General features: G+C 45.5%; 35 protein-coding genes and 1 pseudogene (1 of these 36 running past the window's edge). 4 read left to right on the forward strand and 32 right to left on the reverse strand.

Translation table 11 applies throughout. From position 1 onward, the window contains the following. Positions 1-422 precede the first annotated feature (422 nt). Entirely contained in the window at positions 423-749 is a 327-nt protein-coding gene (locus ASD40_RS23475; RefSeq protein WP_057305576.1) for an ArsR/SmtB family transcription factor, read from the reverse strand. Positions 750-937: 188 nt separating this feature from the next. On the opposite strand from ASD40_RS23475, the gene ASD40_RS23480 reads away from it, so the two are divergent. After that, entirely contained in the window at positions 938-1141 is a 204-nt protein-coding gene (locus ASD40_RS23480; protein WP_057305577.1) for a hypothetical protein, read from the forward strand. 65 nt (positions 1142-1206) lie between these two features. Here the strand turns inward: ASD40_RS23480 and pflA are convergent, their stop codons facing one another. The 3 genes from pflA to adhE are packed head-to-tail and all read right to left on the reverse strand — an operon-like array spanning position 1207 to position 6850. Next, on the reverse strand, positions 1207-1938 hold the full coding sequence (pflA, locus tag ASD40_RS23485) for a pyruvate formate-lyase-activating protein (RefSeq protein WP_057305578.1): 732 nt from the start codon (positions 1936-1938) through the stop codon (positions 1207-1209). A 21-nt stretch (positions 1939-1959) separates the two neighbouring features. Beyond that, positions 1960-4218: a formate C-acetyltransferase gene (pflB, locus tag ASD40_RS23490; RefSeq protein ID WP_057305579.1), complete on the reverse strand. Its 2259-nt coding sequence runs from the start codon at positions 4216-4218 to the stop codon at positions 1960-1962. Positions 4219-4243: 25 nt separating this feature from the next. After that, entirely contained in the window at positions 4244-6850 is a 2607-nt protein-coding gene (gene adhE / locus ASD40_RS23495; protein WP_057305580.1) for a bifunctional acetaldehyde-CoA/alcohol dehydrogenase, read from the reverse strand. Positions 6851-7242: 392 nt separating this feature from the next. On the opposite strand from adhE, the gene ASD40_RS23500 reads away from it, so the two are divergent. From ASD40_RS23500 to ASD40_RS23510, 3 genes are all read left to right on the forward strand, one after another. Beyond that, a complete protein-coding gene (locus tag ASD40_RS23500) occupies positions 7243-8373 on the forward strand; it encodes an NADH:flavin oxidoreductase (protein WP_057305581.1) in 1131 nt (376 codons plus the stop codon). Positions 8374-8602: 229 nt separating this feature from the next. Continuing rightward, positions 8603-11341: an EAL domain-containing protein gene (locus tag ASD40_RS23505; protein WP_057305582.1), complete on the forward strand. Its 2739-nt coding sequence runs from the start codon at positions 8603-8605 to the stop codon at positions 11339-11341. A gap of 105 nt (positions 11342-11446) precedes the next feature. Beyond that, a complete protein-coding gene (locus ASD40_RS23510; protein WP_057305583.1) occupies positions 11447-13861 on the forward strand; it encodes a beta-propeller domain-containing protein in 2415 nt (804 codons plus the stop codon). A 71-nt stretch (positions 13862-13932) separates the two neighbouring features. On the opposite strand, the gene ASD40_RS23515 is transcribed toward ASD40_RS23510, so the two are convergent. The 28 genes and pseudogenes from ASD40_RS23515 to ASD40_RS23640 form a co-directional block, all read right to left on the reverse strand. Further along, positions 13933-15165 (reverse strand): MFS transporter, encoded by a 1233-nt coding sequence (locus ASD40_RS23515; RefSeq protein WP_057305584.1) that lies wholly within the window; start codon positions 15163-15165, stop codon positions 13933-13935. Between the two features lie 267 nt (positions 15166-15432). Further along, a pseudogene (locus ASD40_RS39490) lies at positions 15433-15614 on the reverse strand (ABC transporter substrate-binding protein); the annotation flags it as partial. Positions 15615-15636: 22 nt separating this feature from the next. After that, positions 15637-21591 carry a rhamnogalacturonan lyase family protein gene (locus tag ASD40_RS23520; RefSeq protein ID WP_082562478.1) on the reverse strand — a complete coding sequence of 1985 codons (5955 nt, stop codon included), beginning with the start codon at positions 21589-21591 and terminating at the stop codon, positions 15637-15639. A gap of 244 nt (positions 21592-21835) precedes the next feature. Continuing rightward, positions 21836-23605, reverse strand: a complete 1770-nt coding sequence (locus tag ASD40_RS23525) for a glycoside hydrolase family 2 protein (RefSeq protein WP_057305586.1) — start codon at positions 23603-23605, stop codon at positions 21836-21838. Between the two features lie 42 nt (positions 23606-23647). Further along, a complete protein-coding gene (locus tag ASD40_RS23530; protein WP_057305587.1) occupies positions 23648-25969 on the reverse strand; it encodes a family 43 glycosylhydrolase in 2322 nt (773 codons plus the stop codon). A 77-nt stretch (positions 25970-26046) separates the two neighbouring features. Then, on the reverse strand, positions 26047-27078 hold the full coding sequence (locus ASD40_RS23535; RefSeq protein WP_057305588.1) for a hypothetical protein: 1032 nt from the start codon (positions 27076-27078) through the stop codon (positions 26047-26049). A gap of 3 nt (positions 27079-27081) precedes the next feature. Next, positions 27082-27888, reverse strand: a complete 807-nt coding sequence (locus ASD40_RS23540) for a carbohydrate ABC transporter permease (protein WP_057305589.1) — start codon at positions 27886-27888, stop codon at positions 27082-27084. Between the two features lies 1 nt (position 27889). After that, complete coding sequence (locus ASD40_RS23545) at positions 27890-28831, reverse strand: carbohydrate ABC transporter permease (RefSeq protein WP_082562402.1); 942 nt, start codon at positions 28829-28831, stop codon at positions 27890-27892. An 80-nt stretch (positions 28832-28911) separates the two neighbouring features. Continuing rightward, on the reverse strand, positions 28912-30249 hold the full coding sequence (locus tag ASD40_RS23550) for an ABC transporter substrate-binding protein (protein ID WP_235549357.1): 1338 nt from the start codon (positions 30247-30249) through the stop codon (positions 28912-28914). Positions 30250-30475: 226 nt separating this feature from the next. Continuing rightward, on the reverse strand, positions 30476-31402 hold the full coding sequence (locus tag ASD40_RS23555; RefSeq protein ID WP_057305590.1) for an ArsR/SmtB family transcription factor: 927 nt from the start codon (positions 31400-31402) through the stop codon (positions 30476-30478). A 91-nt stretch (positions 31403-31493) separates the two neighbouring features. Then, the gene (locus ASD40_RS23560) at positions 31494-32480 is read right to left on the reverse strand and encodes a formylglycine-generating enzyme family protein (RefSeq protein WP_057305591.1); all 987 of its coding nucleotides are present in this window, start codon (positions 32478-32480) and stop codon (positions 31494-31496) included. Between the two features lie 21 nt (positions 32481-32501). Then, positions 32502-34013 carry a sulfatase family protein gene (locus ASD40_RS23565; protein ID WP_057305592.1) on the reverse strand — a complete coding sequence of 504 codons (1512 nt, stop codon included), beginning with the start codon at positions 34011-34013 and terminating at the stop codon, positions 32502-32504. Between the two features lie 121 nt (positions 34014-34134). Beyond that, a complete protein-coding gene (locus ASD40_RS23570; RefSeq protein WP_057305593.1) occupies positions 34135-37989 on the reverse strand; it encodes a carbohydrate-binding protein in 3855 nt (1284 codons plus the stop codon). Between the two features lie 52 nt (positions 37990-38041). Further along, positions 38042-40054, reverse strand: coding sequence for an alpha-L-arabinofuranosidase C-terminal domain-containing protein (locus ASD40_RS23575; RefSeq protein WP_057306279.1), 2013 nt, complete (start codon positions 40052-40054; stop codon positions 38042-38044). A gap of 24 nt (positions 40055-40078) precedes the next feature. Further along, positions 40079-40972 carry a carbohydrate ABC transporter permease gene (locus tag ASD40_RS23580; RefSeq protein WP_057305594.1) on the reverse strand — a complete coding sequence of 298 codons (894 nt, stop codon included), beginning with the start codon at positions 40970-40972 and terminating at the stop codon, positions 40079-40081. A 14-nt stretch (positions 40973-40986) separates the two neighbouring features. Next, positions 40987-41943, reverse strand: a complete 957-nt coding sequence (locus ASD40_RS23585; protein ID WP_057305595.1) for an ABC transporter permease — start codon at positions 41941-41943, stop codon at positions 40987-40989. A gap of 28 nt (positions 41944-41971) precedes the next feature. Beyond that, entirely contained in the window at positions 41972-43561 is a 1590-nt protein-coding gene (locus tag ASD40_RS23590) for an extracellular solute-binding protein (RefSeq protein WP_057305596.1), read from the reverse strand. Positions 43562-43677: 116 nt separating this feature from the next. After that, entirely contained in the window at positions 43678-45282 is a 1605-nt protein-coding gene (locus ASD40_RS23595) for a response regulator transcription factor (protein ID WP_057305597.1), read from the reverse strand. Positions 45283-45285: 3 nt separating this feature from the next. Further along, complete coding sequence (locus tag ASD40_RS23600) at positions 45286-47064, reverse strand: cache domain-containing sensor histidine kinase (RefSeq protein WP_057305598.1); 1779 nt, start codon at positions 47062-47064, stop codon at positions 45286-45288. Positions 47065-47148: 84 nt separating this feature from the next. After that, a complete protein-coding gene (locus tag ASD40_RS23605; RefSeq protein WP_057305599.1) occupies positions 47149-48936 on the reverse strand; it encodes a family 43 glycosylhydrolase in 1788 nt (595 codons plus the stop codon). Positions 48937-49107: 171 nt separating this feature from the next. Next, positions 49108-49953 carry an AraC family transcriptional regulator gene (locus ASD40_RS23610; protein ID WP_057305600.1) on the reverse strand — a complete coding sequence of 282 codons (846 nt, stop codon included), beginning with the start codon at positions 49951-49953 and terminating at the stop codon, positions 49108-49110. A 147-nt stretch (positions 49954-50100) separates the two neighbouring features. Beyond that, positions 50101-50862: an SDR family NAD(P)-dependent oxidoreductase gene (locus ASD40_RS23615; protein ID WP_057305601.1), complete on the reverse strand. Its 762-nt coding sequence runs from the start codon at positions 50860-50862 to the stop codon at positions 50101-50103. 12 nt (positions 50863-50874) lie between these two features. Continuing rightward, entirely contained in the window at positions 50875-51825 is a 951-nt protein-coding gene (locus ASD40_RS23620) for an aldo/keto reductase (RefSeq protein ID WP_057305602.1), read from the reverse strand. A gap of 414 nt (positions 51826-52239) precedes the next feature. Continuing rightward, entirely contained in the window at positions 52240-52347 is a 108-nt protein-coding gene (locus ASD40_RS36620; protein WP_082562404.1) for a sporulation protein YjcZ, read from the reverse strand. A gap of 109 nt (positions 52348-52456) precedes the next feature. After that, complete coding sequence (locus tag ASD40_RS23625; protein WP_057305603.1) at positions 52457-53347, reverse strand: carbohydrate ABC transporter permease; 891 nt, start codon at positions 53345-53347, stop codon at positions 52457-52459. Between the two features lie 25 nt (positions 53348-53372). Further along, positions 53373-54230, reverse strand: coding sequence for an ABC transporter permease (locus ASD40_RS23630; RefSeq protein ID WP_057306280.1), 858 nt, complete (start codon positions 54228-54230; stop codon positions 53373-53375). 177 nt (positions 54231-54407) lie between these two features. Beyond that, on the reverse strand, positions 54408-56039 hold the full coding sequence (locus tag ASD40_RS23635) for an extracellular solute-binding protein (RefSeq protein WP_057305604.1): 1632 nt from the start codon (positions 56037-56039) through the stop codon (positions 54408-54410). Between the two features lie 297 nt (positions 56040-56336). Then, on the reverse strand, positions 56337-57671 hold the 3' portion of the coding sequence (locus ASD40_RS23640; protein WP_057305605.1) for a helix-turn-helix domain-containing protein. The gene runs 927 nt beyond the window's last position; 1335 of the gene's 2262 nt are visible here — the last part of the coding sequence; its start codon lies beyond the right edge, outside the window; its stop codon occupies positions 56337-56339.

Genomic DNA, 57671 nt, shown 5'->3' on the forward strand with positions numbered 1-57671 from the left:
AGAAATATCGTCGGATAAACCTTAAGGAGCTAATTTCACTATTAAAGCACTATTTTCCCACAAAGCGCCATAATATCTTGGGTAGGTGACTGTTTTTGAATGCGCTATAAATCCTTATGTAGCAAGGGTTTTGAATTACGAAATTGACTCCAAACTGCAACTTCAAGTTGCAAAATAGCCTTTGGGCGTATGAATTGTTGTAGATAATACAACACTGCTAATCATAATAGCCCAGTTCCCCTCATGAAAGCTGAATGACCTAAAAACACCTGGAAAATATAGTAACTTACCAAATCATTATGCGGGCATCCACAGTTTCATTCAGCACTAGCAAAATCCATAGCTTTCCATGCCAAATAGGGGTAAGCTTCACCTTCACCTCCCCCTAACTCCTAAAAACATATAAATGATGATAAAAAAAATTACTGATTTTTTATATTTTCTAACATTGAAATAGCATTCACGAGATGATTGTCAAAAATTTGCTTGGCAACAATAAGCAGGTCTTTAATTAGTGGATCTGTCAGAGAGTATATCACTGAGGTTCCGTCTTTACTTCCACGGACAACGTTTTTATTTCTTAATACAGATAACTGTTGTGAAACGGCAGAACCTTCACTGCCTAATATCGTTTGAATCTCATTAACGTTTTTATCGCCTTCGGCTAATACTTCAAGAATTCTTATACGCAATGGGTGTGCTAACGCCTTGAAAAAGTCGGCTTTAAAATGCTGTATTTCTTGAAACATCACGTTCTCCCCTAAATGTTCGGAAATTTGAATATATCTATCATATCATAAATCAAATAGCATTATTCGATTTGGGTTTATAACTTATATCCGGTATGAATCTATGTGAGTGTATGTGAAATATATCACATACACTCACATAGGCATATTGTATAATAAAATCATAAAACAGAGAAGGAGTGGTTACTATGACAACCCTGCATAATGAGAATTTAGAAGTATTACGTGATGATTTCTGCTGCGAGTATGGACAGTTATTTGCTGAAAGAGTTGGTGGGTTACGTAATCAGGATGAGCAAGTTACACAACAGCAATTCGAACCGCCCACTGAAGAAATGAATACGATGAAGTATCTGCATCAAGCCGGCCTTCAGGAGGAGTACCTTTTATGACTTACCCTGCAAAAAAATATAACCAGTAGTGCTGGAATCCCTTCCGGCGCTACTGGTTTTTATTTTTAATATAATTCTGTATCCATCCCCATTTCAATGAGATCCTTCGCTCTGGCAGCTTCCTGATCTGTTGGTGTAGGACATTGTTCTAGAGGGTACTCCTTCCCCATTTGCTGCCACTTATAGACGCCCATTCGGTGATAGGGCAGCAGCTCCAATTTACTAACATTGGGCAATGTACCTATGAAGTTGCCGAGTTCGAGTAAATCCTTGTAGTCATCCGTCCATCCAGGTACAAGCACATGACGAATCCAGACAGGCTTATCGATCTTATTCAGATGTTCGGCAAAGCGAATGATACGATCATTAGGCTGTGCCGTAAGTGAGATGTGCTTATCAGGATTGATCTGCTTCAGATCGAGCAGTACTAAATCCGTTACATCCAAAAGCTCCTGTGCATGACTCGGCTCACAAAATCCGTTCGTATCCAGCACGGTATGCAGCCCCCAGCGCTTTTTGCATTCGACGAATAAACGGGCTAAGAAAGGAGCCTGCAAGGTTGGCTCCCCGCCCGTTACCGTAATTCCCCCACCTGAACGGCGATAGTATTCGAGGTAAGGCTCAATCTCATTTAGAATCTCCTCTACATCCATCTGCTTGCCTGTATTCATTTCCCATGAATCCGGATTATGGCAGTACTTACACTGCAGCGCACAGCCCTGCATGAAAAGAACAAAGCGGATGCCTGGTCCATCAACGGTGCCAAAGGAGTCGAAGGAATGTATGCGTCCTTTCATCGGTCTGCTCCCCTCTCTATATTACATCGTGCCGTGAAAAGTACGATGTATCACATCAAGCTGTTGTTCCTTGGTCAGCTTGATGAAGTTCACTGCATAGCCGGAAACACGAATTGTCAATTGTGGATATTGCTCCGGATGCTCCATTGCATCCAGCAGCTTTGCACGGTCAAAAACATTAATATTCAGATGATGACCGTAATTGGCCATGTAGCCATCGAGCATGGAAACAAGATTCGAGATGCGTGACTCCTCTTCCCTGCCAAGTGCCTTCGGTACGATCGAGAACGTGTTGGATATGCCATCGAGGCAATGCTCATAGGGAAGCTTAGCAACAGATGCCAATGAGGCCAATGCACCTTTCCGATCACGTCCATGCATGGGATTCGCTCCTGGTGCGAAGGGCTCTCCGGCTTTACGCCCATCCGGAGTACTTCCTGTCTTTTTCCCATACACGACATTAGATGTAATGGTCAAAACGGACATCGTTGGCAATGCTCCGCGATACGTCTTATGCTTCCTGATTTTATTCATAAACGTTTCGGTCAATTGAACGGCAATGGCATCTACGCGCTCATCATTATTGCCATACTGCGGGTACTCGCCTTCAATTTCAAAGTCGACTGCAATGCCATTTTCATTGCGGATCGGGCGTACCTTTGCATACTTAATCGCACTGAGCGAATCAGCAACAACAGATAATCCGGCGATACCTGTTGCCATGGTGCGTACAATTTCACGGTCGTGCAGAGCCATTTCTATCCGCTCATAGCAGTATTTGTCGTGCATATAGTGAATAACGTTAAGGGTGTTCACATACAGCTTCGCGAGCCACTCCATGATGGAATCGAATTTCTCCACTACTTCTTCATAGTTCAAAATATCAGAAGTCAAGGCAGCTAACCGGGGTCCTACTTGTATCCCAAGCTTCTCATCCACACCGCCATTAATGGCATAAAGCAGAGCCTTGGCCAGATTGGCGCGCGCGCCGAAGAATTGCATCTGCTTGCCGATGCGCATCGCGGAGACACAGCATGCAATACCGTAATCATCCCCATAATAAGGCCGCATCAGGTCATCATTCTCATACTGTATCGAACTGGTCTCAGCCGATACCTTGGCACAGTAAGCTTTGAAGCCATCAGGCAGCCTGGTCGACCACAGCACGGTCAGGTTCGGCTCAGGAGCAGGCCCTAGATTGTATAAGGTATGCAGAAAGCGGAAGGAATTTTTCGTCACTCGCGCTCTGCCGTCAAGTCCCATACCGCCTATTGATTCTGTTACCCAAGTAGGGTCTCCACTGAAAAGCTCATTATAGTCGGGGGTACGTAAAAATTTGACGATGCGAAGCTTCATAACAAAATGGTCAACAAGCTCCTGCGCCTCTACTTCCGTCAATGTTCCATCCGATAGATCTCTTTCGAAATAGATATCAAGAAAGCTCGATACGCGTCCAAGGCTCATCGCCGCTCCGTTCTGCTCCTTGATGGCTGCCAAATAAGCAAAGTATAACCATTGAACCGCTTCAGTAGCATTTACTGCCGGCTTCGCAATATCGTATCCGTAATTTTTGGCCATCTGTTTTAATTCACCTAAACTGCGAATTTGCTCGGAAAGCTCTTCACGCAGCCGGATGACATCTTCTGTGATCGAGTCCACTTCCAGCTGCAGAAGATCTTTCTTTTTCTCCGCGATCAGACGGTCTACACCATATAGAGCGACACGTCGGTAATCGCCAATAATGCGACCGCGTCCGTAGGCATCCGGCAGACCCGTAATGATTGCTGCCTTACGTGCTGTTTTCATCTCAGAGGTGTACGCATCGAACACACCTTGGTTATGCGTTTTGCGAATATCTGTAAACACTTGTATAATTTCTTCCGGCAGCTTAAAGCCATATGCTTCACAAGAATCGATAACCATGCGTATACCGCCGAAAGGTTGTACAGAACGCTTCAGTGGAGCATCGGTTTGCAAACCGACAATTTTCTCCTTGCTCTGTGCGATATAGCCAGGTGCATGCGATGTAATTGTGGACACTGTCTGGACATCGATATCCAATACACCACCATTTTCTCTCTCCTTGCGCGTTAGCATACTGATTAGGAGCCACAGCTCATCTGTTGCTTCTGTAGGACCTGCCAAGAAGGAATGATCTCCTTCGTAAACCGTTATATTTTTATCGATAAAATCTTTCACATCAATGGCCGTTTCCCATTTCCCTTTAACAAACCCATCCCAACAACGACCTGTTTTTAATTCATCTTCTCGTATTGCCATGATGGTTCCTCCTTCAATTGCCCGATTAAAACTTTCCGTAAAAAGCATTGCGATAAACGTCAGCGAGCTCAGTCACAAGCGGCATCCGAGGATTCGCTGTTGTACATTGATCTTCAAACGCCCGATCCGCCAAGTAATCTACACGCGTCTCGAATTGTTCCGCATTGAACCCCAAATCCTGGAATTTCTCAGGAATACCCAGGATTTTATTCAGCTTACGGATAGCCTCGATAAGACTGTTTACTCCTTCTTCCGTTGTCTTTGCTGGTAGCCCTAGCATACGCGCAATTTCCGCATAGCGTTGATCGGCTATGAAGTGATCGTATTTCGGGAACGAAGTGAATTTCGTCGGTTTTTGGGCATTATAGCGAATCACATGCGGCATCAAAATCGCGTTAGTGCGTCCATGTGCGGTGTGGTATTCTCCGCCCCATTTATGCGCCAAGCTGTGATTAATGCCTAGGAAGGCATTTGCAAAGGCCATACCTGCGATTGTTGAAGCATTATGCATTTTCTCACGTGCAATAGGATCTGCTGTGGCAAACGATTTCTCTAGATTTTGGAATACCAACTGGATGGCTTTCATCGCTAAACCATCAGAATAATCATTCGCCATTACGGACACATACGCTTCAATGGCATGAGTTAGGACGTCCATTCCCGTATCGGCTACGGCAGTCTTCGGCAAGCTGTACACATAATCAGGATCAATGATGGCAACGTCAGGTGTAAGCTCATAATCAGCCAGTGGATACTTGGTATTGCCCTTCTCCTTATCTGTAATCACGGCAAAAGACGTCACTTCCGAGCCAGTCCCAGATGTCGTAGGAATCGCGACGAATTTCGCTTTGCGCCCTAGACGCGGATATTTGTAAACCCGTTTACGGATATCCATGAATTTTTGCTTTAGGCCATCAAAGCTAGTATTTGGGTATTCGTAGAACAACCACATGGCTTTAGCCGCATCCATCGGTGACCCGCCGCCTAACGCAATAATGCAATCCGGCTGGAAGCTTGCCATCTGTGCACGGCCGCGTTCCACCGTTTCAACAGATGGATCAGGCTCCACATCCGAGAACACTTCGATATAGACAGGCAGCTGTCGTTTGCGGAGATAATATTCCACACGTTCTACGTAACCAAGCTTTACCATCATCGGATCCGTAACAATCATGACCCGTGTAATGTCAGGCATTTTTTCTAAATACTGTGTAGCTCCTTTTTCAAAATAAACCTTTGGCGGTATTTTGAACCACTGCATATTAACGGTGCGGTAAGCAACGCGCTTCACATTGATCAGATTCACGGCGCTCACGTTAGAGGTTGTGGAGTTATGACCGTATGAACCGCAGCCTAGTGTCAAGGAAGGCAAGTTTGTATTATAAATGTCTCCGATAGCACCGTGAGTGGAAGGTGAATTGACAATGATACGTCCTGTTTGAAGCTTATTAGAGAACGCCTGGATGACCTCTGCATTCTGGGAATGAATGACGGAGGAATGTCCCATACCGCCAAATTTGACCACTTCCACAGCCCGATCAATGCCTTGCTCAGCATTCTTCACTTTGTAACAAGCGAGTACAGGGCTAAGTTTTTCAGCTGATAGTGGAAATGCCTCACCAACGCCGGCTAATTCCGCGACTAGTATTTTCGTAGCCGCAGGCACCTTAATTCCAGCCATCTCAGCGATTTTCGGAGCAGGTTGACCTACAATTACCGCATTAACCGCACACTTCTCAGCGTTAATCACTAATTTGGAAACAGCCTCCGTTTCTTCTTTATTTAAGAAGTAACAGCCCTGTTCAGTCATCAACTTTCTTGTATCCGCGTAAACCGATTCTTCAATAATAACTGCTTGTTCAGAGGCGCAAATCATCCCATTGTCAAACGTCTTCGATAAGATCAAGTCGTTCACAGCTTGCTGCAAATTCGCCGTTTTCTCAATGAAACAAGGCACATTGCCCGGTCCAACACCCAAGGCTGGCTTTCCAGTACTGTAAGCTGCCTTCACCATCGAAGAGCCTCCCGTTGCAAGTACGAGTGCTACGTCCGGATGATTCATCAACAACTGGGTAGCTTCCACAGAGGGATGCTTTACCCATTGAATGCAATGCTCTGGTGCGCCCGCTTTAACAGCTGCCTCCAGTAATGTCGCTGCAGCCGCGCTGCTGGATTGCTGTGCAGATGGATGGAAGGCGAATATGATTGGGTTGCGGGTTTTTGCCGCGATTAATGACTTGAACATCGTCGTCGAAGTCGGATTGGTGACAGGCGTCACACCAGCGATAATGCCCACGGGCTCAGCCACCATTCGGTAGTTCTCATACGAGTTTTCCTCAATCACACCAACCGTCTTGTTATTTTTAATGCTGTGGTAGATATATTCCGTAGCAAATAAATTCTTGGTGATTTTATCTTCGTACACACCCCGACCGGTTTCTTCCACAGCAAGCTTAGCGAGAACCATGTGCCTATCGATGCCGGCTAATGCCATTTGCTGTATAATTTGGTCAACCTGCATTTGATCCAACTTCAGAAATTGCTGTTGAGCTACCTTCGCTCTGGCTACCAACTCGTTAACTTCGTCTTGAGCAGAAATCTGTTCAATCATCTTCGCTTCTTTTGTTGTCATGGTTCATTCACTCCTTTATTTTCAATCCATGTGAAGCCGTTATCTTGTTGTTCTACCTTTAGAGTAAACTTAATTAAGACCCCTAACTATGACAAAAATCACAAGATGAGGGGTTAGAATGATTAATTCCTTGAACAATTTGTGAATATTTTCACATGCTAATTTGCAAGTAAGGCGACAGTTTGTTACAGCGTGCGTCCCCATTCGTTTTTCATAAAAAAACAGAGTTTCTTTTTCATGCATAAAAAAGAAGGATCACTCCTCCTTTTTACCGCTTCACCTAATAAATAATGTATTCCAATGAACTTAGTCTGAATTTATGGTATTCTAAGCTTATCACCGCTGGAGCCAAGGTTCCTTCGATGAAATGATGTTTTAAAGGAGATCAACGTATGACAAATCAGAATAGCCCTGCTAGCTCCGTTTCGGCACATTCCTTATTCGAGCCTTTCCGTGCGGAACATTTGGCATTGGCCAACCGAATCGTTATGGCCCCCATGACACGTGGATTCTCGCCTGGGGGGGTTCCGGGACAAAACGTTGCGGATTATTATCGCCGTCGGGCCGAGCACGGTGTCGGACTCATTGTGACAGAAGGAACGCTCATCAACCATCCGGTTGCTGGCGCAAGCACGAACTGGCCGAATTTCCACGGCGAAGCTGCCTTGCAAGGTTGGGCAAGAGTAGCAGCCGGCGTACACGAGGCAGGAGGTAAAATCATTCCGCAGCTATGGCATGTAGGGATGGCACGCAATGTTGGAAGCGAACCGAATCCTGAGGTGCTTCCCGTAGGTCCGTCCGGACTCGATTTGACGGGAGAGAAGGTATCTGAACCGCTAACCATAGAAGAAATTGGCGAGCTTGTCGCTGCATACGCGCAAGCTGCTGCCGACGCTAAACGAATCGGATTTGACGGTATCGAGCTGCATGGCGCACACGGTTACTTAATTGACCAATTCTTCTGGGAAAAAACAAATCAGCGTACTGACCACTATGGTGGAAGCTTGGTTGCCCGCACCCGATTCGCTGTTGAAGTCATCGAGGCTTGCCGACGTGCAGTCGGCCCCGAATTTCCTATCGTGTTCAGATTCTCCCAATGGAAGAGTTCTGATTATGAAGCCAAGTTAGCGAACACACCGGAGGAACTTGCGCAATTCTTGGCTCCATTGGTTAATGCCGGTGTCGATCTGTTCCATTGCTCTTCCCGACGATTCTGGGAACCTGAATTTGAAGGCTCCTCTCTGAACCTTGCCGGCTGGACTAAGAAGCTAACAGGCAAACCGACCATCACCGTCGGCTCCGTCGGATTGGATGTTGAATTCACAAAGCTATTCCATGAAGGCGCAGGAGCGAATGCTGTGCATCTTGGGAATCTGTTGGAGCGATTGGAACAAGGCGAATTTGACTTGGTCGCTGTCGGCCGCGCTTTGCTGCATGATCCCGAATGGGCCAACAAGATTCGCGATGGCCGCATGAATGAACTTCTGCCCTTCACTCCTGAATCAACCAGAACACTCTATTAATTACGGGTGTCCTAGAATGACTCCTATTCATGGGAGTCATTTTTTTATGTCCAGCCATGTGGTTAAAAATAAACTCAGCCCTAACATATATAGATTGCGTTTCCAGTTTCCAGATTATTGTCAACTCCCATCAGCGCTAGGCGCGTCGTTCGATTAAGCGCCTCAGAGGAAGGAGTTTATCATTTTTTGTCGAATTTTATAGGTACTATTAACTACTTCAGGAGAACATATGAAAAAGCAATTTAATAGCCCTAATATAGACCTTAAACCAAGTAATACTGCTGAAGCTTTCATTGCCTTACAGAATGAAAATGATTACCTCAAAAAAACCATTCTCGATATAGAGCAGGGTATTGAAGGTGATGGCGCAGAAAGCTTTTTTATTCACTTGGTACAATATTTAGCTCGCGTTTTAAAATGCTCTTATGCTTTCATTGCTGAAGTTGATCATCACTGTGCAAAAACAATCGCCATGTACAAGCAAGGAGCAATGATAGAGCAATTTGAATATAATCTGGAACATACCCCTTGTGAAAATGTTGTAAATGAAAAGCGTCTGTGCTGCTATCAAGATTGTGTGCAGCATATATTTCCTTTGGACTCAGATTTGACCAAATTTGATATTCAAAGCTATCTGGGGATTCCTCTTTTACATGTCAATGGTACTGTAATTGGCATCCTTGTTGTGATGAATGATCAACCTCTTCATGACCGGTCTCTTGCAGAAACGATTATGAAAATTTTCTCGTTTAGGGCATCTGCTGAGCTAATACGATTGTTGGAAGAGAAAAAATTAAAAATAAGCGAGCAGAATTTACTAACATTAATACATACTATGCCTGACATTGTTGTTTTTAAAGATGGAAAAGGTAGATGGATCGAAGCGAACAATACGGTTCTTCGACTATTTGAGTTAGATCAAGATACCTACAAAGGTAAAACGAACAGCGATTTCCAAAAAACCAATGAATTTTACAGAGAAATGTTCATTACATGTGAAGAAACGGATCAAGAAGCTTGGCAGGCACGAAAAGCAATCATTTTCGAGGAAGAAATTAAACGTTCCAATGGTGCAAGTATGATGGTTGAATATACCAAAGTGCCCCTTTTTGATCATAGCGGAAACCGAGAATGGCTCATTGTTATTGGCCGCGACATTACGGATCGGAAGTTAGTACAAGATAACTTATTAGGTCAAAATGATATATTGGAAATGATAGCAAAAGGAAAACTCATTGCTGATATTTTGCATCGAATTATTGAATTAGTCGAACAACAAAGCGGCGCTATTTGTTCGATTCTTTTATTGGAAAACGAACGGTTGAAACATTATGCAGCACCAAACCTGCCAGAATCCTATATTCATGCGATAGATGGAGTGGAAATAGGACCCGCCGTAGGTTCATGCGGCACAGCCGCTTTCTACAATACCAAAATCATAGTTTCTGATATTGGGAATGATCCTCTATGGGATGATTTTCGCGAGATTGCATTCGTCCACGGGCTTAGAGCTTGTTGGTCTGTACCGATAACGGATAAAAAAAATCAGGTACTTGGAACATTTGCCATGTATTACAAAACTCCGCATTCTCCCCAAACCTATGAGCTTAAATTGATTGAACGGGCGGCATATCTTGTAAGTTTGGTGATTGAACGGGATAAAGCGGAAGCAACCATCCGTCACATGGCTTTTCATGATTCTTTAACAGAACTTCCGAATCGAAAATCGTTCCAACATATGCTCGAAAAAGTCATTGTTGAAGCCAAACAAAACGATCAAATCGTTTCCGTGCTTTATCTTGATTTAGACCATTTCAAAATGATCAACGATTCCATGGGGCACTCCTCAGGAGATGTTCTACTGCAGAATGTTTCTGATCGTTTGAAAAACATGATTATGAATAAAGGCGTTGTCTCACGTCAAGGCGGAGACGAGTTCACTATCATGTTACCCAACACATCCAAAGAGGAAACTGAAGTTATTGCTAAATCAATTATGGTTGCATTGACCATCCCCTTTCGTATTCAAGATCAAGATTTATATATCTCGACTAGTATCGGGATCAGCATGTTTCCTTTTGATGGGAGCACTTTTGAAACATTGATCAAACAGGCAGATATCGCGATGTATCAGGCGAAGAACCAGGGGGAAAATTTATACCAGTTTTATGTAAAAGAGAATGAGTATCCCGCCTCTGAACATGTAGAACTCTACAGAAATCTAAGGAAAGCATTAGACAACAATGAATTTGCACTTGTTTATCAACCGCAATATGATATAGCAACGAAAGAATTCATTGGTGTAGAAGCATTAATTCGGTGGAATCATCCAGAGAAGGGAATCGTCTCTCCCTTGCAATTTATTCCATTTGCCGAAGAAGTTGGACTTATTGTTCCAATCGGGAAATGGGTCTTGCATGAAGCCTGCAAACAGTGGCGGTTATGGATGGATCATAACCATTTTGGACGTACATTTAAAATGTCCGTCAATCTATCCTCGAGGCAGATGTACGAACCGGACTTAATTGAATTGATGACCAAAATTTTGAATGAAACAGGCATGGATCCCCATTTCTTAGAAATTGAAGTTACGGAAAGCATTACTATGAATCTTGATCGTGCAACGATGCTGCTTTCCAAACTGAAAGGCATTGGCGTAAGTATTTCCATTGATGATTTTGGCACGGGGTTTAGTTCATTGGCGTATTTGAAGAACTTCCCAATCGACCGCATTAAAATAGATCGAACATTTATTAAAGACTTGTCGAATGATATAAGCGATCAAAACATAGTGAAGACCATCATCGCCTTGGGTATCAATTTAAATCTAAAGGTAATCGCTGAAGGCGTCGAGTCTGAGGATCAGCTTAATCTTTTAATGAACTATGGTTGTCATGAAGCGCAGGGATATTTTCTGGGTCTTCCGATGTCTGCGGATAGCATTGCTAAGATTATTTATTCGGAGTAGTTAAAATATTTTCGAACCACTGAAACAAATCAGAAAGCTCATCCGTTAAGAGGATATAGATGAAAATAATGGAAATCCTCATAACACATGAAAAGGATGAAGAAGATGAAGAAAAAAGCTTTGGCCGCCGGCCTCCTGCTATCCGCTACGATCTTAACGTCCGCCTTTGTTCCCGTTACCACTAACGCCAATCAGGCACCAGTTGTCCGGTTTGAGGGCCAGCCGATCACGTTCTCACTGCAGCCTAAATTAATAGACGGTATTCTAATGGCGTCTGTTCGAGATCTTGCAAAGGCTTTAAGCATGGAAGTGACATGGAATGAAGCCGAGCGGCTTGCCGTTGTTACTGGGAGCGGGTACGAGCTTAAGCTGCCATTGAATTCGGATTTTGCCTACGTGAACGGTAAAGCAAACACCATTTACGGCAGCACGCAAATGGTAAATGGTTCTATGTACGTTCCGCTGCGCTTCTTTATGGAAAGCGCAAATCATGTTGTTCGCTGGGATTCCGCTACCAGTTCAGTGAACATCACGAAGCAGGCGGAAAGCTTGCCTGTAGTCGGTACCTATGACCACTTGGTCACACTTTTGACGCAGAATGAAAGCAGTGGGTCCGCCAGAGTTAGTTTACTAACCAAACAAGCTAAATCTGAAACCACCTCCGGTATCGCTTCGGCTCCAGCTAGTGCCGGTGCTGCTGCAGTCCAAGATTCGGCCAGGGCAGCGGCACCCGACTACTCCAGCACGAATGTGCAAGTGCAAGGCGTGGATGAATCCGATGTCGTCAAGACAGATGGAACGTACATCTATACAGTAAACAAGCAGCGTATCGTAGTCACTCAGGCTTATCCCGCCGACCAGATGAAAGTGCTGAGCATTCTTGATTTCCCGGGAAATCAAGACACTCAGTTCCAGCCAAGTGAAATCTACGTGGATGACAAGCATCTGATCGTGCTTGGTAATTCTTATCAGAACTATAAACGAATCCCTTATGATGGTGCAGAAGGCGCCACTGAGATGAAAATGATCCTGCCGATGAGGTCACAGGGAACCGCGAAGGTCATGGTTTACGACCTCACCGATCGGAGCAGCCTGAAGCTTGTGAAGGAAGCTGAACTTGAAGGAAACTACGTTTCTTCCCGCAAAATCGGATCGTCGCTCTATTTTATCTCCAATAAGTACGTGAATTACTACCAGTACCGAGAAATGGCGGATAAAGAAAAAGCGAAAACTGCCCTAACTCCTGCTTATCGGGATTCAGCGGCGGGCGATTCCTTTACCTCTATTCCGCTCAATCAGGTCTATTACTTGCCAAAAGCCTTGGAGCCTAACTACGTGCTCATCGGAGGCATCAATCTGAATGAACTGAAGCAGACGATGAATGTCACTTCTTACCTCGGCTCCGGTCAGAACGTGTACGCATCTGAAGAGAACTTATATGTGGCCGTAACGAATTATGAACAGATGCGAATCCATCCACTGAGGATACCCGCTGGTGCTCCTGCACAAGGCATACGAATCGGTGAGCCAAACGAAGCCAGCCAGCCGTATGAACTGCCTAAGCAAGAAACGATCATTTATCAATTCGGGCTGAACGCAGGAAAAGCAGAGTACAAGAATACAGGCAAGGTGCCCGGACGCTTACTCAACCAATTTTCCATGGATGAGCATAACGGCCATTTCCGGCTTGCTACAACTACAGGCGAAATGGGTCGGACGGATGATGGGATCTCGAAGAATCATATTTTCATACTTGACGGGAACCTGAAAGAGAAAGGCAAGATCGAGAACATCGCTCCAGGAGAGCGGATTTATTCCACCCGTTTCATGGGAGACCGTGCTTACATGGTTACTTTTAAAAACACCGACCCGCTGTTCGTCATGGATTTAAAGGATCCCGCTAAACCGCAATTGTTAGGTGCGTTGAAGATTCCTGGCTACAGCGATTATCTGCATCCTTATGACGAAAACCACATTATTGGCTTCGGGAAAGATACGATCGAGGTCGACAATAAAAATCTAAATGGACCACAGTCCATTGCCTATTACCAAGGCATGAAAGTGGCGCTGTTCGATGTAACCGATGTGAATAATCCAAAGGAGAAATTTAAGGAACTAATCGGTGACCGCGGTACGGATTCCGAGCTGCTGCACAATCACCGTGCACTGCTATTTAACAAGGAGAAAAATCTACTTTCCTTCCCCGTTAACGTAATGAAAATCGATCCGAGTCAGACGACGAACAATCCGAAGATGCCTGCTAGCGCATACGGCAATTTTGCTTTCCAAGGCGCGTACGTCTACAACCTCGATTTGGAAAAAGGTTTCCAGTTCCGCGGAGGCATAACGCATCTATCACAGGAAGATCTGCAAAAAGCTGGACAGTACGTTCATGCTGGCGACAAGCAGGTACAGCGTGTTCTTTATATTGGCGAAACGCTGTATACCGTCTCGAATGGATTAATCAAAGCGAACGACCTCAATACGCTGCAGGAAAAGAACTCGGTGGTAATTCCGTAGTCTTTTTCACTACTAATAAAGCAAGCCCCGATTCCTACAAGGATCGGGGCTTGTTCGTTCTCTAGATTGATTTATTTCCCGCCCGCAACGGTGTCTACAGTGATTGGTTGCCGGACGTCCATTGATTTTCGTTTGGCAATGAACAACGTCAAGATCCCGCTCGAAATTGTAAGAATGGCGAGCGTAAGTAAAAATGTGGAGATCCCGAACCAATCGAGACAAGCGCCGGTCGCAAGCAGCGAAATCTGGAACATGACGCGGTCAAGCATGCCTCGAAATGAGAAAAAGCGGCCTTGTGCTTCTTTGGGCACTTTGATTTGGAATAGTGTGGATACCATCGGAAAGAAAAAAGCGACTGCGCAACCGAACATAACGAAGGAGCCGAGAACCGCATAGCTGCTCTCGCTGAAGGACATTCCTGCAAAAGCAAGCGCAAATAGTAACATAAACAACGTTGAGCTGGTTACCAGATTCCGCATGCCGATCACACGCTTTGCGAATATGCCAGCAATTAAGATGCTGGTGCCTTCTAAAGAATAGATCCAGCCCATCAGTTCCGGTTTGTGCTGAATTTGACTAAACTTCAGTACAAGCAAATTAAAACCGCCCAGAAACAAAGTAATAACCCCGCTATTGATAAGTCCGATGAATATTGACGGTTCTGCCCGAATGAGCGGAAACAACTCCGTAAAGCGGATTTTCTCCTGTTTTCTTGCAGCTGCGGAATCCGCAGTATTGGGAATCCTCAATTGTGTAATAAGCATCACTAGGATGACATAAAAAACAAGCGACAACGCGTAGACCGTATACAAATTCATCATGGAAACCAATATACCCGCTGCTGCAGTGCCTCCTATTCTCGCCATTGTAATCACGTTAAAGTTTAAGCTGTTCGCTTTAAGCAGCTCTGAGGCCGGAACAACGGAAGGCAGTGCTGCTTGTACGGTAGGCATATAAACAGTAGCCGCTACTTGCATGATGACGACGGACAAGAGCATGATGGCGACGGATTGGTAGTGTATAGCCGCAAACATGACAATCGGAGCCAGACAGCGGACAAGCCCTGATATAAGCAATATTTTTTTCTTATCATAGCGGTCTGCCCACACCCCGGCTTGCGGTGAAATAAGTACACCGAGAAATAAACCGCACATCAAGATCAAGCTCTTGCCTAAATCAGACGGGACGTGACTTTGCATAAATTGCAAATTAGCAATGATACTTGTCCAAATACCTGCGCCTTGAATGGCTTCTCCGATCATCATGAAAACAAATGTCCGATTCCGAAGTAACGAATGATTCATACCTAATCTCCAATCTATGATGATACTCAGAATCTTCCAATTATAGCACGTATGTTCGATAGGTGTCTATTAGAAACACGAAGCCGATCTCCTGACAGAGTACGAGAGATGGCGATATACTGTTGCTGCCTACACACCAACACAAAAAGCAAGCCTTATCCGCGAGTGACCACGGATTTAAGCTTGCTTTCCCATTGCAGGATCAACAACGGTGTCCCGCCTTATAAATATTCCAACCGTTTACCGCTTCAAATACCGATTGTAGGATCCGCCAAGAACGCCAAAACCAGGTGAAAAATCTAACACAACTTCGTCAGGTTACCGGGACCCCAGTTACCGGTAAAAGGCAGTTCATCCGGCTTGCCGTTTCCATTCGGATCTTTTTCTTTGAAAACTTTAAGTACGGTATACCACTCATTTATTATCGTAGGTGTTTTCAGATTCAGCTTAGCATCATTATTTGCCGGATGATTAATGAGAAACTAAAACGGCAGCTGTTTGGGTCGTTGTGTTTCCTGCTAAGTCAGCAGCCGTATAGGTGATGGTGTATGTACGCCCATTCCCTTTACCTGAACGCTCTGCACGAAGCATAAATTCTGTGTCCAATGTGCCGGTTTCTGCTCCTAGAATGTCATCTGACGTATCTCCGTCACCTAACCCATTATCAGGCTCGTTGCTTGTAATGGATGTAAGAACGATGGATGCGTTGCCAGAAAGGCTATCATTTGCGCTAATCGTTGCCTTTACGGTAATCAATTTGTGATTTGGCGGCCACAAAGCAGTTTGATCCAGAACCAGATTGACTGTAGGTGCCGTTTTGTCAATTTTCACAATTACCGTATGTGGAGATTCAGCGTTACCTATTTTATCAACGCTCCAGTAAGTGAGAGTATGCGTACCCTCTTCTGTGATGATAATGGAAGTACCTTGCTGCACAGCACCACCATTCAACGTGTAGTAGGTGCCGCCTACGCCTGATCCGCTGTCACTGACTTTGAGAGTTACTGTGACGTCTTTATTCAACCAGCCTACAGGAGCGTCATCGGTAGTTGTTGGCGGTACGGCAGGTACGGGCTCGTTAACAATCGTAAGATGCGACGCAGCCGGTTCCTCCATACCAGCACCAAGGTAGAAGCTTGTATGAGGCGGTTGGTTGTAACCGGTATTTTGCCAAGCGACTCCTAAGCGGTATATCGGATCATGCATTAGCGTACGCAGCTTTGTATTGGTCATAGTGCTCGTCGTATAAATGCGCAGCTCTGAGCTATCTGTATTTCTCCACACGATTTCTTCTCGCCAATCGCCAAAAAGGTCGGCTTGCAGGTTCGGCGTTGATTTCGTGCTGTTGTTTGACAACGCCCCTTCAGCTGTAAATAACCGGTTCGTCGTATGGTTCACATAGTCCCACTTATCAACGTGGTTGGCGTCTAGAAGCTCGCGGTTCAGGTCGCCGTCCCACCAGATGCCGAAGTTCGTTGAACTTGGAATGGTCGTGCTGATCAATTCGCCTTTCGCGCTGTAAAGACCGGAGATCGGAATATGCTGCGCATTCGTTATTGTTGCAGACCATACCTCTTCGCCCAAATAGTTCGGATCGATGTCCGCCGACATGCCGCGTCCGGTATCTATCCCCGTCCACACACCCCAGAGAATTTCGCCCGTTTTCGCATCCCGGAAGTCCATACCATAAGGAGAATCTAGATGCTCATGCACATTGAAGAATTCTAGCCCTGGTCTGGAAGGGTCCAGGTCGCCCAGATGCTGCGCGTCCCCGTGACCGAGTCCAGTGTTGTATAGCGGCGTACCATCATCATCGATGGCCATGGCACCGAATGTGATCTCGTCCTTGCCGTCGCCATCTACGTCGCCGATGGACAAGTTATGATCTCCTTGTGCGGTATAGGCAGCTCCAAGTCCTTCATCGTTTGTATCGAAACGCCACTTTTTCGTCAATGCGCCATTTTTGAAATCGTAGGCAACAATCACCGTTCTTGTATAATAGCCACGGCTGAAAATCAAGCTCGGATGCTCACCGTCGAGGTAAGCGACTGCTGCCAGGAAACGGTCCACCCGGTTGCCATAAGTGTCGCCCCAATCCGAAACGACTCCACGAGGCGGATCGTAATCCGTCGTTGCGATTGCTTTTCCAGTTAAGCCATTAAAGACGGTTAAATATTCAGGTCCTTCCAGCACATAACCACTGCTGTTCCGGTGATCGGCCGTTGCGTCACCAATAGCCATACCTGTTCCGTCTATCGTGCCATCGGCTGTTTTGAACGTGACTTCCGCTTTGCCGTCGCCATCCAGATCATAGACCTGGAACTGCGTGTAGTGCGCTCCAGCACGAATGTTCGGTCCAAGGTCGATACGCCACAGGCGAGTACCGTCCAACTTGTAGGCATCAACATAGACGTTGCCGGTATATCCTGCCTGAGAGTTATCTTTGGAGTTGGACGGATCCCACTTCACGATCAACTCGTACGTGCCGTCGCCATCCACATCGCCAACACTAGTGTCGTTCGCACTGTAGGTATAGGCTTCTCCGGATTTCGTTATGCCGCCCTCCGGCTTCTGGAGCGGTATGGCCAAATAATTGTTTTGCCATACAAATGCTTCTTTCGAAGCCACTTTCTCACTATCTCCGATAACGGTTTTCAGAAGATATACAGACGTTTCTGTTCCCGCTTCATCCAGCAGATTTGTTGCGCCTGTGATCGGTTCTGCATTTACTTTGACACCGCTGCGGTACAGATTGAATGCGATGTTAGATGGGTCTGTGCCAAGCATTTTCCAGCCTACATAGACACCATTAACTTGTTTGACCGCTACAAGCGCGCGATCGAGATATTCGGCCTGCCGATTCAGTACAGTTACGACTGGCGTTGCCAGTGTTTCAGACTGCCCGGATACTCCGCCTGCGCTTACGGCTGAAACCTTGTAGTAATAAGGAATCGTCGTAAGCACAGTCGTATCTGTATAGCTGGATTGACGGGCTTTGCCAATCAATTCGTAAGTGCCATTGTTAGACTCAGCACGGTAAATGTTATACGTTTTGGCTCCAGTAACAGAATCCCAGCTAAGGGTGAGATCATTTTTATTTACGCTCACCGCTTGAAGATTAACAGGTATTGCAGGAATAGGAACATTGGGATTAATCATGGATACGGTGAGTGATGTGGATGGACCGGTTTCCGTTGAGGCCAGGTCCACTGTCGTCACTTGGTAATCGTACTCCATCCCTACATCAACAGTGTTATCAACATAAGTGCTCGTCGTTGCGCTGCCCAACAGTTGGAACTTCGACGTACCGCTTACTTTGCGGTAAACATGATATTTCGCGACGTCCTCTACCCCGGTCCACGACAGGGAAACGGAAGGACTTTCCGGATCTGTATTTTTCGCATCGATTTTCAGAGCTGTAGGGGCCATTAAAATCGGTGTAATCTCCAAACCATTTACGATTGCGGTTGCACCGCCGAACTTGAAGTTCATTTGTCCATCACTAACGGAAGTCTGTGCAATTATCTTTTCAACGACGGATTTGTTGCCCGCTGTAACTGTCCCAAAGTCTGTACCTTCGATGGCAACGGTCGTTCTTGCACTTCCCAGATAATCGCCAACGTAAAGCTTCACGGAATAAAGACCATTCGGTAGATCCACCATAAACTCCCAGCCAACATTGAAATAGCCAAGCCAATCACGGAGCAGGTCCGTACCGGTAGCACGATCCCGGCCAATCATGCCTGTTGGGTCCTTGATGCCGTAGCCTTTTGCTGCTGTGTATGTGCTGGAAAGATTGATGCCAGTATAACCATCTTGAATTGGAGAGGCAGCCAAACCGAAGTCGAACTTAATCGTCGCATGCTTGGTTTGGATGACGATGACATCTGACTGCTCGGACTCCCCTTTACCGTTTACTGCTGTAACAACTACGTCATAGGTTAGCCCTTCCGTCATACCTTGAATCGTAATCGTCGGAACTGTCGACGTACCAACTAAGACGTAAGTGGTGTCAGATGATAACTTTCTATAAATCTTATAAATATCCGCACCTTCTACTGCATTCCATGTCAATACAGCTCCTGCATTGCTCACACTGCTTGCCACTATGCCGACTGGCTTCGATGGAACTGCAGCAGGCGGAGCAACATCCGTGACATAGGAGGAAAGTGGAATATTCAGGTCTTTAATCCCGCCTGACAGAAGACGCGCGATTTGAATTGCGCCATATTCCTGGAAGTGCGTATCGTCTGCATTACCGCTCGGGAAGGCAGTGTAGGTACCAGCGGGTACATGGAGGAAGACAGCAAGCGTACCAATTGGGCCGATAGTGTCATAGTACGCCCGACTTAATGTGCTGAGATCCGCGAGTTTGACATCCATTTCTTGTGCCAGTTCTTTCATCGCAGCTACGTATGTCGGGAAGCTGACATTGAAGATGCCGGTTGACGCGTTAAAGTCCCTGCGACCGACAGGCGTTACCAAAATCGGTATCGCACCACGCTGCCTAGCGCCATTGATATATATCTTCAGATAGTTTTTATAATCCTCGGGAGATGCATACCGTTCAGGAACGGAGATCGTCGCATCATTATGACCGAATTGGATCAAGAAGTAGTCATTCGGCTTGATCGCCCGCAAAATAGTATCCAAACGGCCTTCCGTGAGGAACGTTTTGCTGCTACGACCCCCGATGGACTGATTGCTGAAGGTTATGTCGGAAGTGAAGTAGCGGGAAATCATTTGCCCCCAACCGGCCTGAGGCTTCCAATACGAATCGTAGGTCTGTACCGTAGAATCCCCTGCGATATAAACTGTTGGCATTTCTCCAGCCACTCGATCCGCTAGCTTTGAAATGACAAGCCCATTAATTTTGGGCGCAGAACCCGAGAAGCTGATATTCAACTGACCATCAACCAGGGCGACTTCGAACGTCTGCTCCAAATATTCACCAGCTGCCTTAGGCGTGAGCGCAATTTTGTTTGCCGTCATTCCTTCTACGGAAACAGCTACTTCAGATGCCGCATTGGCATCACCTGCCGTAACCGTAACAGCGTAATCTCCATTTGGCAGATCCACGTTGAAGGAAGTGCCAGCTGGCGATAGGTAATCAGATTTCAGTGGATCCGATGTGCCGCTGTTACCAGAGCTGACGAGCGAAGGATTGGCAAATCCGTATTTCAGCTGGGCTGAGTAGGCCACTGGAGTCGTTATACCGAAATAGCCGTCAGCTATAGCCCCAGGACCGAAATCTAATTTCAACGGCAATCCAGACGGGAGCACATTAGCCGCAACATATACCGTGCTTGCTGCCGCGCTCGAGGCATCAGACACCCCTGCCGCATTCGTTGCTTTTACCTGATAATAGTGAACAGCCGATGTGTCGGCCGTAGAATCGGTGTACGTTGTCGATGTTACCATGCCGAGCTCGGTGTAGATTCCGGTAGCAGAATCCGAACGGAATACCGTATAACCCGTTGCTCCATTCGATGCTGACCATTGCAAGGACACTTTATCCGATGTGACACCGCTTACAATCAAATTGGCAGGAGCAGCCGGAATTGCAACTGTCTGTTTCACTTCCGCCGTTACCGGGCTGCTTGCAGCAGATTCAAGACCACCTGCCCCCAGAGCAGTTACTTGATAAGAATATGTATTTCCTACAGAAACAGCCGTATCAGTGTAAGCATTTACCATCACTTGTTTGATAAAATCATAATTCGTGACGCTATTCGTCGCACGGTACACGTTATAATAGACCGAATCCGTAACACTGCTCCAACCGAGTGATACGGAGGCTGCACCAGGAGTGGAATTAATATTGGTTACAGCGAGTGATTGAGGAGCCGAAGGCGCCGTCGCCGCTGGCACCTGTTCAATGACGAGGCCGTTCAAATAGCCAGCACCTGTGCCGCTGTAGCCTGTAGAGATGCCAACTGTTAATTGACCGTCAGTTACCGTGGTGCTGTAGGTTGCTTGTGCAATAGCTACCTTCGTTGAAATCGTCCCTTTTGTCACCCCTTCGAGGGCAACCGTCGTTTTCGTTGTGGACGTACCTGCGAGCAGATCACCCGAATAAATCGTCACGTAATAATTGCCGTTTGGCACGTCCGCTAAGAACGTGAAGGGCGTTCCCAAAATAAAATCGTTCGTCAAATCCGTGCCGCCTGACCGATTCCTTGAGGCTCCCGCTGGCAGCGCTGTTTCAAGCCCATATCCCCGGTCCTTCGTATAAGTCAACTGATCATGAACTTGATTATAGCCTGCCATGACCGGACTGCTCGCTGAACCGAAATCAAATTTCTTTACAAACACCTCTGCTGCATGGGCTGCAGATTCACCATAAGGCAGAGTTGGGAGCATATTGTAGGAAATCATAAGACCACACAATAGAAATGCTACAATTCGACTTACTTTCATCTTCATCATACTGAGTCCTCGCCTTCTATGCGTTGTTTTTCCTTCTTCAATGATGTCTGTTCACGTTGCGTAACGTCACACCTCCGTCCCATTGGGAATGTTTTCCTCTCCACATCATAGATGGTTTTTTTCTTCTTTCCCATGTAAAAAAACGTTCTCTTTGTTTAAAAAACAGTTATGTTGAATGCGCTTCCAAAATCAAAAAAAAAGAACATGGCTTCACAAACAAGCCATGTCCTTCTTTTAAACCCTAAGCAAGATTAATCTCTTTTATTAGCTCGAGTGGTATCTTAGGCTTCCGATCCTCTGTAAGCAATCCGTTGACTTCCTGTTGAACATCGGTTATTTGGGTGTAACAATATCCACTAATATATTCTGTATCTTTAATCGCTTGTATAATGTTCCTAAAGCGCTCGATAAAGGCTTCCTCATTCTCAACCTGATTCCCATAGCCCCAGCCTTTCCCTGTATTAAATGCAATGCCTCCGAATTCAGTGATCATAATCGGTTGGCCGCGATAGGCGTATCCTTGGGCCATGGCGTATTTCCCCTTATTGAATGAGAATTCATTGTTCAGCAGTCCATCTTTGTCTGTATAACGCTTTAAGAATGCAGAGCCTTTCTCCTCATAATCATGTAATGTCAGGATGTCAGAAACGGTGTGTTCCCAGCCATCATTTACGATAACAGGCCGATGCGGGTCAATTGATTTAGTCAAATGATAGATGCTTTCCGTAAACTTTTGTTGTCTCACGTTGGTGTAAATTTGTGCAATCCCCCATGATTCATTGAAAGGTACCCATGTCACGATACTAGGGTGATTGTACTGCTGGCGGACGATTTCCGTCCATTCCGATGTGAATGTTTCAATCGCCTCATCGTTAAACTCAAAGGTTGCCGCCATTTCGGACCAGACGAGCACGCCTTTCACATCACACCAGTAAAGGAATCGGGCATCCTCAATTTTCATATGCTTCCTTACCCCGTTGTAACCCATAGCCAAGATTGCATCAATGTCCTCAATCAACGCCTCCTCTGATGGCGGAGTCAAGTGACTGTCTGGCCAGTAACCCTGATCAAGAATAAGACGTTGATATATCGGCGTATTGTTAAGAAGTACTTTTCCTTTTTCAATCGAAATTTTTCTCATACCGAAGTAAGAATACACATGATCAATGATGAGATCATCTTCATATAGGATAAATTCCACATCATATAAGTTCGGGTTTTGCGGTGACCATGTTCGAACCTTCCAAGGCCCGTTCACTTCGTGTAATAAATTCATATCCAGTTGGAGCCACGGCCGATCGATAACGAGACTCGTTTGCTTTAGAACTTTATCCTTCAAGCTAATCCGAGTTTCCAAACGGAGTTGTTTCGATTTATTCGATTTGGCAGCTATGTGTGCCTGATAATCAAAGCGAACGGAATAATTATCGAGATCAGGCGTCATCTTAACAGATTTTATATACGAGGCTGCTACATACTCTACCCATACACTTTGCCAAATGCCTGTTGTCTGCACATAAAAGCACTCAAAATTATCATCAACCCAACGCTGTTTGCCTCTTGGCTGTGTGCAGCTTTGTGAGTCTTCCGCTTTCAACACGAGGGTATTGGATTCGCCAAACTGAAGATACGGTGTAATGTCAAAAGAAAAAGCTGCATACCCGCCTTGATGTTGTCCGACCAAAACGCCATTAACCCATAGCTTAGCTAAATAATCTACGGCCTGAAAATGAAGGATAACCCGGTTCCCTTCTTGCTCCTGCGGGATTTCCAAAGCACGCTCATACCATACATTCGGGTGAAACTTCTCTTCTCCAATCCCGCTCGCCTTCGTTTCATAAGTGAAAGGAACGGTTATTTTACGATCTCCGTTAAGCTGTTTATACCACTTTTCGATTTCCCCTACATTATTATCGTCAAAACGGAAATCCCATTCCCCGTTCAAATTGAGCCAAGAATCACGAACGAATTGCGGTCTTGGATAATCTTTGATATACATCTTAGTTGTCATATCTACACTCCTCTATCTTCTCTGTATTTACAACTGTGCTTTTCACTTGGAAACAGAAACTTTATGAAAAATAATATCGGAATGGTTGGAAAGCAGACCGATTTTGCCATGTGTATAGGCTCTCGGGTCCTGATAATCGAGAACAGGATCCTTTGATCCGTTCCAATATACACGTATACGATTGCCGGTAACCTGAACGTTGATTTGATAGTTAGTATCTTTTTGAATCGTTAGAGGCACGGTTTTCAAAATCTCCTGTTTTCCGTAATTCACTTTTTTAAGCGTTAGTCCATCTTGGTTCACAGACGCATAATAACCTGTGAAGGCATCTTGTACTTGATGCGGATAGTACGATTCATGAACAGATCTGATCAGCAAGCCTGCATCGCTTGTCGGCATCGTGGGGAAATGGAACTCCGCATCCATCCGGTAATCCGTCCAGTCTTCACTTCCCGCGAATGTTTTTATATATTCGTGAGAGCGAGTTTCATAACCGCCATCTACAGGAATCCACATGCCCACCATACCTTTAGGCACATTGTCTATTGGAGAGAACGCTTCATCACCCGGATAGAACGTCATCGTCTTGAACGAAAGCGAACCTTGGACAACTTTGATTTTCAGGTTTGCGTAGCCTTCTTTCAATGCCATACTCCCAATGCGGGTTCGTTCCCAAGCTTGATCCGCTTTGTTCCGCTTTGGTACGATAAACCGCTGCTTTTCTGCTCCAGCAGCTATTTCAATCGTTGTCTCCGCATCCGATGGCAGCATATCCAAATCTATGCCGTAGTTTCCTGCCTGCTTCACCTGTATAGGGTACTGCAGCCAATCTCCGGTCTTCGGCAAAACAGCTGCCATACTGCCATCATCCGCTGCAATTCCTCGATGCTCATTGGCTAAGGAATCTGAATAGCCACGGTTCTTATCTTTCAAATAATGTACCGCTTCGATACTCCCTGGGACAGGCTTGACGGTTTCATAATCACTGCTTCCACCCGCATCATTGCTATAACCCGTGAATAACATTGCAGGAGCGGACTTCGATGCAGAAGCATAGATGTAACCCATTTTACCTCCGGCAATCTGCCTATCTACCTCTAGCTTATGCATATTGTCCCAATAAACCCGAATTTTGCCATTTACACTTATTACCCGAATCGTATGCAGTTTGGTTAGGTCCGTTTCCTTTGGGATTTGAGCTTTTCCCACAAGGACTATTTTACCCTCATTAACCAGCTGTACGATTAGCTCATGACTTTGTGAATCCACGTCCGTAAACATAAAATTTCGCTCATTCTCGTATGCAAATACAACGCCTATATGAGTAGAGCTTTCGTCAGTCGACAATGCGTGAAAATTATATTCAGCTGTAAATGCCTGTTCCGTTGTAGAGTCGCTCACGACAATCGTTTTATCACGCAATTGCTCTTGTTTCCAACCAACCGTACTTCCGGGGACCACTTCTTTGGCCGAAAAGTCAGGCATTTTGGCAACAGGACGGGCCATCGCGAAGGTAGGACCGAGTAGAGACATACGATCCCCATTAAACTGCAAACGGTCGATATTAAGCTTGCGTACAGGCGGGCCTGACGTCGATGCGCCTTCCAGATTGTGATACACCAAATAATAGGAATCCAGATCCGGCCCTAGAACAGTAGAACTGTGACCTAGTCCATTAAATTTATAGTCCGTGCTGATCACGAATGGATTGTTTTCCAGCGTCCGATAAGGACCTAAAGGTCCTTGATCTGAAATCGAATATTGAATTCGATAACCTGTGCTGAAGACATGATTACCGGTATAGGTAATTAGGTATTTCCCTTCTCTTTTCCAGATCGATGAGCCCTCTGTCCAGTGCTGCAAATAGGCTTCCGGGATCAGCTTATCGGGGCCAAACGTATAAGGATCTGACATTTCGTTAGCCAAGATGCCTCGACCGGAAGCATGGGTAAAGTACCATTTTCCATCGTCATCAATAAATACAGAGCCATCGATCGACATCCCCAAATTATCCGTTTGGACCGTAAAAGGGCCTGTGGGACTCTGGCTGCGGAGCACATAATGACCGCCGCCTCCCGGTGAGGTGTACATGTAGAAGTAACCGTTCCAGTAGACGACTTCCGGCGCATACGCCCCTTTTGTTATTAGCTCCTCAGTAACGAGTCCTTCCGGCTTCCAATTCACTAAATCTGCAGAACTCCACGCTTTTACTCCAATTTGATCATCCTGAGTACTGCAGTACAAATAGTACATACCGTTGTAACGGAGAACGAATGGATCGCCAATCCCGTAATCCTCCCACTCTTCAGCTAACTCCATGGGATTACTATAGGTGGGAACTTGACGCCAGCGTTCGAGCTCCATTCTCTTAGGTCCCTCTCCCTGACATGAGGTTAGAAATACACCCAAACAGATCGTCACCATTACACTCACCAATCTCTTCAATGATTTACACCTTCCGATTTCAAAGCGACCATCGCACCCAATTTAGTACTTATCGTGATCCGGATGAAAAAGCTAATCAATAAAAGAATACCGACATCAAACCAAAGGCATTCCATCGTGCTTAACAGAAGCTGCCCTTGATTATGTTTTAACGTAAAAATCATCATATTGCTCAGAAGTAAATATAGCAGCACATTTTGCCCTAGAACGAGCAAGAAGCCCGTATATCTCAATCTATTTACCAACATTTTTGCAACTAAGAAGTACACATATATTAAGAATGCAGAGCTTAATATCCAAAATATGGACGGTGGAAAACGCTCCGGAAGCCCATGTTTCGCTATCACATAAGTGATGAATAGGCCTGATGAGACGACTGAACCAATGAAAAATTTCCAGTTCCACCCCAGCTTGTAGCGTGCGGCATACATCCCAATCAAGTAGTAGGGAAAATATTGCACTACGGGAAAAGAAGCAAACTTTCTTGTGCCAATCAATAGCCCTAACTGATTCATGGTCACTTTGTCATAGGGTAGATACGTAGTAACTAGCAGCAAAACGACGACCACCCAAAATTTGAACTTTCGCTCAACTAACCAAGTTAATGGCTTAAATAAGACCAACCCGACCAACATGGTAAGTGAAAAAGAAATCAGAAACTCCGACCAACCAGGAATATCTTGAAGAATCAGAATAGGCTTGATTGTGCTCCAAGATAGGGGCTTTCGATCTAAGAACAAGCGATAGTATGTACCTGAAATATAAAAGGCAATTAACGTTTTCAACGCGGTTGAAAGCATTCTTCCGTAAACTGCTTTGAACGGTCTATTGTAATAGGCTAATTGGCCAACGTAACCGAAGCTAAATACGAAACCTGTAAAAGTGACTATATTAACAACATCGATCACTCGTTGTGCTCCCGTAAAGACCATGGGATTGCTGAAAAATTGCAAAATATGACAGTACACCATCCCGATGACCAATAACCCTTTAAAGATGTCGATGCTGTAATCTCTTTCTTTATTCATGGATTACCCCTTTATACCCGAGAAGCTCAGACCTTTCACAATTTGCCGCTCGAAGAACAAGAACGCGACCATGACAGGAATAGATGCTACCGAGTTAATGGCCATAGGTCTTACATAATCTTCCGAGTACTGGGACATCAGGGTAGGAATCCCCATCGGTAGAGTAAACAGTTCTTCTGATGTAATCGCGATAAACGGCCATAGGAAGTTGTTCCATTGCGCAATAAACGTAAGAATGACAATGGAGGCCAAGGCAGGTTTAGCGAGCGGCATCACGATACTGGCGTAAACCCTTAACTTGCTCCCCCCATCCATCTCAGCGCTTTCAAGCAGCTCATTGGGAACTGCATCAAAAAAGCTTTTCAGTACAACAACTGCAAATGGAGAGGCCACCGCCGGTAAAATTAATCCTTGATAAGAATCTAACATCCCCAGTTCTTTCACAACCTGATAAAGCGGAATGAGAATCGCTTCGCCTGGGATCAAAAGACCAGCCAAGATCAAGACGAACATGAACTTTTGATAACGGAACTTGATTTTGGACAAGGCAAATGCGCTTAGTGAAGAAACCAACAGCGTTAGCAATGTAACGACAATAGCAACCACAAGGGAGTTGAACATCCACCTTAACAGAGACGTTTCTTGAAAAATATACGCATATGTCTCAAAGGTGTAAGGCGGTTTATACCAATCCAGCACACCTGTAATCTTCATACCTTCATCTTTAATAGAAACAATCAGCATCCATGAGATGGGAACTAGAAAAAACAGGGCAAGAAGCACCGATAAGGACAAGCGAAGAGCCCGCATCTTAGACCGCCTCCTTCTTCGTACTCATTCTCAGTTGGATCAACGACAAGACAAGGAGTATGGCAAAAAGCGCATACGACATGGTAGCTGCATAACCCATATGGTTGTTTTTGATGCCTTCCTCGTAAATATACTGAATAATTGGCCGTGTATCTGTACCCGGTCCACCTCGTGTAATAATGTAAATTTGCAAAAACACTTTATACGAAGCAATAATTTGAAGCAGCAATATTGTTTTTGTAATGGGACCTAGCAGTGGAAGTGTCATTCGAAAAAACATTTGTCTCTCCGATGCGCCATCGAGTCTCCCAGCTTCGTAAATATCATCTGGAATATCCTGCATAGCCGATAAATACAGAATCATGTTAACCCCGACAGTCCACCACAGTGTAATGGCCGTAATGGCAATCCAAGCCAGAGATGATTCCGTCAACCAAAATATCTCTTGATCTACCGAAAGAATACCAACTAATTTAAGTAAATTATTCAGAAAGCCTGTATAAGGCTGTATAACAAACAAACCTACATACGAAACGACAGATACCGATAGAACACTCGGCAAGAAAAAGACGCTGCGAAAAAATTTCTGAAGTCTCGTTTTTTGATTGGCAATGACCGCGAGCAGTAGAGCAAATATAAGCATGCTAGGCGTAGATAAGATAACAAAGTACGTTGAGTTCCAGAGCGCACGCCAAAAATTTGCATCTTGTACCATTGCGATATAATTATTAAGACCAACAAAATCCATCTTCTTAATTAGCGTCCAGTCGTACAGACTCATCTGCAGTCCTTTGATCATCGGGAATATCGTAAACACGACGTATGCGGCCAGAAAAGGCAGAAGGAATAGAAAAGCCAGGATATCCAGTCGCCACTGCCTTGCTTTCGTTTGTGAACGGGCGGTGACCGATGTTTTATTCAAATCAACTTCATTTGTACGCATGCAGTATCACACCTCTCTTTCTTGAAAGTAACAAGCTTGAAGTATGATACTCCAAGCTTGTTATCTGGTTTAAAAGGCATTTATTTAGAGAGCAATGTTTTTAACTCGCTATCAATCTTCTTAAACACAGCATCCGTCGGGGTTTTATTCAACCAAATTTCATCCAGATATTTTTTCAAAACATCATTCTTAGGCCATGTTTTGTCTGATACCTTAGGGAATACCACATCAGCTGCTACACTTGCGTAGTCACTGCGGTATTTCAGACCTTTGTATTCTGTTGTATCGAAAACCGTTTTGTTAGCAGGAATGTGACCTGCTTTCGCCCAAACTTGGCCGCCTTTTTCAGCAACATAGTTGGCAAACGTCAATGCAGCTTCGCGCTTTTTAGGATCTTCCTTCGCGGTTACCGGCAAGATGATGGTGTGGGAATCTCCCCATGTTTTCGTATTCCCGTAGATATTAGGAATTGGCATAGCACCGAAATCAAGATCTTTGGTCGTTTCCCAAGTTCCTGTAGCCCACACGCCTGTCATCATGATGGCACCTTTGCCGCTTTGGAACGTTTTGTAAAAATCAGGATCCTGCGGTTTAATTACTTTACTTGTATAATATAAGTCCTTAATATAGTTTGCAGCTTTAATTGCCTTATCCGTATCAATCGCAGGTGTTTTGCCGTCATCTGAAATAACGTCATTTCCGCCTTGTTGGGAATAGAGCGCCCACCACAATCGGTATGGATCATCCGCATTATTAGAAAAAGCGAATGGCGTTACATCTTTAGGAAGCTTATCTTTCAGCGTTGTTAAGAATTTGACGAAGCCATCAGCACCAGACTCCATTGTAGGTTTGCCATCAGCGCCCAGCAATCCGGCAGTTTGCAAATGCTTCTTATTGTAATACATGATGAACGGATGCGTATCGATCGGTACCGCATAATGCTTTCCATTTACTGTAGCGGAACTCAAAATATTGCTATTATAGTTATCCCAGTTGAGATTAATGGCCTTACCCGTCGTATCTAGCTCAGATACAACCCCCGCCTTAATGAGCTCAGGTAATTTAGATGTATGGGAAATCCCGATATCCGGACCTTTGCCGCCAGATACACCCGTCACGAGCTTGGTGTAATATTCTGCCCACTCCAACTTGACGTTCTTGATTGAAATATTATCCTGCGATTTATTAAAGGAACTAATGATCTGATCCATGTATTCGCCATCGCCGCCCGCAAACAACGTCCAGAATACAAGCTCTGTTTTCTTGCCTCCGGTATTATCCGTTTTCGCCGTCTCTGCTGCTTTTTCAGTGCTGGCTGGCGTTGTGCTTGAACCACCGCTGTTACTTGAACAACCTGCCATTAGGGATACTAACATTGTGGCGCCTAGCATTGACGATAATACTTTTTTTGTTTTCAATTCAATCGCTCCCTTTTTCATTTGAAAGATACAAAACAATAATTCTGTATTATAACCATTTTTATGTATCTTATGAGAAAATAATACCGCTTACATTGCATTATGTCAACGTTTATTTTAGTATTTTTGTATATAAAGGATGTTTTCATCATATCATTACAATTTATTTGTACAAAAAGAAAGGTCAATACAACATTATTGTTTGTATGACCTCATTTCCCATCATTTAAACCGTAAAGAACACTTTCATGACGATCCCTTGTTCGTAATCCCCAAATTTGTTGCCGAATAAGTTAATACCGCCCTTATGTGTCGCATCATCTTTTACGCCTAATCTTAAATCGATGAAGCTATTATTTCCAAGCACTAATTGATGCAAATTGACCGAAGACACTTGAACGTTATCAATTGCGGTCATGGTACCGTCCACACTCAACGTTTTTAGCAATCCAAACTGTGTAGCAGATTCTGACCACCAGCCTGGATTTAATTTCCCTTTTCGCCCTCCGAAATCGCCAGGCGAGGTCCATGTTCCCACATCGACCCCATTCACCCAAAACGAAATATCAGATGGCCAGTTATTATCATAATTTGGAGCTTCTGAGCAGATTTCAAAACTGAACTGAACGGATTGGATCTTAGCACCTTTCGGAAGTTCCAACGGAAAGCGGTAATCAACGAATCCTTTGCGGAACCAAATGATTTGTGCAGAAAAGCGATCGGGATGGAAGAATCCGGCAGGCGAATCTTCCTGAATAATCATTTTCTCCGTATTGGCCATCCCGCAAGTAGGCGACACCTGGCAATTCGTAAAGTATCCGATGGGCATTTCGATCTCATAGCAGTTTTTATCCGGCTGAAGATGATAGAACTGAGAATTTAATATGATGTGAATGTCATGGTAAGTTCGCGTACATACTTTCATAGCTCCGCGTGTCGCCGGCAGCAGCTCAGTTTCAATGAGTCGAGCCTTTTCTAATATCTTCACATTAGAAGCTGCAGTGGATACAGGAATCTGAAGTGCGTCAGCAATTTCATTTATATTCAACTTCTTTGTATTTAACAGTTGGATGATGTTGACCCTTAAATCAGTGGATAATGCATGGGCTACAAGAACAAGCTCATCCGGATTTTCTATATTTAACTCTAGCATCGTATTCACTCCCGAATTTTTGTATGAATACATGTATCATATAACAAATGGTGTTATACGTCCACGGATGCATATTCGATTGGAATGATAGTCATAATGACCTAATGACGCAGCGGAAACCGATGTTCCCTGTAGAACTATCCGGCGTATTTTTGCTTCTTGCCGCTACCCGGTAGCGATTACAGTAAGACCTATGACATAGATAAGATCCCCCACGAAGCACTCGGTTATCACCAGATGACGGACCGAGCGGGTTAACTTTAGAGCTATTCAGATGATATGTCGGACTGAACCAATCCTCGCACCATTCCCACACATTGCCAGATACGTTATACAACCCGTATCCGTTAGGCTCATACGCATTCACCGGTGCTGTTCCTGCATATCCATCGCTTTGATTATTTTTATCCGGAAATTTCCCCTGCCAAATGTTACAACGGTGAACACCTCCCGGCTTTAATTCGTCTCCCCATGGATATCGTTTCTGTTCCAATCCGCCGCGCGCGGCATATTCCCACTCCGCTTCCGTCGGCAAACGCTTGCCCGCCCAGCGGCAGTAAGCCGTCGCGTCATTCCAGGAGACGTGGATAACCGGATGGTTCAGACGCTCTTCGATGCTGGAATCCGGCCCCTCCGGATGCCTCCAGTCCGAGCCTTCCACTACCAACCACCAGGGTGTATGCTGCACTTTGTTATTCACCTTCGCAGCTGTTTCCGGAGAAACAAACAGATGGAACACAAACGACCAGCCGAATTTCTCCGCTTCAGTAACATACCCGGTAGCTTCGACAAATGCGTGAAATTCTGCATTCGTAACGGCACACGGGTCGATATAGAAGGAACTGATCTCTACTGTACGGACAGGTCCTTCGCCATCCGCAGGAAAGCCTTCCCCATCATCCGTTCCCATCAGAAAAGAGCCGCCCGGCAAATAAATCATGTTATCTTTGGACGTTCCAGCGGTTATATCTAACGCACCGGATTTCTGCTCAAGCTTACCCAATTTCACGAAACCTGTTTCTATCTGGTTTCTTCCTGCACCGCAGCAGGATGGTTTGAGAGAAGTATGTTCTGACATGCTCTGTGCCTCACTTTCTATTTAAGCGTGCCAAATGCGTGGCATGGGCATTGATTCTTTTCCCAGCTCTGCCCAAACGTATTTCAAAAGCAATTCAGATTTAAGTGCAGCGTACTGCGGCTCATCCCAAAGGTTATTAAGCTCTCCGGGATCTTCTTGAAGGTCGAAAATTTCACCGTAGGTTTGATTATAGTATACAGTGATTTTATAACGTACATCGACATACGTCTTCTGATGAATGGTCGTTGGCTCGTGCCGGAACTCGCAAACGGTATGATTTCTGGCTTCCGATTGTGTACCGAGCCAGACGCCGCTTTGATCCACCCCTGTCATTGCTGGAGGAATCGGAATACCGGAAAGCGACAGAAAGGTGGGCGCAAGGTCGACAAGCGATTGAATCGCCGGGGAAACGCGGCCTTCCGGGACGTGCGCGGGATAACGGACAATAAAGGGCAGCTTGATCAAATCTTCATAGTGAAAGCCGCCTTTGTACTGCAGCCCATGCTGACCAAAGAAGTGCCCATGGTCCGTCGTAAACACGACAATCGTGTTGTCTCCAAGACCAAGCTCATCCAGCTTATTGAGAATTTTGCCGATATATTTGTCCATACAGCTGATCATTCCGTAATAAGTCGCAACCAGTTTTTTACGCTCGTCTGGGGATTGAAGAGAATGAGACTGGTAGCCGTGAATCCCTTGGCCGGTTTCGCGCCACGCGGAGAAATCAGGATTCTCCTCCTGCGTCATCCGGAAGTGCGGCGGATTCCGGTCATGCTCTCCTGGTGTGACCGCCGGTATCGTAAGCTGGTCCGGATCATACATCGTATCCCAAGGCTCAGGCACGAGATAATCCGGATGCGGATCGAAGAAGCTAGACCATAGGAAAAACGGCTCGTTATTCTCCTTGTACTGCTCGAGCAGAGCATTTGACCGTTCAGCGATCCAAGTATTGTAGTGAAATTCTTCCGGTATCGGCCATTTGTGCATAATACTTTTATCCATTGTACCGGTTGGGGGGAGAAAATAATCACGCCAATTCTTACAGCCCTTCTCCTCCATCCAAATGGCATAATGCTGGCCTACATGCGCTTCATTTGTATGATTTCGGGCTAACTCGACATGGTCAAAGCCATAGAAAGGTCCCGTAAATTCTCTCCAGATATCCAAATCCTGAAGTAGCGGGTATGCTTCAAGCGATGGATACTCATCTGTACCGCGCAGGGGTTGAAAGTGAGCCTTACCGATCAAAGCTGTTTGATAACCGTTCTTATTGAAATCCTCCCCTACGGTATGCCGATCTTCCAGCAGCTTGGTGCCGAGTGTCCACGCTCCGTGCTGACTCGGATACATGCCGGTAATGATCGACGACCGGGTCGGAGTACAAGTCGGATTCGGACAATATGCTCTCGTAAATGTCGTCCCTTCCCTAACCAATCGGTCCAGATTAGGGGTATGGATTTCCTCGTTAAACGCTCCTATAGTATTCCAATGCTGCTGGTCGCTGGTGATAAGCAAAATGTTGGGTCTTTTCACAAACTTCAGCTCCTTTAACCATTCATATCTTTCATTATAAACATTCTATTTAATCATTCTATACTAAACAAATCACCTTCTCCTATGCCAGATAGGCCACAGAAGAGGGTGATTTTGATGTTTATTCGGCCGGATTCGGCGTCACTATGAAGTTATCGATTAAGCTTTCACTGTTGAAGCTTCTAACCCCTATTTTACCATGCGTGAAAGCCGTCCCGCTTTGATCCGTGTAATCAATTAGGGGGTTCTCCATGTCCCCAACATACACCTTGATCCTAGTGCCGCTCGCCACTACCTTCATATGCTGCCAATTCCCAGCCGTACCTGCTAGCGCCGTTCCAGTCAAGTACTGGAAGTTATAATTGAATTTGCCCAGATGCACGCCGTCTGTGGCTAGGTATGCGATGTAACCCTGAAGGAAATCGTTTCTGTTCTGCCCTAATAACGTTCCGTCAGCGGGATTGTTTACACGGAAAATGATGCCTGCGTTACCTCCCGCTTGCGTATTTTCGCCCAACTTGATATCCGTCTCCACGATATAGTCCGACCAGCTGCTATCGCCGATAACCGATTTCGGATACCCTTTCGGCACAGATTTGTATACGCCTTGTTTAGGAACGATCGGGTCATTGTGGAAACGGAAGCTGTAAAAGTCGAACTCGCCGGTTACAATTTCCACCTTAATGGTGTGTTTGCCTGCGGGAAGGGTCACTCCTTCTTTCTTTACCGTCATCCACTCTTGAAAATTGCCGGTATTCGGAACATTAATGATTCCTGTTAGGTCGGTTGTGTCATCAAGCCAAAATCTGACTTGGCTGCCATCCATAGCCGTAGCTACTCGCAAATCCAGCTTGTACGGACCTGATTCGGCAACATCCACATTGTATTTCATCCATTCGCCGGTCTGGTTCCAACCCGTCGTGAACCCTTCCGGGAGCATACGGATATCGACAGCATCGGTACGGTATAGACGACCAATGTTTTCTGGCGTGTTGTCATGGTACGCGACCCCTTCCCCTCCATTCATGTAATCCACGGCATGAACGGTCCCCGGAAGTGCTTTGGATTCATTTAGCGTATTGAACGAGAGACTTGCGAAATCATACTCGCCTTGGACGATTTCAACCTTGATGGTATGGTCACCCTCCGGCAGCGTTAAGTTTCCAAGCTTGACGTTTCTCCAGTTATTCCAACCTCCGGTATTGGGGATATCCACCACACCGGTCAAATCGGTCGTATCATCCAGCCACAACCGGACTTTCCCGCCGTCAAGCCCCGTTGCGATCCGGACACTGACGTCATAGGCAGCGGGCTTGGCAACGCCCACGTTATACTTCAACCACTCGCCGGTCTGGTTCCAACCGACGTTCCAGCCACCTTTCGGATTGACACGAATGTCAACCGCATCTTTGCGATATTGGCCGCCGATATTCGTTGACGTATTGTCATGGTAACCGACACCCTCGCCACCTGTGTTATAATGAATGGCTTCTACAACGCCCGGAAGAGATTTAGGTACGTCGAAGGAAACGAACTTCAGCCTTGCGAAGTCATACTCGCCTTTAAGCGTTTCGAAGGTAATCGCATGCCGGCCCTCCGGCAAATAGACGCCTTCGGACACCGTTGTCTGCCAATTGTTCCAGCCCCCGGTATTCGGTATATTAATCGCACCGGTCAAATCCGTATGATCGTCCAGCCATATACGCGCTTGATTATCGTTGAACGTGGTTGCTGCCGTTACTTCGATCTTATACATTCCCGCGTGTTTCACATCGATGTTGTATTTAAGCCATTCGCCAGCCTGATTCCAACCGACGTTAAGACTGTTGAAATTATTGTTCGTACGGATATCGACGGAATCACCTCGATAGGCACCGCCGATGTTTTCAGGGGTGTTATCATGATATCCTATTCCTTCACCGCCCGTATTGTAGAAAGGAGCTTCTATGATGCCCGGGACCGGCTTGGGAAGATCAAACGGAGGTGCATCCCCAGTATTTACCCGCCAGCCTTGTTCAAATTTCGTCCAATCGAAATCGTTGCCGTCATTGAAATCATCGTTTACGGCTGTCGTTGCAGTGGAACGGCCCAACTTCAGTGAGGCAAAATCGAATGTTCCACCGTCTGCTATCACTTTGAGCTTATGCAGCCCTTGCGGTAGCTTGACATCCCGTATGATCTGATTATTCCATTGATCCGCACCACCTGTCGAGGGGAGCTGTACCGTGTCCGTCAATACGGTCGATTCATCGAGTTCAAGCTTCACTCGCGCATCGGCTGCTGCGGCGTACCTGATCACAACATCATAAGTTCCCGCTTCGGATACATTTACGTTATATGGTAAATTCCCCTTATTAAACGATGCGACATAATGACCGCCATATGTAGCTTCAGAGATACTGATATGATCGGAATTACCATTAGGCTTTCCATTACCTTTCGGGTTGAAATGGATTGCCTGGATCTCACCGGGAATCGGCTTATAAGCGGCGTTGGCGCTGTTACCGCCTACTTTATTGCTAAACGCGACATATCCGAAGTCTGCATGCGCATCCGTAGTCGTATAACCAATCTTGCCCTTGTCAAGCCGCTCGATGGAACGGGTTTGCTTCAACATACCGTCTACATAGATGCGATAGTCGGAGCCCTCCTTCTCCACTCGGATCTGGTGCCATTTCGTATAATCATAGCCATCCGGAAGGGAGCTAGTTACCCTCTCTGAATCCTTGCCATCTACGCGGAACACAGTTTCCAGACGATTTTGTTTACTGTTAAGTACGGCAACACCATAATTTTTCTCATTCTTGTAGGAGAAAACTGCACCCATCTGCGGGTTCGTACTGTTCCCCTGTTCTACTTGCTTCAGGTTGAATTCCGCCGTGAAATTGTCATCCGTCGCTTTCTGGGATATAAGCATACGAGATTGTTCGGGTTCACCCATGGCATCTTGATACAACGTGCTGCCGTCCCGGATACCCCAATTCCCTCCGCCTACAACCTTCCAATCATAGCCCAATCCATTTCTTTGGAATCGGTCGCTGAACTCAGGCATTGCCGGGTCGGGCTGCTCGGATGTCGTAGGACCCAGCACGAGCATCTGGTCCCCGTTCCACACGACCCGGTCCAAGTTCAGATTTCGCCCCGGATTGGCATGGCTGTGGTAGACCATATAATCGGAATCCAGATCGGGACCGCGAACGATGGAGTTATGCCCAAGCCCGACATGATCTCCTTCCGCATCGAGAAGAATCGGGTTCTGGGATGCGGCCGGCACAAAGCCCGCAACCGGACTCGAGCTGCTCGCGTAATCCACCCTGTAAGCATCGCTCCACACATGGTTTCCGGTATATGTCATATAGTATTTACCATTGCGTTTGATGACCGTCGGACCCTCGGTCCAACCATTCATCACGGCTCCGGTATTCAATTTCTCACCGAATGTATACGGATCGGACATCGGACGAACATCGATATTTCCGTTGCCCGTACTGTAGAAGTACCATTGTCCGTCATCATCAATGAATACGTCTCCGTCAATACCATTTACCTTGTTGCCCGTTTGGGCCGTGAAAGGGCCTGTAGGGCTGGAGCTCTTCAGCACGCGATGACCTCGCTGCGTGGTACCGTCATCCCGAAGCAGAGCCGTATACATGTAAAAATCGCCGTTCCAGTAAACAACCTCCGGGGCATAGGCCCCTTTCGTAACCGGTTCCGTAGCGCACAGACCGCGATATTCCCAATGCACCAGGTCTTCCGACGACCAAACCTTCACACCTGGCTTATCGTCCACCGTACTGGTGTACAGATAGTAGACTCCGTTAAATTTCAAGATGAACGGATCGCCTTCCCCATAAAAATCCCCATTATCCCAACGCCATGAGTCCGATACGATTTGCGGATTGCTGTAAGCGAATCCTGATGCCGGAAAAGACATGATCAAGACAAAAGCAAGAAGTCCCGTCAACCATTTTTTCATTTATCATCAGCTCCTATTCCTGTTACCGTTAGCAGTGAGACCTTTACTCCCGTTAGCGAATGATTTCTAATACATAGACGGATGACGCCCTCAGCAGACAGGTCACTTGAGATTTCATTACTGATAATTCATGAGCTTCGCAAACCACCGCATCCGGATGATTCACACTATTGAAACATTCGTAATCATCCGCTGTTACTTCCAACAGACGGGCTGTGCCCGATTCGGCAAATCCGTCCAGCTGCACGTCAGTTAGCGTATCTTCTAGACTTCGATTCACCATAAAGATCGTCAGTGTATCGCCACGAACATTCGTACAAGCCACGACGTCCAATTTCGGTAGGTTATCAAGCTGGAGCGCAGCAGGTACAAGACTACTCACTTGAAAGCTGCCGCAATCGGTATGGCTCTCCACCACATAGCCCAAGTCTCGGTTAGCATACATTTTCATGACATAATAGCTTGGAGTGCCATACACAGTTAAGGAATTCTCACTTCTGCCAGCGGACTTACCGCGAAACTGATCGGCATAGAAATCCCCTACTCGGATACATCCGCCAAGCCAGCCGTTGACGAGGTCGGAGAAGCTGCCTATTTCAATTAAATCGCTATTTCGAATATATTCATTCAAATTCGCTGCATTTGCAGCCGCTGCTTCTAAGGTGTGTTCATTCGGAAGACCCTTGCGGATGGTATTCGGATAATACATCGTATTGTATTCGGTGATCGCCAATTTCAGGTGACCATAACGGGCGGATGATCCGAACATCTCCCTTAATTGCCTTACGGCTTCCCTCGTCCATTCTGGATAAGAGAGGATGGCCTTATAACGCTCTTCTTTCGGTGTATGAGCATTCATCCCAAAACGGTTGTATCCGTGATACAAATGCAAGGTTAAGTAATCGATCTGCTCAGCAGCTCGTTCCAGCAAGGTTTTGTTCCAATCCATTTTCTCATTCCCGCAAGCGAGCAGCCTAATCCCTGGATCTTTTGCTTTCATAGATTGAGCAAATTGCGTGTAGCGTTCTGCGAATTGCTCAGCGCTGCAATGCCCGACCTGCCATGCTCCCCAAACTTCGTTGCCGATCTCCCAGTACTTCACGCCATATGGCTCGGTGTACCCGTTAGCAGCCCGCAGTTTTCCCATAGGTGTATCGGCATCGCCATTACAATATTCAACCCACTCAGCCGCTTCTTTCGGTGTTCCCGAACCATCGTTTACACAAATAAGGGGCTCCACATTCAGTTCACGGCAAAACCTAATAAACTCATCCGTTCCAAAATACTTATTCGTCCAGCCCCCCCATGCTTCATTGATAACACTGGGGCGCTCATACACAGGGCCAATTGCTTGCTGCCAATGATAGGCACTAATATAATTCCCGGCAAGCCGCATCATGCCGGCGTTTAAGTCCCTGGTCATATCCATAACTTCCTTGCGAACATTGCCTACACTGTCAGAAGGAAGCAGCGAAATATGATCTAACCAAAGCATCCCCGTGGATACATGATCCAGCCAGCGTTCATGCTCCAAAGGTACATATAATCGGAACTCCGCATGCTCACAAGACCGACTGACCGTCAGTCGCGATTCATAGTGCTTCCAATTATGGCTCACCACATCGATTCGCGTGGAACCAAGCACTTCTTCACTTTTCCTATCTACAATCTCTGCTACAACATACTTGATTTCGATAGAAGCCCGTGCATACAGAGCCAAATAATAGCCTTCCGGGTCCTGTTTTACAGCAATTGCTTGGCTTAGACCTGCATAAGCCTCATCGTCGCTATAGATTCGTACCCGCTGACTATGTCCGGAATGATGCGCAGCAGCGGGTTCGAGCGCATAAAGAGTACTCTTCCCGTTCGTATAAGGACGCCAGCGTCCGGAAAGCCCACTGTATGTCACGTCTGCACTTTCAAAATCCATATCCGCAAGCGGATAGGCCAACATCGCATCCATATGATCACGGATATCTTCCACAAAATGTCCGAATATGTAAGGATTAATTCGGTCCTTACGGACTTGATTCGTCTTCACCTGGATCTTAGCTCTTGCTTGCATGAACACAACGCTTCCTTCCATCCATTATCCTTTTAATGATCCAATCATAACGCCCTTCACAAAATGCTTCTGTACAAAAGGATACATCAGCAGTACTGGCAAGCTGGAAATAATAATCACCACATATTTGATACTCTCAGCCAGCAGGATTTTGGATTCCAGTCCTGCGTTGCTGTCCAACGCATCCGCCTGACTGATCATCAGCACTTCACGCAGCACAAGCTGTAACGGGTACATCTCCTTGCTGCGAATGTAGATCAAGGCATTAAAGAATGAGTTCCAGTGTCCGACCGCATAAAAAAGGATCATAACGGCCAAGATCGGTTTGGATAGCGGCAATATCACATGTGTCAACAGCTTCCAGTTCGAACACCCGTCGATATGGGCCGCTTCCTGAATCTCCCAAGGAATGTTTGATTGAAAATAGGTTCTCATCACAATCAGATTATAAGTGGCGATAGCGCCGGGAATGACTAGCGCCCACATCGTATCCACCATTCCTAAATTTTTCACGAGGAGATAAGACGGAATGAGACCCCCGCTGAAAAACATCGTAAGCGTAACAAAAAACATTATGATTCCCCGCCCTGGCAGGTCAGGTCTCGACAGCGGATAGGCCGCTAATGTTGTCATGACCAAATTAATGACCGTACCTACTGCCGTATACAGAATGGTATTGCCGTATCCGGTCCATATTTGATCGTTTTGAAAGACATTCCGATAGGCCTCTAAAGTGATCTGTTTAGGCAGCAAAATCACTTCCCCATTCAGCACCAGCGCAGGGTCACTGAAGGAGGCACTAACGATAAATATTAGCGGGTACAGTACCACTACGACGATAAGGATAGCCAATGCGTTAACCACGGCATCGAATATTTTTTCATCCGACTTCCTTTTCATGAGCGTTTGCTCCTGCATTGCTTATCCCCTCCTCACCATAAACTTGTCTCCGCCTTTTTACGGGCAAAGCGATTCACGAGTAACAGCAGCGCCAGGTTAATGATGGAGTTAAACAAGCCAATGGCAGCTGTATAGCTGTATTCCCCTTTTAAAATACCTTCCGAGTAGACAAATGTAGAAATGACATCGCTGGATTCCAAATTCAAATTATTTTGCATAAGCAAAATTTTCTCAAAACCGACATTCATGAAATGTCCGACATCGAGAATAAGCAAAATGACGATGACCGGCAGAATGCCTGGAATGGATACGTGCCAAATACGCCGCAACCGGCTCGCGCCGTCCATTTTGGCCGCTTCATACAGCTGCGGATTGACTCCGGCCAGGGCTGCTATATAAATAATCGATTGCCAACCCATATTTTGCCATATGTTGGAACCGATAAAGATCGACTTAAACCAGGCCGCTGATTCGAGAAATCGAACCGGCGCTCCGCCAAATGCCGCAATAATCGAATTCACAGGACCTCCGCGTGGAGATAAAAACAGCATCAGCATCCCTACCATGACGACGATGGAGATAAAATGAGGGGTATACGTAATATTTTGCACAATTTTGCTGAATGTTTTGTTACGGATTTCCGTAATGAGTAAGGCCAGGAGGATAGGAATTGGAAAAGCAAACAATAAAGAGAACAAGTTAATCGAAATGGTGTTCCAAAGCAGCCTCCAGAAATAATAGGATCCTATGAATCGTTGGAAATGGTCTAGCCCCACCCACGCGCTGCCGCTGATTCCCTTGGCCGGACTGAAGTTTTTAAATGCGATTTGCAAACCATACAATGGCCCATAATGGAACACAAGGTACCATACGATAGGAATGAGCAGCATCAGGTAGAGATCGTATCGACTTACGATCGATTTATAAAGACTGGAGCGCCTCGATCGGGATCGAGACGCAACGCCCACAGTATTTACCACACTCTTCATCTGTAGCCCTCCAGCGGGTATGCGGTGCTTAGTTTTGTTTTTTGAGGTTATCATAAGTGGCTTGGTATAGCTGCTGCAGCTCATCAATTTTCATTTTCTTCAAAGTGGCCTGGAACTCGCCCCATTTATCGAAGTTAAGCGCGCCTACAATAAACTTGGTGCTCTGCTCCTCGTAATATTTATCAATATCGTTCCGCAGCATATTGATTTTTAGAGCCGTTTGTTCGTCGAACATAGGTGGTGCGAACTTAACTTTCGGCATGAACGGGTCCAGCTTCTTTTGAGCTTCTTGAACCTGCAGCGGATTGATGTAAGACGCTACCTTCTCGCTGATCAGATGCGGCGCCCCGCCTCCGGCATATGGGGTGATTTTGGATTGATTGCCGGTCGCCAAGAAGGCATCTGTATAATAAGGAATCCCCTCTCGCAATTCATAATTCTCGCCTTTACGACCAAATCGAAGCAAGGTGGATCCTTCGTCGCTGTAGAAATAATCGATCCAACGCATCGTCGCTTCCGGATACTTGTTAACCGGGGTGATGGCAAAAGCTCCAAAATCTCTCGGTACCGGAGCTGCATTGCTCTGCATTCTGTCGCCATGCGGTCCCTTGACCGGGGCTATACCCATATATTGATTTGCAACTTTCGTATCCAGCATCGGATTGTTCGTCTGATCAAAGAAGAAACCGGTATTTCCGGACCCTTGCTTGGCCAGATATTGAGCTTCCTTTTGTGTAAACAGCTCTTGATCCAGCAGCTTCTCCGAATACAGCTTGTTTAAATACATCAACAATTCCTTATTCCGATCACTACCCATCCAAATATTAACCTTGTCATTGTCCAAGTTAATGTTATAACCAAACTGAAGATCCAATCCAAAAGATCCGGCCATTTGCGTTACGACAGACAATTTGTCGTTGCGTGCAGTCATCGGAAGCTCGTCTTGTTTGCCGTTGCCGTTAGGATCTTTTTCCCGGAAAGCTTTCAGCACCTCGTACAGTTCATCCGTAGTCTCAGGTTCCTTCAGATTCAGTTTCTTCAGCCATGCTTGATTCATCCATCTTTTATCGGTTCTGGCGGAGTTGACGGTCACAATCCCCGGGATGGCATAAATATGGCCTTCAGGTGTTGTTATGGCGGAACGAATCTCTGGATACGTTTCCATTAACTTCTTAAGGTTTGGAGCGTAAGAATCAATCAGCTTCTCGAGTGGAATTAATTGACCGCCAGCACCGTATTTAATTGCCTCTAATTGTGTAAGACCTGAGCGATACATGGCATCAGGAAGCTCATTCGATGCAAACAACAGATTCTTTTTCTCAGGAAAGCCATCCGTTGGTGCCTCGATAAATTCCACTTGAACATTGCTCATTTTTTCAAAGTCCTTGAACACCGGCATATCCTTAAATGGTCCATTGGTTGGCGCAATTCTTGTGAACATTTTCAGCTTAATCGGCTCTTTCACAATGGGAAATCCCGCTGAAGATACAGTTTTCACATCATCTACTTTGGTTGTGCCCTCTTTCTCTTTACTCGGGGTATCCGAGCTGCAGGCGCTAAGTGCCATACTGGATACTACTAAAGTTGAAAGCAGTACCGTCCCCCAATTTCTTTTCATTCTTTCGTTCCTCCGATCACGTTGTTTTCACCCTTAAAAGAAAGCGTTTTCTAAGGGTTGATCTAAGTATAGTTAATTAATGCTTTGGGATGATTCAACATTTATGACTTTCCATTCTACTTTTTTGACGGTTTCAGATGATCCATGTACGCCTGAGGTGTCATTCCTGTTATGCTTTTAAACACTTTAAAAAAGTACGTATAACTCAAAAATCCAACCTCACTGCTAATCTGTTTCAACGCATAGGTGCCGGATTCCATAAGCATGCAGCTCGTTTTAATACGAACCCGGTTCAAATACTCTGTGAAGGTCATAGCCGTTTCCTCTTTGAACAATCTGCTTAAATAGGAAGGATTCAGATTAAGGGCACTCGCCGTAATGTCCAAGGAGATGTTGGAGGCATAGTTATCGGCGATAAACTGTATGGCTTTCGAAATATGACGCGAATAGGATCCTCCTGCATGCTCTTTCTTAATAGCCTCAACAATTCGTGCATAGTAATTTAACAACCATCTCTCCAGCTCAGCAACGCTTCCCATTCGCCCAAGCTCATTCCTCGAGGGGATGAGCCCGTTATCTTCTAAGGATGAATGAGGAAAATGCCGCTTCCATGCCCTTTCAACAAGATGAAGCATTTCGCTTACAATGATTTGCACTGTCATAGCGTAGACTGGCTGACTACGCAGTGCACCAAAAATGGTTGAAATGATTTGATTTATTCTTTCCCCATCAAACCGCTCCAGAAAAAGCAGCAATTGCTTCTGTTCTTCCATTAAAAGAGAGTCTTTCAGGATGGATGCGTTCAATCCTTGATCGAACATGACGTTTATATCCTCGTTTGCTTTGGTATAGCTGGAGCCAACCAACCGCAAATTTCCGCATAGCGGTCCTATGGCATAGACACATTTTAAGTTAAGGAATTTCTCGAGAGAATGAGCCAGGGAGCTCGTGGCTTGATTGATTTGGGTTGTAACCGTATGTTCACTTCGATCTTCCGAAGAAAACAGGACAATAAAGCGTCCCTCCCCCACATAGCCTACCGTCCGCTTCTGAATGTCGCCAATTGCCATTTGCATGACTTCCGTGGCCTGCTGAACAAACCGATTTTTCTGTACATCGGTAAAGGACTCCGTCAACAACAGAAAAGGTACGATTTGTACAGCTGCGGTTCCATAAGTGATGGAATTGGTATACAGATCATTGTCCCTTGCATAAGACTGCAGCGCTTCCCCGGCTTCTTGTACATCTCTAGCCAAATTAGCTACATAGTCGCGAAGAATAACCGGACTTAGCCGTTCAATCATCTGGGTTTGAGCACTTCGAGCTTCATGCTCTCGTTCTTCACTCTGCCATTCCTGAACCGCTTTATCTAGAAGCGTCAATAGAGCTCCCGCGTTCAAGCGATGCTTGAGCAAATAATCCATAGCCCCGTTCATGAGGCAGGTCCGAACATAATCGTAATCGTCAAAACTGCTCAGCATGATCATTTTAACCTTGGGAAACCGGTCTTTGATCATACGGCTCAGTTCTACCCCATTCATTAACGGCATGCTTACGTCTAAAATTGCGATATGCGGAGGTTGCTGCTCCATCATGGAAAGCGCCATAGATCCGTTATGTGCTTCACCGCTTATGGTGAATCCATGCTTTTCCCAATCCAACATACTCTTCACATCGTTTCGTGCCAACGCCTCATCATCGACCAATAATACCTGAAACATTCCTCATTCCTCCTGCCCTTTTCGATCCGTACCCGGCACCAATGGAAATCTGATCTGCACAGTGGTATAGGTATCTGGCTCACTATAAAGAAACACGCCGTAAGGCTCCCCGAACAGTCGAACAATGCGTTCGTGCACATTGCGAACGCCCATGCCGCTGAAGCGTGTGTTCGTCTGGACTTTATTCTCTTCAAACAGCGCATCGATCTGTTCCTTTGACATCCCTTTGCCGTTATCTCTCACTTCGATTCTCAGTTCTTTGTTTTCCTCATAGATGCGAATCAATACTAGGCCCTCGTGCTCCGAGGAGGATAGCCCATGAATGATGGCATTTTCCACAAGAGGCTGCAGCATTAACTTCAACACGCTGAACTGTAAAAGCTCTTCATTTTCGACTTCTATCTTCACATGGATGGGTTCCACATATTTGTATTTTTCAATATTGACGTAGCTGCGGACATACTGCAGCTCTTCCTGCAGGGAAAGAAATTCATTCGTATTCCCCAAAACACCGCGCATGAGCTCTATTAAAGATTCCGACACCTCAACAATATTCGGCACCCCGTTCAGTTTGGCCAAATACTTGACCGTATTCAGCGTGTTATACAGAAAATGGGGGCGAATTTGAGCCTGCAAAACAGCCAACTCCGCTTCACGCTTCTCTTTCTCAGTCATCACGATTCCCTCAAGTAAACGCTTTAATTCCTCTACCATACTTTTGAAAACTTGATAGAGCTGGCCTATTTCATCCTTAGAATGAATTTCGACAGCTGGGAGCGTCATGTTGCCTTCCATGACATGCATCATCATAGATCTCAGCCTTCGAATATTTCTTGTAATTCTCGAGGAAACCTGTAAAGTACCGATGACGATAATGATAAACACAACAATGGCTACTGTGGCTAATACATTTCGGATCCGCGTCGTTTCAGTTAAGAGAGACTTCATAGGAACGAGTGCCACCGTGGACCATCCCGTATAATCCGATTTCCGTGTGATAACCAGGTAAGATTTCTGTCCGATGACCCTTTCAACCGAACCATCTGAACCGGATATCTCCTGATTGAGCAAAGTGATCACCGCCTTGTCAAAGACGCTTGTTTGGGGTTGATAAATAAATTCATTGTTCCTATCAACCACATACAACATACTGTCCGATGTAGGTTTGACATCATATATTTTCTTAATGAACTCGTCATTCAGATCGAACATCACCATACCGATTAAATTACGGTTATATCGGAGCTCGCGCCCGGTCACAATGGAGTCACTGAAACCGGTTTGATGAAAATAAGCATGCCCTGAGCCATTTTGAAGTAAATAATCCATCATCGGTGCATATAAAATGTTCTTGTCGAGCCATGGGGATCCGACAAAAAACACCTTTTCGTTCAGCCCTATGACGGCAACGCGTGAAATATATGGCTTGTAGGCAATCAATGCGGATAAAAACTCCTCGATCCGCTTTTGCTCCTGGAACCACTCGTAGCTTGGTTCCTCCGTCTTGCTAAGCAGCGTATCCAGCACCGTTTTATTGGTAGCGACCACCGTATTTAATCGACTAACTTCCTCCAATCGGAGATTTAAGGATTCGTCCGCCTGGCGTATGCTTTCCGTAACGGAAGTAATCGCATTTTTCTTTACCGTTTCTCTCATGTACAAATAAACAATACTTGTCACAGCAACGATTCCAATCAGAGTAACCAGACTGAATGCGACAAAGATTTTCCCCTGGATGCTTACCGTAGGTGAAACCAACTTTTTTACGGAGAAAAACTTCATGGACCGGCAGCTCCTTTCCATTTCACGAATAGTAGAAAAAAACATGAATCCGGCCCGATCAGGAGCTTGATTCATGTCTTAATATTACTCACAACAAGGTGCAATGCATAGCCCCTCCCCATCCTCTTCGGCCCCCAGCAGGACAATTCCCACACGGGTCCGAAATGGAGCGGTTCGATCATTACCAAAAAATGTAGACATGAGTCTGCCGTCTTTATCGATAAACATCGTTCCGTGGCCTCCGTGAGGTACCGCCAACCGTCTTGGAGTATAAGGGCCGTACAAATCTTCAGCAACGGCATACATCAAATCATACGTTCCGTCCACGCGTTTATCCCCATTCCACTCCGCCGCACCAAGAATGTACTTCCCTTTGTACTTCACGATGAATGCACCCTCATAGCCAACGCGCTGTCCATCCGAGCACAGCAGCTTGCGGGGGTCCTCCGCAAAGCCTGTCATATCCTTCTTCATCTTGGCGATTTTACCATCCTGCCAAACAAAATACACTTGACCATCATCATCCTGGTACAGGCTGGAGTCAATATCCGTATTCGTCATGCGACCCATATCGATATACGGTCCTTCTGCATGTCCAGATACACTTTTAATCAACCCGGTGCCTCCGCCTTTTAGCGAATAAGTGATCCAGAATGTTCCGTGCAAATAGATCATCTCCGGGGCCCAGAGACAAGGATTTTCATAAATGTTGTTCTCCCATGTCCCATTTTCGGATAAATCCCATACTTTGGCCACATGGTTCCATTCCTTCAGATCATTTGAGCTCCACAAGTGAAGTTGGTTATTCCGGTCCCAAAAATTACGATGCGGCTTATCTGTTGTCCCCGTCAAATAATACGTCCCATCCGGTCCTTTGCTAATATGAGGATCCCGAATCAGGAACTCCCCTACAGGTTTAAGACTTCCCACGGCTCCCTTCTCCAGCACCGTTCCCTCCATCGGCCTTATGAATCCCGGGCCTGCAATGGACATGGGGACAACAGAAGGGTAATGCTCAACCGGTGAATAGCTGCCGCAGCCTGCAAAGGACGCATACAGCTGATTGTCCGGTCCATCAAATAAAGTGACTTGTCCGCCATGGGGAAGTGCCAAATACCGTCGGCTGTAGGGACCATAGATCGATTGGCTCACCGCTACAAAGGTATCTACAGCATCGCTGCCCATCCTCTCAAACGCATCTGCACAGAACATATAGTAGTACCCAGCCCGTTTATATAAAAAAGCCCCGTAACTTCCTACCTGAAGGTTCCGTAAGTACGATGGATGATCCTCCCGCCCCGCGACCTTCCAAGGCTGCACTTCTACCATCCGGGGAAGTTCCTCAAGACCGGTCATGTCCTCTTTCATTTTGGCAATTTTGCCATTGCTGTAAATCCAATAAACAACTCCGTCTTCATCCTCAAATAAAGAGGCATCCTGCCCGTCATCTGTTATCTTCCCCATATCCTGGTAAGGACCCATGACGGAGGCGGACAAGCTTTTGAGCAAACCAGTGCCGCCTTGTTTCAACCCATATGTGATCCAGAACGTTCCCTTTACATAGTGGATTTCCGGTGCACAAATACCAGAGGAGCCCTCACTCTCCTTTTGCCACGTTCCCTCTTGCTCTAAGCTCCATACGGCGGCTGGCCCCGTCCATGATTTTAAGTCTGTGGACGTCCATACCTGCAAGCTTGAGCCTTCTGTCGCTCCGGTCATATAGTACATATGATCCGGCCCTGTGCAAATACTGGCATCTTTTAGGGAGACATCCAAAATTCGTTCTATCATTACTGCAGATTCAGAATAGCCTGTACAGGCGGACCATTCCGTTTCAGGATGAGGTGGCTGTATAATAAAATCACTGTGCATTGTATTTTTCCCTTCATAAAATAATCTGAATTAAGTATACCGTGGTCTGTACAACTTTTTAATAGAATAAGCGGTTCATCGGGTGAGGATTATGGACGTCCTTTACTTTTTCATAAAACAAAAACATGCCGTGAAGAATCATTCGCAATTCCTGAACAATTCGCGGCATGTCTATTGAATTTTAATAAATTGCTTTCGAAAGGCGCTTGGTCTAACTCCGGTTTTGCTTTGGAACAGGTTCGAAAAATAATGCGGATCGACATATCCAAGCTTATAACCAATATCGCTTATGGTCAGATGTGTGTCGAGCAGCATCAGTTTAGCGGATTCTATCTTTTTGGAGATGACATAGTTATAGATGGTAGTTCCTATTTCTCTTTTAAACAAGCGATTTATCTGCTTATTGGAAATGCCCATTTGTGAAGAGAGCTGGGTCGGGTCGAAAGGATGAAGGATACTGTTATCCAAAAATTGCTTTATCACTTGAACCGTTGATGTTAACGCTTCCCCTCTTTTACGTAAAGTTTCAGAGAGGCTGACAATGATTCGCATAAGGATGATCTGCAGCTCACTTTGCATTTCTTCTACTGATTTTTGTTTAGCGCTTTCAATAGCCTCTTTAAACAAGTACTCCAATCCGCTTCTGGGCGTCACGACATGTGAAAGCAGTTGGTAGGCTTCAAGCATCTTCAGAATCCAGCTTCCGCTAATGTTTAGCCATATATAACTCCATTGCTCCTTGTGGTCTAGGTCTGAGGCAACTTCATGGTAATAGCCTGCAGGTAGGATGAACATGTCTCCCTGACGAGCCATATAGGCTTGGGGACCGACCTGAACACTGCCTTGCCCTGATAGTACGAAACCGAAAACGGTAATTTGTGCAATCTTTCGAATATTGCGGTAATCCGTATCACAGTAATTAACCCCTAAGAACTGGACGCTCAGAGGTGGAGGCTCTCCTAACGGAGGCAGGTGATATACGGGCCCATGCTTGCCGGGTTTATTTATCATCGTCATTGGACCTCTCTTAACATCTTGGTTCCTAGTTCCCATGACTATATTTTAGCACAATTTCAAGTATTGAGACATGGAGTGAGATGGAAGAAAGAGCCTTAGGGCATACAGGCTACTGCCATATCCCTAACATCGATATAGCTCCCAGTTTCATATCGTCGGCATTACGTTGCCGCCATTCACGGGGATAAATGCTCCCGTAATAAAACTCGCCAAATCAGATGCCAGAAACGCTACCACATTGGCGATTTCCTGATCGGTGCCACGGCGTTTCAACGGTACGTGGCTTTCATACGACTCTTGGCGTTCCGTAAGGTTTTCCCGATCCTTATCGCTGATCGTCCAGCCTGGTGCCACTTGGTTAACAGTCACTTGATGTTCGCCGACTTCCTTTGCCAGTACCCGGTACAACCCGTCCATCCCCCGTTTGCCGCTCACATAAGCGGATTGGGAAGGGAAATTTTGCATGGAGCATTCTGTATTAATACCGATAACCCTGCCCTTTTTGCGTTTCACCATGTCTGGTAAGAATGCCTTTGCGAGCAGTACACTTTGTATAACGCACGATTCAAACTGGCTGATATAGTCTTCTATCGGCTGATCGAGTACCGATGTCCATTCGTACTGTACAACGGCATTTGCAACGACAATATCTACAGCCCCCGTAAGTCCGAGCGCGCGCTCCTTCAGCGCAGTGACTTCATCCGCTTTGGTCACATCAGCTTGAACAGTAACAGCACGGCGCCCGATCCCTTCGATCTCGGCCTGTAACTCGGCCGCCTTCAACTCATTCTGATTATAGTGAATGACAATATCCGCCCCACATAGAGCCAATGTTCGGGCCATGACACGTCCAAGCTGTCCCGAAGCCCCGGTAATCAGCGCTGTTTGACCTCTCAAATCAATGTTCATAAAGACTCTCCTTTATTCAACCGCTATTTTGCGAATTTCTGCAAGTGTAGCCTCATCCAAAGTCAGATCGATGGCCGGCAGTACACTTAAGATGTGACTCGGCTTGCGAACGCCTACAAGAGCGCTGGTCAAAGCCGGATGGGCGAGATCATATGCGATAGCAAGCTGAGGCATGGTCATGCCGTACCGGCTCGCGATAACTTTCAGCTTCTCTACGCGTTCCACGTTTTTCCTCAAACCCTCCCCGGTATGTGCAGCGTTGCGGGAGCGCCAATCGTCATCTGAGAATTTGGTGTCGTAGGTATAATTTCCTGACAAGAGACCTGAAGTTAGCGGGCTGTAGGCAACGACGCCGATTCCTTTCTCCAGACAGAATGGCAAAATCTCCTTCTCAACGGCAGGCCTCAGGATGGAATACGGCGGCTGAAGAGAATCAACATGTCTTACGGAAAGCGACGCTTCCAATAACGAAACATTGTAATTGCTTACGCCTACATAACGTACTTTGCCATCTTGTACGAGCTTATCCATGGCACGCATCGTCTCTTCCGCCGGAGCGTTCGCATCCGTATCCGGCCAGTGCATTTGATACAAATCGATATAATCGGTACCGAGACGACGCAGGGATGCTTCCGCTTCACGAAGGATGGAGTCGTAGGTTCCGTTCTTGGAAATGTTTTTGTTCTCGTCCCAAACCAGACCGCATTTGGTCGCCAACACCACTTTGTCACGGTCTCCCTTCAACGCATTCCCGATAACTTCCTCTGAATGACCCAGACCATAGACGGCCGCAGTGTCAAAAAAATTGATCCCGTTGTACAAAGCAACTCGCACGCTTTCAGCTGACAGCTCATCGTCTTGGTTGCCCCAAGCGCTGGCCCAGCCTCCTCCGCCGATTGCCCAGGAGCCGAAGCCAATGACTGAAATTTCTGGACCATTCTTACCAAGTTTACGATATTTCATGAGTATAATTCCTCCTACTTTCACATTATCCTATCTATCCTTTAAAATATTCCGCACGTTTCATAAAAATCTGCTCGACGCGTTCAACTATTTTTCCATCCCGCTCGGACTTTTGTTTCACTTCGTTCCATTCCTTGTCCTGCGAGAAAGATCATTCACCTCCGATCACCTAACATTTTCAATTATAGATAATCATTCCTGCCATGAGAAGGAGTGAATAAATTTAAACTAAGTTACTTTAAGTTAACTATAGGCTTAAAATAGCCAGATAAATCAGACCGACTCGCACGGTTCGGTTTTCGTTTATTGTAGATTTTCGACAAAAAGAAAAAACGGCCTTTTTCGCATTTATTTCGCGATAGGACCGTCTTTATTTTTCTCCATATGTTTTGTGTTGTGTTGGATGAAGGAATATTAAATTACAAAAGCTGATGTGATGATAACCAAAAGAATAAAAAGAACCAAAATAAATGCTACGTTGCGGCCCATACCATAACCATCACCATAACCTACTGCTCCCATGTTTACTCATTCCCCTCAAATGATTTTCACTACGGTATAATCATATGTGCGGTACAAAGTGCTTGATTGGACGTATGTCTCTGGGAGGCAAACGCCTACCTTCCCACGCTCAGCCTTTTATAGAGCCAATCAATACGCCTTTTTCAAAATATTTTTGTATAAAAGGATATAGGATTAAAATCGGCAGCGTAGACACGATGATCACACCATACTTGATTTGATCAGCATATCTTTGCGCGTAGCCTCCCGCATCGCCGCCAACGCCTGCTCCATTGGCAAAAACCTGATTCGATAAAAGAATATCCCTTAAAATGATTTGCAGCGGCTGCAGCTCATTATTTCTTATATAAATTAAAGCCGTGAAGAAATCATTCCAGTGCGCGACCAAGTAGTAAAGGCCGATAACGGATATAAGCGCTTTGGACAAGGGCATAGCCACCTGGATAAAATACTTAAAATGAGAACAACCGTCCATGGCAGCTGCCTCATACAATTCCGATGGCAACGTTTCAAAAAATGTTCGTGCAATAATGAGATTGAACACATTAACGGAAAATGGCAAAATGAAAACCCACATCGTGTTTGTCAAGTGCAGACCTTTTATCAATAAGTAAGTTGGAATTAAACCTCCGTTAAAAAACAATGTAATGACAAAGATCAACATTAATGGACGTCTAGCCTTAAATTCTTTCCTTGATAGCACATAGGCTGCCGGTAAAGTGAACAGCAAATTCACAAAAGTTCCGAGCAATGTGTATACAAGTGTATTTCGATAACCGACCCAAATTCTGGCGTCTTTAAAAATTTCCTGATATCCAAAAAGACTGATGCCTTTCGGCAGAAATAAGACATGACCGGTTGAAACAAGGGTAGAGTCACTAATAGATGCAATAATGATAAAGTACAACGGATATGCAATGATTAAAAAGATCAAGACACATAGCACAAATAGAAAAAGACGGAATATGATTTCATTACCATTCTTGCTTAATAGACTCAACTCCACTCCCCCCTTCTACATCCAATTACCATAGACTCATATTTGAAAATCTCTTCGAGATGGCGTTCACAGCAATCAAGAAAATAAAATTAATGACCGTATTGAACAAACCAATGGCCGACGAGTAACTGAATTGATTAGATACAATACCAATCTTATATACATAAGTGGCAATAACCTCGGAAACAGGGAGATTTAACGCATTTTGCATTAAAAAGATTTTTTCAAAGCCGGTACCAAGCACATTCCCCATGCTGAGAATAAACAAAATAATCATTGTAGGAACAATAGCAGGTATATCCACATAACGTATCGTTTGCCATCTACTGGCCCCATCAATTTTGGCAGAATCATACAATTGTGGATCAACCGTGGAAAGCGCAGCTAAATAAATAATGCTGTTCCATCCGCAATGCTGCCAAATATCGGAAAGTACATAAACGGGCATGAATGTATTTGTAGAAGCTAGCAAGTTAACATCGCCCATACCAATGGACTTCATCAAATGCCCAACAATGCCGGTTTCCGGCGATAATAGGACATTTAGCATCCCAACCAGTACAATGGTCGATATAAAGTGGGGTAAATACACCGTCGTTTGCAAGGTTTGTTTTGCTTTTTTTCTTCTGATCTGATTCAGTATCAATGCCAGAATAATAGGAGCAGGAAACCCGAGAACAATCGACGCCAAACTGATGATAAACGTATTTTTCATTAAATCGACAAACAAATAGCTGTTCATAAATTGTTTAAAATAGTAGAATCCGTGCCATGCTCCTCCCGTAAGGCCCTTGGAAAAATCATAGTCCCGGAAAGCGAGTTGAATGCCGTACATCGGCACATAATTAAAAATCAATATGACAGCGATTGCCGGAAAAATCATGATCCACAATTGATGGTCGCGTTTGAATGTGCTTACAACGGTAGGTTTTCTAGCTAATCGGATACCCGCAGTATCTTTGCTGATTTCACTTATTTGAGAGCTCATCCAGGCATTCTCCCTTTTAGATAGATGCTATACCGTCCGCACAGGAAGCATAGCATCTATCATCATGCTATTTTATTTGTTCTTACTCATGAAGCTATCGTAGTATTTTTGCATAATCTCAATATTTTGCTGCAAACCGGCTTTTTGGCATTCTTTCACATAAGCATCCCACTGGGCATCAATGCCGCCTTTCGTAACCCATTGCGCAAATTTGGGATTCGCCAAATTCATGAGGTTCGTGTTGTTCAGACTTAATGTGTTATTATCCGCAGTTGAATATTTGATAAACAAGTTAGGGAAGACGTCGGTCTTTGTACTTACACTCAGAGCGCCCTTCAGCGGTTCGGATTGCGTGAGAACCTCGCTCATATCTTTGCCGAGATTCAATTTTAAAGCATCAGCAATATACATAGGTCCGTTATCCGCCATAGATGACGTCCATTTCCATGTCCCAGGATCCATTTTGGAATCTGTCGGCGGCAATACGCTGTAACTGTCATCTCCATTATCCTTAATATTCGTACCTAATGAACCGAACAAGACTTGCATGCTGACTTTAGGATCATATAAGGTATTGATGAATTTCATTGCCGCGTCTTTATTCTTCGTTTTCGCCGACATGACTACCATGTTGCTTCCAAAGTTAAGGGAGTTGTAATCATAGCTCCAAGATAGTTTAGCGTTAGAATCTGCGGACCTCTTTAATGGGGACATCGAGGTATATTGCGGCGCCACCTGATCTCCGAATCTGTCCGATGCGACCCAACCCCATGTGAAGCCGACTTTGGCCATATCTCCGGTGCCGCGTGCAATCGACTGGTATTTCGTGTAATCGTGTGTAAATACTTCTGGGTTAATCAACCCGGCTGCGTAGCATTTATTCAAGAATACGACCAAATCTTTAAAACGATCGTCGATCAGGAAGTTTTTCACTTTCCCGTTTTCCACATAATAGCCTTGGCCGCTTCCATCGGATAATGTAATGCCCTCACTCCCCAGGAGAACTGCAGGATTGAAATATCCGCCGATACCTCCCGGCCAGTCCATGGGGATCTCATCGTTCAAATCGCCGTTGCCGTTAGCATCTTTTTCTTTAAATGCGACCAACACGTTATATAATTCATCCCACGTAGTCGGCATTTTTAATCCCAGATTGTCCAACCATTTTTTATTAATAAATTGTCTTGTAGCAGAAGCGGGCCAAAAACGTTGGTATTTGGGCAAACCGTAAATTTTTCCATCAGGCTGCGTGGCAATGACTTTGGTTTCGGGTTTAGCATTAAACATCATTTGCACATTCGGAGCGTTTTTGTTGACCAAATCGGATAAATCTTGGAACAGGCCTTGAAACTGCGCAAAATCGGCGTCTGTAATGACATTAGGACCAACAAATAAATCCGGAACATCACCGCTGGCAAGCATGGTACCCTTTTTCTGTCCCCAGTCTGCCGTAATCTCTTGCCACTTGATTTCAACGCCTGCTTCTTCTTCCGCTTTTTTCAGCCATTCCATTTCTGCAAGCGGTTTCGTTAGAGCGTGTTTGACCATGATGCCCGTTAATTGTACTTTGGCACCGCTTTTACCTGCATTTCCTGAACCAGTGTTGCTATTTCCTTCAGTTTTGGAGCTGGATTCGCTGCAGCCTGCCATTACTACGGCAGAAACCATAAACAACGATAGTATAACTGCTAACTTTTTACGCATTGCCGTCATCACCCCTCAAAAGTATTGGTTATGCACAATCCTTGCCGATTCCACCTTAACTTTAATCTTCACTCGAGGAGGCGTAAACGATCAGTTTTTGATGAATCCCCATTTTTTGAAAACGCTTAACTTTGGTAATGGAGAATACTTGCAGATACGTCTTACAGACAGATTTCAAAAATTGCATATCTTCAAAAAATGCGTCTTGTTGACAACTGATACCGCTTCGCGCATAACAGTTGCAACCTTTACGAAAAAAAAACGGCTACCACGCTGTCTTCAACGGGTAGCTACCTTTCATTTGTTTGAATCCCGGTATTGGCCCGGCGTAATGCCGACCACTTTTTTAAAGGAGCGAATAAAACTCGACGTATTCGAATAGCCGACTTGCTGCGCGACCAATTCCAGCGTTTCATCTGATTTTCGAAGTAATGTGATGGATTTTTGGATACGAAGCTGATCAATATATTCCTTGAAATTGTGTCCCATTGTTTTCTTGAAGTGATAGCTGAAGCCCGAAATCGACATGTTAAAATGATCGGCAATGAGCTGCAGCGAAAATTCAGGATGCATGCCATTTCCTTCAATGAACGCAAGGATGTCATTCTGTGATGCTGTCCTGGAAGTTGGCTGTGAGCTGCGAATGAGATCGCAAAGCTTGCAGCAGCTTTCACGCATAATATCGATCATTTGCTCGATTGTGTAACGATGAAGGTAAGAGACACTGGTCAATTGCAGCAAGCTTTGGTCGCCCTGCCGGAAACGCTGCAATCCGTTGAATATGACGATGACCGTGTTCAAATAAACAGCTCTGACCATATGCGGCGGAGTACCGTCGTGCCCGATATAGGCGATGATGCGCTCCATAACCGATTCAATTGCGGAAAAGTCATTTTTTAAAATTAACAGCTCAAGCGATTGCAGTTGTTCTGCAAAATAGGAAACTGCGCTTGTTTGCTGGACTTCGATTTCGTCGAAAACAAGAACCGAGTATTGATTCCGTACCCGAAGATGCTCGGCAGCGCGAATGGCCTGCAAATAAGAGAGGTGAACCCCCTCCGGGGATTGTCCCGGTGCTCCAATTCCGATCAACGTACGTATGCCGGTCCGTTCGAGCAGCTCTTGCTGAAGACCGCAGAGATACACCTTTAATTGAAAGATCGGGTTGTGGGAACCAACAAAGACGATCTCTTGATTATAAATGCTATTGAAGAAGTACCCTTGAAATCCTTCTGGCAGTCTGTGCTCCTCCATCCGACAATACTCAGCAATCGCTTCAATGCCGCCTTCTTTTGTTTCGCAAGAAAGGACAGCAACCGTAATATGAGTATAGTTGAAGCAAACTCCGTACGGATCGGCCTCCTTTTGAAACGCATCCCATGTCGGGTAACGGTCGCATATCAGCTCGAACAACAGATTATCACGCATGACTGGCAGCGTGCTTTTCACCCTTTCGTCCAGCCTGCTGTTGGCGGAGGAAAGTTGATCGAGCGCATACCGTATCGTATCGATTTCGTTCATGGTTCTCGGCTCTCTTAGCGTAAACAGGTTTTTAGCGAAATGGACCAAACCTTTGATCGGATGATAATTTTTACGGATGGACACATAGATGACGATCACTTCGAGCAATAA

It is taken from the genome of Paenibacillus sp. Root444D2 (genome assembly GCF_001426375.1).
GTDB lineage: Bacteria > Bacillota > Bacilli > Paenibacillales > NBRC-103111 > Paenibacillus_E.

Coding starts and splice junctions, on each gene's coding strand:
- ASD40_RS23500 (WP_057305581.1), top strand. CDS start 7,243: ATGACAAATCAGAATAGCCCTGCTAGCTCCGTTTCGGCACATTCCTTA.
- ASD40_RS23535 (WP_057305588.1), bottom strand. CDS start 27,078: ATGAATAAAGAAAGAGATTACAGCATCGACATCTTTAAAGGGTTATTG.
- ASD40_RS23630 (WP_057306280.1), bottom strand. CDS start 54,230: ATGATTTTTCCGGCAATCGCTGTCATATTGATTTTTAATTATGTGCCG.
- ASD40_RS23545 (WP_082562402.1), bottom strand. CDS start 28,831: ATGCGTACAAATGAAGTTGATTTGAATAAAACATCGGTCACCGCCCGT.
- ASD40_RS23520 (WP_082562478.1), bottom strand. CDS start 21,591: ATGAAGATGAAAGTAAGTCGAATTGTAGCATTTCTATTGTGTGGTCTT.
- ASD40_RS23515 (WP_057305584.1), bottom strand. CDS start 15,165: ATGAATCATTCGTTACTTCGGAATCGGACATTTGTTTTCATGATGATC.
- pflB (WP_057305579.1), bottom strand. CDS start 4,218: ATGGCAATACGAGAAGATGAATTAAAAACAGGTCGTTGTTGGGATGGG.
- ASD40_RS23575 (WP_057306279.1), bottom strand. CDS start 40,054: ATGCAAGCAAGAGCTAAGATCCAGGTGAAGACGAATCAAGTCCGTAAG.
- pflA (WP_057305578.1), bottom strand. CDS start 1,938: ATGAAAGGACGCATACATTCCTTCGACTCCTTTGGCACCGTTGATGGA.
- ASD40_RS23555 (WP_057305590.1), bottom strand. CDS start 31,402: ATGCTAGAGTTAAATATAGAAAATCCGGATGAGCTTGTTCTTGTAGCC.
- ASD40_RS36620 (WP_082562404.1), bottom strand. CDS start 52,347: ATGGGAGCAGTAGGTTATGGTGATGGTTATGGTATGGGCCGCAACGTA.
- ASD40_RS23540 (WP_057305589.1), bottom strand. CDS start 27,888: ATGCGGGCTCTTCGCTTGTCCTTATCGGTGCTTCTTGCCCTGTTTTTT.
- ASD40_RS23600 (WP_057305598.1), bottom strand. CDS start 47,064: ATGAAGTTTTTCTCCGTAAAAAAGTTGGTTTCACCTACGGTAAGCATC.
- ASD40_RS23480 (WP_057305577.1), top strand. CDS start 938: ATGACAACCCTGCATAATGAGAATTTAGAAGTATTACGTGATGATTTC.
- ASD40_RS23475 (WP_057305576.1), bottom strand. CDS start 749: ATGTTTCAAGAAATACAGCATTTTAAAGCCGACTTTTTCAAGGCGTTA.
- ASD40_RS23590 (WP_057305596.1), bottom strand. CDS start 43,561: ATGAAAAGAAATTGGGGGACGGTACTGCTTTCAACTTTAGTAGTATCC.
- ASD40_RS23605 (WP_057305599.1), bottom strand. CDS start 48,936: ATGCACAGTGATTTTATTATACAGCCACCTCATCCTGAAACGGAATGG.
- ASD40_RS23620 (WP_057305602.1), bottom strand. CDS start 51,825: ATGAAATATCGTAAACTTGGTAAGAATGGTCCAGAAATTTCAGTCATT.
- ASD40_RS23595 (WP_057305597.1), bottom strand. CDS start 45,282: ATGTTTCAGGTATTATTGGTCGATGATGAGGCGTTGGCACGAAACGAT.
- ASD40_RS23610 (WP_057305600.1), bottom strand. CDS start 49,953: ATGACGATGATAAATAAACCCGGCAAGCATGGGCCCGTATATCACCTG.
- ASD40_RS23560 (WP_057305591.1), bottom strand. CDS start 32,480: ATGTCAGAACATACTTCTCTCAAACCATCCTGCTGCGGTGCAGGAAGA.
- ASD40_RS23505 (WP_057305582.1), top strand. CDS start 8,603: ATGAAAAAGCAATTTAATAGCCCTAATATAGACCTTAAACCAAGTAAT.
- ASD40_RS23615 (WP_057305601.1), bottom strand. CDS start 50,862: ATGAACATTGATTTGAGAGGTCAAACAGCGCTGATTACCGGGGCTTCG.
- ASD40_RS23510 (WP_057305583.1), top strand. CDS start 11,447: ATGAAGAAAAAAGCTTTGGCCGCCGGCCTCCTGCTATCCGCTACGATC.
- ASD40_RS23525 (WP_057305586.1), bottom strand. CDS start 23,605: ATGACAACTAAGATGTATATCAAAGATTATCCAAGACCGCAATTCGTT.
- ASD40_RS23530 (WP_057305587.1), bottom strand. CDS start 25,969: ATGGAGCTCGAACGCTGGCGTCAAGTTCCCACCTATAGTAATCCCATG.
- ASD40_RS23585 (WP_057305595.1), bottom strand. CDS start 41,943: ATGAAGAGTGTGGTAAATACTGTGGGCGTTGCGTCTCGATCCCGATCG.
- adhE (WP_057305580.1), bottom strand. CDS start 6,850: ATGACAACAAAAGAAGCGAAGATGATTGAACAGATTTCTGCTCAAGAC.
- ASD40_RS23570 (WP_057305593.1), bottom strand. CDS start 37,989: ATGAAAAAATGGTTGACGGGACTTCTTGCTTTTGTCTTGATCATGTCT.
- ASD40_RS23635 (WP_057305604.1), bottom strand. CDS start 56,039: ATGCGTAAAAAGTTAGCAGTTATACTATCGTTGTTTATGGTTTCTGCC.
- ASD40_RS23580 (WP_057305594.1), bottom strand. CDS start 40,972: ATGCAGGAGCAAACGCTCATGAAAAGGAAGTCGGATGAAAAAATATTC.